Origin of the sequence: Aeromonas sp. sif2416 (genome assembly GCF_019218665.1) — a bacterium.
Taxonomy (GTDB): domain Bacteria; phylum Pseudomonadota; class Gammaproteobacteria; order Enterobacterales; family Aeromonadaceae; genus Aeromonas; species Aeromonas encheleia.
On sequence record NZ_JAHUXC010000007.1, the window covers coordinates 1 to 57,671 of the forward strand.

At 61.8% G+C, this 57,671-nt stretch carries 46 protein-coding genes (1 of these 46 running past the window's edge); 17 read left to right on the forward strand and 29 right to left on the reverse strand.

Annotated features, from left to right (window positions below; genetic code table 11):
• The 7 genes from KW821_RS13855 to KW821_RS13885 form a co-directional block, all read right to left on the reverse strand.
• On the reverse strand, positions 1-2,330 hold a 2,330-nt coding region (locus KW821_RS13855), incomplete at its 3' end, for a retention module-containing protein (RefSeq protein ID WP_256353484.1).
• Between the two features lie 268 nt (positions 2,331-2,598).
• Positions 2,599-4,524 carry an EAL domain-containing protein gene (locus tag KW821_RS13860; RefSeq protein WP_218291861.1) on the reverse strand — a complete coding sequence of 642 codons (1,926 nt, stop codon included), beginning with the start codon at positions 4,522-4,524 and terminating at the stop codon, positions 2,599-2,601.
• Between the two features lie 3 nt (positions 4,525-4,527).
• The gene (locus KW821_RS13865; RefSeq protein WP_042654727.1) at positions 4,528-5,247 is read right to left on the reverse strand and encodes a transglutaminase-like cysteine peptidase; all 720 of its coding nucleotides are present in this window, start codon (positions 5,245-5,247) and stop codon (positions 4,528-4,530) included.
• Positions 5,248-5,395: 148 nt separating this feature from the next.
• Positions 5,396-6,727 (reverse strand): TolC family outer membrane protein, encoded by a 1,332-nt coding sequence (locus KW821_RS13870; RefSeq protein ID WP_042654726.1) that lies wholly within the window; start codon positions 6,725-6,727, stop codon positions 5,396-5,398.
• A gap of 35 nt (positions 6,728-6,762) precedes the next feature.
• A complete protein-coding gene (locus tag KW821_RS13875) occupies positions 6,763-8,172 on the reverse strand; it encodes an HlyD family type I secretion periplasmic adaptor subunit (protein ID WP_042654725.1) in 1,410 nt (469 codons plus the stop codon).
• The gene (locus KW821_RS13880) at positions 8,165-10,309 is read right to left on the reverse strand and encodes a type I secretion system permease/ATPase (RefSeq protein ID WP_218291862.1); all 2,145 of its coding nucleotides are present in this window, start codon (positions 10,307-10,309) and stop codon (positions 8,165-8,167) included. The genes KW821_RS13875 and KW821_RS13880 overlap by 8 nt, the downstream gene beginning before the upstream one ends.
• A 373-nt stretch (positions 10,310-10,682) precedes the next feature.
• Positions 10,683-11,627, reverse strand: a complete 945-nt coding sequence (locus tag KW821_RS13885) for a TIGR01212 family radical SAM protein (protein WP_218291863.1) — start codon at positions 11,625-11,627, stop codon at positions 10,683-10,685.
• Positions 11,628-12,240: 613 nt separating this feature from the next.
• Here KW821_RS13885 and gltB point away from each other — a divergent pair.
• Positions 12,241-16,698 carry a glutamate synthase large subunit gene (gene gltB / locus KW821_RS13890; RefSeq protein ID WP_218291864.1) on the forward strand — a complete coding sequence of 1,486 codons (4,458 nt, stop codon included), beginning with the start codon at positions 12,241-12,243 and terminating at the stop codon, positions 16,696-16,698.
• 12 nt (positions 16,699-16,710) lie between these two features.
• On the forward strand, positions 16,711-18,126 hold the full coding sequence (locus KW821_RS13895) for an FAD-dependent oxidoreductase (protein ID WP_218291865.1): 1,416 nt from the start codon (positions 16,711-16,713) through the stop codon (positions 18,124-18,126).
• Positions 18,127-18,221: 95 nt separating this feature from the next.
• Here the strand turns inward: KW821_RS13895 and KW821_RS13900 are convergent, their stop codons facing one another.
• The 4 genes from KW821_RS13900 to soxR form a co-directional block, all read right to left on the reverse strand.
• Positions 18,222-18,983, reverse strand: coding sequence for an amino acid ABC transporter ATP-binding protein (locus KW821_RS13900; RefSeq protein ID WP_218291866.1), 762 nt, complete (start codon positions 18,981-18,983; stop codon positions 18,222-18,224).
• A complete protein-coding gene (locus KW821_RS13905; protein ID WP_218291867.1) occupies positions 18,980-19,636 on the reverse strand; it encodes an amino acid ABC transporter permease in 657 nt (218 codons plus the stop codon). The genes KW821_RS13900 and KW821_RS13905 overlap by 4 nt, the downstream gene beginning before the upstream one ends.
• A gap of 57 nt (positions 19,637-19,693) precedes the next feature.
• Positions 19,694-20,467: an amino acid ABC transporter substrate-binding protein gene (locus KW821_RS13910; protein WP_218291868.1), complete on the reverse strand. Its 774-nt coding sequence runs from the start codon at positions 20,465-20,467 to the stop codon at positions 19,694-19,696.
• A gap of 301 nt (positions 20,468-20,768) precedes the next feature.
• The gene (soxR, locus tag KW821_RS13915) at positions 20,769-21,227 is read right to left on the reverse strand and encodes a redox-sensitive transcriptional activator SoxR (RefSeq protein ID WP_218291869.1); all 459 of its coding nucleotides are present in this window, start codon (positions 21,225-21,227) and stop codon (positions 20,769-20,771) included.
• A gap of 72 nt (positions 21,228-21,299) precedes the next feature.
• On the opposite strand from soxR, the gene KW821_RS13920 reads away from it, so the two are divergent.
• Complete coding sequence (locus KW821_RS13920; protein ID WP_218291870.1) at positions 21,300-22,280, forward strand: questin oxidase family protein; 981 nt, start codon at positions 21,300-21,302, stop codon at positions 22,278-22,280.
• Here KW821_RS13920 and KW821_RS13925 read toward each other — a convergent pair.
• The 5 genes from KW821_RS13925 to KW821_RS13945 form a co-directional block, all read right to left on the reverse strand.
• Complete coding sequence (locus tag KW821_RS13925) at positions 22,277-22,711, reverse strand: protease (protein ID WP_218291871.1); 435 nt, start codon at positions 22,709-22,711, stop codon at positions 22,277-22,279. The genes KW821_RS13920 and KW821_RS13925 overlap by 4 nt on opposite strands.
• Positions 22,712-22,756: 45 nt before the next feature.
• On the reverse strand, positions 22,757-23,800 hold the full coding sequence (locus KW821_RS13930; RefSeq protein ID WP_218291872.1) for a M35 family metallo-endopeptidase: 1,044 nt from the start codon (positions 23,798-23,800) through the stop codon (positions 22,757-22,759).
• Positions 23,801-24,069: 269 nt separating this feature from the next.
• Positions 24,070-24,714, reverse strand: a complete 645-nt coding sequence (locus KW821_RS13935) for a DUF2913 family protein (RefSeq protein ID WP_218291873.1) — start codon at positions 24,712-24,714, stop codon at positions 24,070-24,072.
• A 101-nt stretch (positions 24,715-24,815) separates the two neighbouring features.
• On the reverse strand, positions 24,816-26,111 hold the full coding sequence (locus KW821_RS13940) for a DEAD/DEAH box helicase (protein ID WP_218291874.1): 1,296 nt from the start codon (positions 26,109-26,111) through the stop codon (positions 24,816-24,818).
• Between the two features lie 332 nt (positions 26,112-26,443).
• The gene (locus KW821_RS13945) at positions 26,444-27,094 is read right to left on the reverse strand and encodes a DedA family protein (RefSeq protein ID WP_042654711.1); all 651 of its coding nucleotides are present in this window, start codon (positions 27,092-27,094) and stop codon (positions 26,444-26,446) included.
• A 344-nt stretch (positions 27,095-27,438) separates the two neighbouring features.
• On the opposite strand from KW821_RS13945, the gene KW821_RS13950 reads away from it, so the two are divergent.
• The 4 genes from KW821_RS13950 (at position 27,439) to KW821_RS13965 (ending at position 31,422) form a co-directional block, all read left to right on the forward strand.
• On the forward strand, positions 27,439-28,398 hold the full coding sequence (locus KW821_RS13950) for a hypothetical protein (RefSeq protein ID WP_218291875.1): 960 nt from the start codon (positions 27,439-27,441) through the stop codon (positions 28,396-28,398).
• A 453-nt stretch (positions 28,399-28,851) separates the two neighbouring features.
• Positions 28,852-29,376, forward strand: coding sequence for a hypothetical protein (locus KW821_RS13955; RefSeq protein WP_218291876.1), 525 nt, complete (start codon positions 28,852-28,854; stop codon positions 29,374-29,376).
• A 402-nt stretch (positions 29,377-29,778) separates the two neighbouring features.
• A complete protein-coding gene (locus KW821_RS13960; protein WP_042654708.1) occupies positions 29,779-30,351 on the forward strand; it encodes a DUF4256 domain-containing protein in 573 nt (190 codons plus the stop codon).
• A 213-nt stretch (positions 30,352-30,564) separates the two neighbouring features.
• Positions 30,565-31,422, forward strand: coding sequence for a nuclease-related domain-containing protein (locus KW821_RS13965; protein WP_218291877.1), 858 nt, complete (start codon positions 30,565-30,567; stop codon positions 31,420-31,422).
• Between the two features lie 146 nt (positions 31,423-31,568).
• On the opposite strand, the gene KW821_RS13970 is transcribed toward KW821_RS13965, so the two are convergent.
• The 5 genes from KW821_RS13970 to carA form a co-directional block, all read right to left on the reverse strand.
• Positions 31,569-32,738, reverse strand: a complete 1,170-nt coding sequence (locus KW821_RS13970) for a DUF1615 domain-containing protein (RefSeq protein WP_218291878.1) — start codon at positions 32,736-32,738, stop codon at positions 31,569-31,571.
• A gap of 174 nt (positions 32,739-32,912) precedes the next feature.
• Positions 32,913-33,815 (reverse strand): GGDEF domain-containing protein, encoded by a 903-nt coding sequence (locus KW821_RS13975; RefSeq protein WP_218291879.1) that lies wholly within the window; start codon positions 33,813-33,815, stop codon positions 32,913-32,915.
• Between the two features lie 188 nt (positions 33,816-34,003).
• Entirely contained in the window at positions 34,004-35,662 is a 1,659-nt protein-coding gene (gene leuA / locus KW821_RS13980) for a 2-isopropylmalate synthase (RefSeq protein WP_218291880.1), read from the reverse strand.
• Between the two features lie 552 nt (positions 35,663-36,214).
• The gene (gene carB, locus KW821_RS13985) at positions 36,215-39,439 is read right to left on the reverse strand and encodes a carbamoyl-phosphate synthase large subunit (RefSeq protein ID WP_042654704.1); all 3,225 of its coding nucleotides are present in this window, start codon (positions 39,437-39,439) and stop codon (positions 36,215-36,217) included.
• An 18-nt stretch (positions 39,440-39,457) separates the two neighbouring features.
• Complete coding sequence (gene carA, locus KW821_RS13990) at positions 39,458-40,594, reverse strand: glutamine-hydrolyzing carbamoyl-phosphate synthase small subunit (RefSeq protein WP_218291881.1); 1,137 nt, start codon at positions 40,592-40,594, stop codon at positions 39,458-39,460.
• Between the two features lie 66 nt (positions 40,595-40,660).
• Here carA and KW821_RS13995 point away from each other — a divergent pair, with 66 nt between their 5' ends.
• On the forward strand, positions 40,661-40,960 hold the full coding sequence (locus KW821_RS13995) for a hypothetical protein (protein WP_218291882.1): 300 nt from the start codon (positions 40,661-40,663) through the stop codon (positions 40,958-40,960).
• A gap of 284 nt (positions 40,961-41,244) precedes the next feature.
• On the opposite strand, the gene dapB is transcribed toward KW821_RS13995, so the two are convergent.
• The gene (dapB, locus tag KW821_RS14000) at positions 41,245-42,057 is read right to left on the reverse strand and encodes a 4-hydroxy-tetrahydrodipicolinate reductase (RefSeq protein ID WP_218291883.1); all 813 of its coding nucleotides are present in this window, start codon (positions 42,055-42,057) and stop codon (positions 41,245-41,247) included.
• Between the two features lie 313 nt (positions 42,058-42,370).
• Between dapB and KW821_RS14005 the strand changes: the two genes are divergently transcribed.
• The 4 genes from KW821_RS14005 to serA all read left to right on the forward strand — a co-directional run bounded on the left by KW821_RS14005 (position 42,371) and on the right by serA (position 46,780).
• Complete coding sequence (locus KW821_RS14005) at positions 42,371-43,717, forward strand: Na+/H+ antiporter NhaC family protein (RefSeq protein ID WP_218291884.1); 1,347 nt, start codon at positions 42,371-42,373, stop codon at positions 43,715-43,717.
• Positions 43,718-43,845: 128 nt separating this feature from the next.
• Positions 43,846-44,454, forward strand: a complete 609-nt coding sequence (locus KW821_RS14010; RefSeq protein ID WP_218291885.1) for a 5-formyltetrahydrofolate cyclo-ligase — start codon at positions 43,846-43,848, stop codon at positions 44,452-44,454.
• A 226-nt stretch (positions 44,455-44,680) separates the two neighbouring features.
• Complete coding sequence (rpiA, locus tag KW821_RS14015; protein ID WP_042654699.1) at positions 44,681-45,334, forward strand: ribose-5-phosphate isomerase RpiA; 654 nt, start codon at positions 44,681-44,683, stop codon at positions 45,332-45,334.
• A 213-nt stretch (positions 45,335-45,547) separates the two neighbouring features.
• Positions 45,548-46,780: a phosphoglycerate dehydrogenase gene (gene serA / locus KW821_RS14020; protein WP_042654698.1), complete on the forward strand. Its 1,233-nt coding sequence runs from the start codon at positions 45,548-45,550 to the stop codon at positions 46,778-46,780.
• Positions 46,781-46,865: 85 nt separating this feature from the next.
• Here serA and KW821_RS14025 read toward each other — a convergent pair whose 3' ends face one another.
• A complete protein-coding gene (locus tag KW821_RS14025) occupies positions 46,866-47,246 on the reverse strand; it encodes a diacylglycerol kinase (RefSeq protein ID WP_218291886.1) in 381 nt (126 codons plus the stop codon).
• Positions 47,247-47,388: 142 nt separating this feature from the next.
• Here KW821_RS14025 and KW821_RS14030 point away from each other — a divergent pair, with 142 nt between their 5' ends.
• On the forward strand, positions 47,389-48,456 hold the full coding sequence (locus KW821_RS14030) for a 3-deoxy-7-phosphoheptulonate synthase (RefSeq protein WP_218291887.1): 1,068 nt from the start codon (positions 47,389-47,391) through the stop codon (positions 48,454-48,456).
• A 393-nt stretch (positions 48,457-48,849) separates the two neighbouring features.
• Here KW821_RS14030 and KW821_RS14035 read toward each other — a convergent pair whose 3' ends face one another.
• The 3 genes from KW821_RS14035 to KW821_RS14045 form a co-directional block, all read right to left on the reverse strand.
• Entirely contained in the window at positions 48,850-49,629 is a 780-nt protein-coding gene (locus tag KW821_RS14035; RefSeq protein ID WP_218291888.1) for an ATP-binding cassette domain-containing protein, read from the reverse strand.
• A complete protein-coding gene (gene btuC, locus KW821_RS14040; protein ID WP_042654694.1) occupies positions 49,616-50,617 on the reverse strand; it encodes a vitamin B12 ABC transporter permease BtuC in 1,002 nt (333 codons plus the stop codon). Before btuC ends, KW821_RS14035 begins: the two co-directional genes overlap by 14 nt.
• Positions 50,618-50,704: 87 nt before the next feature.
• Positions 50,705-51,436, reverse strand: a complete 732-nt coding sequence (locus KW821_RS14045) for an ABC transporter substrate-binding protein (RefSeq protein WP_218291889.1) — start codon at positions 51,434-51,436, stop codon at positions 50,705-50,707.
• A gap of 112 nt (positions 51,437-51,548) precedes the next feature.
• Here KW821_RS14045 and KW821_RS14050 point away from each other — a divergent pair, with 112 nt between their 5' ends.
• From KW821_RS14050 to glgC, 3 genes are all read left to right on the forward strand, one after another.
• The gene (locus tag KW821_RS14050) at positions 51,549-51,905 is read left to right on the forward strand and encodes a DMT family protein (RefSeq protein ID WP_042654692.1); all 357 of its coding nucleotides are present in this window, start codon (positions 51,549-51,551) and stop codon (positions 51,903-51,905) included.
• A gap of 58 nt (positions 51,906-51,963) precedes the next feature.
• Positions 51,964-53,103: a type IVa pilus ATPase TapW gene (gene tapW / locus KW821_RS14055; RefSeq protein WP_042654691.1), complete on the forward strand. Its 1,140-nt coding sequence runs from the start codon at positions 51,964-51,966 to the stop codon at positions 53,101-53,103.
• A 262-nt stretch (positions 53,104-53,365) separates the two neighbouring features.
• A complete protein-coding gene (gene glgC / locus KW821_RS14060; RefSeq protein ID WP_218291890.1) occupies positions 53,366-54,637 on the forward strand; it encodes a glucose-1-phosphate adenylyltransferase in 1,272 nt (423 codons plus the stop codon).
• A 93-nt stretch (positions 54,638-54,730) separates the two neighbouring features.
• Here the strand turns inward: glgC and KW821_RS14065 are convergent, their stop codons facing one another.
• From KW821_RS14065 to KW821_RS14075, 3 genes are read right to left on the reverse strand one after another with little or no spacing between them, the layout of a single operon-like run.
• The gene (locus KW821_RS14065; RefSeq protein WP_042654689.1) at positions 54,731-54,973 is read right to left on the reverse strand and encodes a FeoC-like transcriptional regulator; all 243 of its coding nucleotides are present in this window, start codon (positions 54,971-54,973) and stop codon (positions 54,731-54,733) included.
• Between the two features lie 25 nt (positions 54,974-54,998).
• Positions 54,999-57,269 carry a Fe(2+) transporter permease subunit FeoB gene (gene feoB / locus KW821_RS14070; protein WP_218291891.1) on the reverse strand — a complete coding sequence of 757 codons (2,271 nt, stop codon included), beginning with the start codon at positions 57,267-57,269 and terminating at the stop codon, positions 54,999-55,001.
• Entirely contained in the window at positions 57,266-57,493 is a 228-nt protein-coding gene (locus tag KW821_RS14075) for a FeoA family protein (protein ID WP_042654687.1), read from the reverse strand. Before KW821_RS14075 ends, feoB begins: the two co-directional genes overlap by 4 nt.
• 119 nt (positions 57,494-57,612) lie before the next feature.
• Here KW821_RS14075 and KW821_RS14080 point away from each other — a divergent pair, with 119 nt between their 5' ends.
• On the forward strand, positions 57,613-57,671 hold the beginning of the coding sequence (locus tag KW821_RS14080) for a translation initiation factor (RefSeq protein WP_218291892.1). The gene runs 271 nt beyond the window's last position; the window shows 59 of its 330 coding nt (coding positions 1-59); it begins with the start codon at positions 57,613-57,615; the stop codon falls past the right edge of the window.

Here is a 57,671-nt window from a genome sequence, read left to right on the forward strand (position 1 = left end):
CTCAGGTTGGAGCCCGCCGTCAGCGCCTGGGTCGCCGCCTTGCTGTTGTCCAGCACATAGGTCCAGGCGCCGGTGGTCGGATTTTGGGTGAAGGTACCGTAGCTGCCCAGTGCAGCAACCGCAGCACTGTTGTCATGCCCGCTCGCACTCCAGCCCACAAAGACCGCCGGGGTGTCGGCACCCACGGTGTCGTTGCCCAGCACGTTGCCACTCAGGCTGCCGGCCACATCCTCGGTGGTGGTACCGCCCGCGTCGTTGTTGGCCGTCGGCGTATCGTCAACGATGCGCACTATCAGCTGGTCACTGGCACTGGTGCCACCCACCCCGTTCACCCCGATGGTGATGCTGTCGTCAAACCCGGTGGGCGTCGCCCCCAGCTTGCTGTCGTTGTCGATGGTCGCACTCAGGGTGTAGCTGTAGTTCACCGTCCCACCACTGGCCGTGCCCACGTAACTCAGCAGCGTCAGCACCCCTTCGCCGGTATTGACCGTCTGGCTGCCGTTGAACCCTTGCACCTGGGCCAGGGTGTAGCTGGTCCCCCCTATCACCACCGTCAGGATGCCGTCCGTGGCCGACACCGTGAAGCTGCCACCCACCGTCTCGCTGTTGGCCGCCGCATCAGAGCCATTCGGATTGAGGCCAGATTCGTACACCAGGTGATCCGGACCCGTCGTCGCCGCCGTCACCACGCTGGAGCTGTCATCCGCCCCCTTGATGTTGATGGTCAGCTTGGCGATGCTCTCATCCCCGTCCGCATCCTTCATCGTGTACCAGACGTCGTAGCTCAGGTTGGAGCCCGCCGTCAGTGCCTGGGTCGCCGCCTTGCTGTTGTCCAGCACATAGGTCCAGCTGCCGTCGCCATTTTGGACCAGCGCGCCATAGGTGTTCAGCCCGGCCAGGGCCGCACCGTTGTCATGCCCGCTCGCACTCCAGCCCACAAAGACCGCCGGGGTGTCGGCACCCACGGTGTCGTTGCCCAGCACGTTGCCGTTCAGGCTGCCGGCCACATCCTCGGTGGTGATGCCGCCCGCGTCGTTGTTGGCCGTCGGGACATCGTCCAGGATCACAGCGTCCAGGCTGCCGCTGGTGCTGTCACCATCGCTGTCCGTCAACACAACATTGAAACTTTCGGTCAAAGCGGGATCAGTAGCAGGTTGAGTGTGAGCCTCGTTATCGCTCAGGGTATAGTCATAGGTGACACTGCCAACCCCGGTCACGGGGTTGTAGCTGATGCCAGTGACCAGCAACTGATTGCCCAGAGGGCTGGGGATCGCCTGCGGGAAACCGCTGATGACCTGACCATTGCTGATAAGCGTGACGCCACCCAGCGTCAGGCTCTGGACACCGTCCGCCGCATTGAAGGTAAAAACACCACCCTGAGTCAGGATCGCTGCGTTGGGGGCACTGCCATCCACCAAAGAGGCTTCATTCAGGACAAGTTCACCACCGTCGGCTTGCAACCCCCCCAGGGACACGGGCTCATCCACCGGGGTGATGGTGATAGTCAGGGTCGAGGGATCCGTCCCAGCACCATCCGTCACTATGTAATTGGCAGGAGGCACCGGGCCCGTATAGTTGAGGGCCGGGGTAAAGGTGTAGGATCCGTCGGCATTGATGATTAATGTACCGATCCCATCCAGGGTTGTCGCGACGCCAGCCTGAATGCCGATGCTGTTGCCCCAGCTATAGGAAACGATCGAGGCGTCAAGAGGACCGTCCGGGTTGGTGCTGTTGGTCAGAAGATCACCACTGATGGCCTGCTCTTCCGGGGTGGTGGCTGATTCATCCTGATCGTCCAGCTCACTCTCAGGCAGGAGATCATCTTCCTGCAGCAGATCCTGCACCGTCAGGGCATCGTGGCCGGTATCAAACCCGGCGGCGGCTATGGTCGCATCACCGATCCGCTCGATCGTCACGAAACCACCGTTACCGCTGGCCCCGGCGACCCCGCCAATGCCACCGCCGCCACCACCGGCGGCAGGAGCGCCACCCGCAGCTGAAGCCTCGAAGCTCTTGGTCGGGTCAACCCCTTGCAGAATGGATTGTTGCAAGGCCGCAATTTCTGGAGGGAGGTTGCTGTTCTCGGCCGATGATGAGGGTTGCCCTTCGGCCGGTATATCTGTCTCGGCGGGGGCGGCTGCGGCCTGCCCGGGGTTGTCATCGTAGGGTGCCAACATCAATTTCGCATCGTCGGCAATATTGAGCTTGGCGCCCGGTTGTAATATCTCGCCAGGCTGGAGAGGACGGCTGCTGCCATCGGCAAGCAGAATCTGAACATTGCCTTCCACGGAAGAGACGACGACGGTTTTGTCGATGATTTGGGTGCGCATATCCATTGCTCCAGAGTGACAGATCTTGATGGATACACCTTAGATAGGTCCCCGGTACGTTTCAGTTGCAAAAAAGTACAACATTGAATCTGTTCAGCTCCATCCGATGCAGCGAATCGAACAATGTTTTTTTACACAACCAAATCAATAAATTAACAAGGCCTCTTTTGGATCTCGCATTGATGTGCTGTAGGGAAATGGCCAGACTTATTCTAAACGGGTATAAAAAAAGGCCCGCATTGGGGCCTTTTGGGGAACGATACACCGCTTATGACAGCGGGAACGCCGGATGGACGAAGCCCTGATAACCGTCGATGTGCAGTTTGGAAAGCACTTCAACCTGCTGCTGATCTTCCACACGGGTGGCAATGGTGGTGACGCCCGCATTGTGTGCGGCACGGCAGACGGCCGCCAAGAAGGAAGTGTCGGCACCCGGCTCCATGACTTGGCTGGTATAGCCATGGTCCACCTTGACATAGGCGGGTGACAGCTCCTCCAGATAACCGAGGGACTGGAAGTGGCGACCGTAGTGATCGACCCCCCACTGGAAGCCATGCTCCTGCAGCACATTCACCAGGGCGGTCACCTGCTCCTTGTGTTTCATGATGGCGGCCTCGGGAATTTCGAACAGCAAGTGTTCTTTCAACTCGGCATGCAGACCCAGATACCCCCTCAGCCACGCCAGGAATTCATCGGAGCAGAGGGAGCCTGCCGTGATGTTGACGGCCAGCACCAGATCGGGTTGCTGCCTGAGCAGTGGGGCACATGCCTCCAGCACCGCCTGATCGAATTCGCCACCCAGCTTGAACTGCTCGATGGCAGGCAGGAACTGGCCGGCAAAGTAGTCGGTTCCATCACGGGAAATCGAGGCGAACAACTCGGCGTGCAGACGCACCCCGTTGTCGAAGCGGCAGGCTGGCTGCGCCTTGAAACGCCACAGGTTCCGGGCGATCGCGTCCTGTACCAGGTCACGCCAGGCCAGACGTCCCATCAGCCCTTGATCCGCCCCCCCTTCCATGACGACGGCGCCGCGCCGCTCGTTGCGTGCTTTGCCAAGCGCATTGTCAGCCTTGGTCAACAGAGCGGAAAGATCGTCATCACCATCACGACCGGCGATGCCGATCACGGAGAGCGCTCCCGCCTCACCCATGGGATTGACGACCAGATCGGCGATGCGGTTATTGATAAGCTCCGCCAGATCCTTGAGTTGCGACAGATCATCGGTCGGGCAGAGCAAGGCATACTCGGTGGCCGAGATACGGGCCAGCGCCGCCCCATCCCAACCCTTCAGCAACTCTTTCAGAACCTGGGCGATGGACTTGACCATGTTGTCCCGCGCGGCAAAGCCCTCTTCACGGTACAGATCATCCAGCATGTCGACGGCCACCAGCATGACGCCACCCTGACCAGCCTCGGCGATCCAGGCATTGACCTGGCCGACGAAATAGGAGCGGTTACCGAGCCCGGAGACGGCATCCACATAGACCCGTGCTCGTAGGTTCTCGGCCTCGTCAGCCTGCTCCTTGAACTGCAGCGCCAACTTGCTGGAGAGGGTATTGATGGCCTGCACCACCTGCTTCAGTTCACGGCTTTTTGGCTCGGGGATCGCATGCCCGAAATGGTGCAGCTCTATCTCGACCGCCTGATCGCAGATAAGTTTGAGCGGCTTGAGCAGGTAGTTGAGCGCCCGCATCAGCAGGATGGTGGTGAGCAGGAATCCGACCAGGAACCAGGTCGCCAGCTCGCTCATCCCCTTCCAGAGTTCGTAATAGGCTTGCCCCGGGTGACCCACGATCTTCAGCTTGCCCAGCTGCAGCCAGCCCGAGGTCAGAATAGATTCATTGGATACCTCAGGAAACAGACCCAGTTCGATGAACCACTGCGGCACTCCCTGGATATCGCTGCTGTTCTCGAGTTCGATGACATCCTTGGACGCCAGCAGATCCAGCCGCACCAGCTTGTAGTAGCCGCCGTCGAACACGGCCTTGATGACGGATTCGGCACTCACCTTGTCCCCGTTCTCCAGATAAGGCGTCAGCGCCAGACCCAGTGCGGTGGAGGTATTGATGACGGTAGTTTCCTGCTGCTGTGCCAGATAGTTGCGAGTCGAATTGAACTGCACCCAGTAGGTGGCAGCAAACAGCAACCCGAACAGTAACAACATGGTTGCCAGTAATTGTCTGTAGAGCGTCATAGGTTAATCATCCAAATTCACCACAGGCCGAGCCAATCGCCCTGAAGTCATGCGATTGCGTAAATCAGTCCATAATCCCAAGCGTGATGACTGTCCGGCCAGTTCCCCTTGGCCACGCGCCTTCATCAACCACAAGTGACTACCGTTAAAGCTGTAAATAGGCATCAGATCCGCCCGCTGGCTGGCCGGGCGAATGGCACCGACGAGATTGTCCAGGATCAGAGGGACAGATGCGGGCGTCTCATAATAGGCAACAACCATATGAAACTGGTTATAATCCAATGCCTTGACATATACCATTCGCATTTTTTCATCCGGAATGCCCAGTTCCAGCAACGTAAAATACTTGGAAATACTGAAATCTTCACAATCACCACCGGCGGCCCCCAGAAATTCCAGCGGGGTCGCCCAGTAATCTTTCTTGCGCCACAGCTTGATATCATCGATGAAACGCATCTGGTTGAAAAACTGGTTCACCTTCTCCAGTTTCTGCCGCTCCGACAGGCCGGCGGCCTGATTCTGTACGGCCAGCGTTCGCCAGCTGGTGACCCGTTTGCCTGCACGGGCGCCGTAAGTTTGCTCCGCCCTTTGCACCAGTTTGAGATCGTCGGATGACAATGGTTGGCTGGCACACAGCAGCAGGGGGAGCGAAAGCAGACACAACCACAGCAGATGGCGCAGCCAACGCAGGGATGGGCAGATGCACCAAGCCGGCCAGGGCATCTCACACGCGCTTGCCTTCCACCACAATGTCACATCATTCCCCTGCGGCATTCATGATTGTTATCTGTTGAAAACTGAAAGCGGAAAGGAATGACTGCAGCAAGCTGCAGTCATTCCTCGCTTCGACATCACGTCAGCGCGATCGCCATCAGTTGTTGTTGGCCTGCCAGTCGGCCGGCTGCTGCACGTTCATGGCATTGAGCAGCCCCCCCATGGCATTGAGGATGCGGTAATCCGCCAGCAGGGAGTCATACTCGGCCGTGATGTAGCTGCGGCGAGCCTCGAACAGTTCGTTCTCCGTGTTCAGCACGTCCAGCAAGGTCCGTTGGCCCAGACCGAACTGCTTCTTGTACGCCTGCACTGTGTCATAGCTGGCGTCCACGTGCTCTTTCAGGAAGACTTTCTGCTTGGCCAGTGACTCCTTGGCGTTCCAAGCCAGGCGAGTACCCTCTTCCACCTGGCGGAAGGCATTCAGGTGGATGTCTTTTGCCTGAGAGTAGAGTGCCGAGGTGGCCTTGCTTTCGGCCAGATCGGAGCCGCCACGGAACAGGTTGTAACGCATCCGGACCATGGCGGTCAGGTCATCGTTACGGCCCTTGACCGCATCTATGTCCTCATTCCAGTTCTGATCCACTTCGAAGGCCACGTTCGGATAGAAACCGGACTTGGAGCCTTCATGCTGGTACTTGGCCTCTTCGATGTCCTGCAGGGAAGAGAGCAGGGTCGGATGTACCTCGGTGGCCGTCTTCAGTGCATCCTCCAGGCTGGCAGGGATCATCTGGGTATTGGGCGCCGGCTGCACCAGATCCTTGGGCACTTCATTCACAACCCGGATGAACTCACTCTCGGCATCCCGATAGTTGTTCTCGGCCGCGGCCTGGTTGGAGTAGGCGCGTGCGACACGACCATCGATCTGAGTCTGGTCGGCGGTAGAACCGAGACCTGAATCAGTCCGTTTCTGGATGTCGCTGCGGATCTGCTCGTGGGTTTCCAGGTTCTGCTTGGACAGCTCCAGGATCTCCTGCTGACGCAACATGTTGAGATACACCTCGGCCGTACGCAGTGCGGTGTTCTCCGCTTCGGAGATCATGGCCAAACGCTGGGCATTGGCTGCGGCATCGGTCCGGGCTACATTGCTGCTGACATCGAAGCCGTCAAACAACATCTGGCGCAGGCTGATCCCGGCCTCTTTGCGGGTCATTGAATCATCGATGGTCTGTGAGTTGTTACCCGCAGCACGGGTCGAGGGGCTATCGGTCTTTTCATAACCGACGCCACCCCGCAGATCGATGGTGGGGTAGTAGCCGCCCTTGGCTCCATCGTGCTGGTACAGTCGCGCCTGATAGAGATCAAAAGCTTCCTTGATTTTCGGATGGGTAGCCAGTGACTGTGCCACTGACTGTTCCAGTGTTTGAGCCTGGCTCAGGCTCGGAAACAGTGCTGCGCCACTAACCAGCATGGCAACAATCGTCTTCTTCATGTTATCTCCAGTCATGTTGTTTTTAGATTGTTGGCTTATCGTTCTCTCAGTGCCGACTGCTTAGCCCGCAGGATGGGCTTTAGCAAATAGTCTAGGACACTTTTTTTACCAGTAATAATATCTGCACTGGCTAACATACCGGGGATGATGGGAAGTGCGTTAAGCTCATCCCCCAAGTAACTCTTCTCGGTGCGGACCCGGACCAGATAGAAGGAGTTGCCCTCTTCATCCTGGATCGAGTCGGCACTTATCTGTTCGACCTTGCCATGTAAGCCTCCATAAACGGTGAAATCATAAGCGGTTATCTTGACTACGGCCTCCAGCCCAGGTCGCAGGAAGGCGATATCCTTGGGCGAGACCTTGGCTTCCACCAGCAGGGTATCTTCCAGCGGCACTATCTCCATCAGATCCATACCAGGCTGGACAACCCCACCCAGGGTATTGATCTTGAGCTTCTTGATGGTGCCCTTGAGCGGCGCAATCACGCTGGTCCGATCGACCCTGTCTCGCAGCCCGACCTGCCCCTCGGACAGCTGGCTTAGTTTTCCTTGCCGCTCGTTGAGATCGGTCTGTGAATCGGCGCGGAACTTCAGCGCGATATCGTTGCGCTTGGAAATGGTCTCCCGCAGCACCGAGTTGAGTTTGGGGATGAGCAGGCGATTGGCCTCAAGCTCCCCCTGCATCTCGTTGACCTGTCGCTCCAGCTTGATCAGTTCAACCTGAGGCACTATCCCCTCCTTGGCGAGGGGGCGGCTGATGTTCAACTCCTGGCGAGCCAGATCCACGCTGCGCGCCACCGTTCTTATCTTGGCATTGAGCTCTATGGTTTCCTGCTCTTTCTGCTCGATCTGCTGGCCGAGGATATAGAGCTGGTTGTTCAGGTTATTGAGCCGCTCATCCTGGACCGATTTCTCACGCGTCACATATTCGGCGAAGACGTTCTCGAACCCGTCGGGGAAGACGATGGGCTTCTTATCGATGACCACCTGCTCACGCCAGCCGAGATTGGGTTCGCTTTTGACCACCACGCTCTTGATCTCGGCACGCAGACGGGCGATGTCGCCCTTGAGGATCACCAGCTCCTGTTCACGCTCGCGAAAGTCAGACTTGAAGCGGGTGTCATCGATGCGCAGCAGCGGTTGCCCCTTCTCGACTATGTCCCCCTCCCTGACGAAGATCTCCTTGACGATCCCCCCTTCCAGGTTCTGGATCACCTGCAGCTGGCGTGACGGGATCACCTTGCCCTGACCTATGGTGACCTCATCCAGCTCCGCCCAGGCGGCCCAGATGATGGCACTCATGAAGAACAGGAAGCAGGACCACAGCAGTGCCCTGGCCCGGGTCGGCGTGGTCAGCAGAACGGCGGCGGCGCCATCGTCGACATACTCGAGATGCTCTGGCAGAACAGCGTCTGGTGCCGTTTTCTTGAACCAGTTTTTAGGCATTGGCCGTCTCCTGCATTCGCACCTTGCCTTCCTTCAGTTGTTGCAATACCACGTCTTTGGGCCCATCGGCCACTATCTGTCCCTGCTCCACGACGATGACCCGGGAGGCGACGTCCAGCATGGAAGTCTTGTGGGTGATGAGGATCAGGGTGGTCTCCGGCCCCAGCCGTGCCAGTTCCTGTTTCACGTGCATCTCCGACTGGTTATCCATATTGGAGGTCGGCTCGTCCATCACCAGTATGGGGGGATCGTTGAGCAGGGCACGGGCCAGCAGGATCGCCTGACGCTGGCCACCGGAGAGCTGGCGTCCGCCCTCACCGATCTGTCTGTCCAGGCCATTGGGATCCCGGTTGGTAAAATTGGTCACCCCGGCACGCTTGGCCGCCCGCAAGACGCGCATGTCGTCCACCAGCGGGTTGCCGAGCATGATGTTGTCTCGCACCGAGCCAAAGAACAGGGTCACATCCTGCGGCACACAGCCGATGTTGCGGCGGATGGCCGCCGGCGGCAGCTGATCCAGCTCGAAGCCATCGAGCCGCACCAGGCCATCAGTTGGGCGATACAGCCCCATCAACAGCTTCTCCAGCGTGGTCTTGCCCGCCCCGATCCGGCCTATGATGGCGACCTTCTCACCCGGCTCGATACGCAGATTGATGTTGTGCAGCGTGCTGCTTTCCATGCCCGGATATTTGAAGGAGACGTTCTCGAACTCGATGCGGCCCAAGATAACGGGGTGATGGATGTATTGTTTGCCCTCTTCCTGCTCACCCGGCGTCATCATGATCTTCTCCAGGATATCCAGGGCAGACTTGGCCTGGTTGTAGCGGGTGGAGAGGACGGAGAGTTGCACCATGGGCGCGATGGCCCGGCTCGACAGCATGACCGCGGCGATCATGCCCCCCATGGTCACCAGTCCTTCCGAGATCTGGTAGACCCCGACGATGACCAGGCCCACGGTCACCACCTGCTGGATGTAGCTCGCCAGAGACGACATGGAGTTGGTGATGCGGCGGGTCTGCACACCCCAGGTGGAGATGTGGGACACCGCCTGCTCCCAGCGATGCTGGAACATGCTCTCGGCACCGAAGATCTTGACGGTCTCAAGGCCGGAGATGCTCTCGATCAGGTTGGCGTTCTTCTGGGAGGCAAGGCGGGAGCCCTCCTCGATGGACTGTTTGAGCGGCTCCTGAATATAGAAGCTGTACGCCACCAGGATCAGCATGGCGACGATGGGCACCACCACCATGACACCGGCGAAGAGCCAGATGATGAACAGGAAGAAGATCGCAAAGGGCAGGTCAATCAGGGTAGATACGGTGGCCGAGGTAAAGAACTCCCGCACCGATTCAAACTCCTGCAGATGCTTGGCGAAGGCCCCCGTCGAGGCGGGACGGGACTCCATCTTCATCCCCATCACCTTGGCGAAGATCTTGGCCGACAGCAGCACATCGGATTTCTTGCCGGCGATGTCGATGAAGTAGCTGCGCAGCTGGCGCATCACGAAGTCGAAGGTAAACACCACCATGGCGCCCACCGCCAGCACCCAGAGCGACTCGAACGCCAGGTTGGGCACTATCTTGTCGTAGACGTTCATGGTGAACAGGGGGCTGGCCACCGCAAACAGGTTGATGAGGATGGAGGCGATCAGCACATCCCGGTAGATGCCCCGGGATTCGAACAGGGTGCTCCAGAACCAGTGACCGTCACGGGTCTCCAGCACCTTGGGGGAGCGCTCATCGAACTTGAACTGCTTCTTGACGAAGAACAACCGGCCATTGTATTCGTCCCCCAGCTGGGCCAGGCTGACCCACTGGGCCGCATCGCCGGCCTGGGGAAAGACCACCCTGCCCTGGGTCCTGTCCTCATTCCACTCCAGCAGGATGCAGGCGCCGCCGTTGTGGGTCTGCAGCACGCAAGGCAGCAGCAAGGAGGAGATGTTCTCGAGTGGCTGGATCACTTCACGGGCAGAGAGGCCGCCACGCTCGGCGGCGCGGGAGAAGAGCGCGGTACTCAGGCGACCGGATACCAATGGCAATCCCGTGGTCAGGGCATCCTGACTGTTGGGCACGCCATAAAAGCGGGTCAAGAAGACCAGACATTCCAATAGCTCATCGATACGGCTAGTTTCTGCTTGCATAGCATCCTGTCAAAACATGATTGAGACGGTTGTCGCGGGGAAATATCGCCATCCTGATTATGCCGACAACCTCTTGAATAACAGAGCAGGGATCCCGTCACCGAAAGCCGACAACCAAATTAGCGCACAGGGCAATGACGTCACTCGTCATCGCCAGACCCAAATACCATCAAGCCGGGCAGCGATGGTCCATGCTCGGCGCCCGATGACGATGAGAATGCGACATCAAGTGCAAGAACCTCTGTCCGGTTAGGAAATAAAATTATTGATGACAATATCTTTTTCAAGCCGACCATCATATCAAGGCGACTTGAATGAAACTATACTGCAAAGACTGAATTTCATCTAATAACCCCCTGTTTTTTTAATGAAATTAGAGTGACAACTCATTAACGCCGGCGAGCGAGAAGGGTCTGCCAAGGCGAGATCCCTGGGCTCCAGAGCGGGCCAATTCGCTGGCAATGCCGGCCATCGCCGTCCAGCGGTTTTCACACCAGACCGGTGCCAACAGGGTCGGACGACGGGCCGAGGCCGAGATGCGGTGATAGACCACCTCGGGCGGCGTGTGCTGGATCATGGCGACCGCCGCCTCCACATACTGCTCCAGCGTCAACACCTCGAGGCGCCCCGCCTGCCAGGCCTTGCCGAGGGTGCTGCCTTCCACTACATGGAGCGGATGCAGTTTGATCCCCTCCACCCCCGTTTCTACGATGCGATGCAAGGTGTCCAGGCTGTCCATGGGGACCTCCCCCGGCAGGCCGACGATCAGATGGGCACAGACCTTGATGCCACGGCTATGGGCCCGCTGGACCGCATCGGCATAGGCGGCGTAGCCATGGCCCCGGTTGATGCGCTGCAACGTCTTGTCACTGGCGCTCTGCAAGCCCAGCTCCAACCACACCTCATAGCCTCGAGCCTGGTAACCGGCCAGCAGATCCAGCACCGCATCCGGCACGCAGTCGGGGCGGGTGCCGACGCAGATCCCTACCATGTCGCTGACCGACAACGCCTCCTCATACATGCGCTGCAGGTATTCCACCTCGGCATAGGTGCTGGTATAGGCCTGAAAATAGGCGAGGTAGCGTTTGGCCCGGGTGACCTCGTCCCGGCGGGCCAGCAGTTGCTGCACCACGGAGAGCTGCTGGGCCGACTCGTCGGCGAAGGAAGAGACGTTGCAGAAGGTGCAGCCACCGCGCCCCAGGGTGCCGTCTCTATTCGGGCAGGTGAAGGCGCCGTGAATGGAGAGTTTGTGGATCTTCTGGCCGTGCCGCTGCTTGAGATCCTGGCCGAATGTATTGACGAGTTCGTGTAACTGCATGACACCTCCGCTAAAGGGGCGCCATTGTACGGGCGGGAGCCAGTCGGGAGGCTGAGCTGGATCAAGCGAAGCCGGGAACCAAAAACATATAAATATTCATCATATACCGAATAAGTATCCGCCAACTGGGGGTTCAGGGTACTTTTGGAAACCATTACGTCGACATGCATGATGAGAGAAAAGCCAAGATGGATCTCATAACTATATGTAAGACATTGAAATTTCTTCAATAGCCCGCATGGAGATAAATGCAAGATGAAGAATGCCGAAATGTGATCCCTGCCAGACCTCATGACCCAGGGTTGGTAAGATTACTACAGTTCACCGGCACGATGCAGTCGACCACTAAAGCCAAAGTTATCAGCACAAAAAACCACAAAATATAAGATATTAAGATTTTTATTGAGATAAATCCCCCTCGACACTCTAAAACCAACATTTTGTTATGACGATGTAACATTGCAAACAGCCGGGATGTGTAATTGACCTTGCCTGAAAATCCCATTAGTTTGGAGATTCGCCACCTCAGGCGGACGGAACCACAAGAGCCAATCGCAATTTATGCAATCTGTTGATGACAGTGCGATGGAAGGCCGAGCAAGGGAGAAATGCAATGTCACTATATGATCCAAAGCTGGAGAGGGATAACTGTGGCTTCGGCCTGTTGGCCCACATGGAAGGGGAAGCCAGCCACAAACTTGTCCGTCTCGCGATGTCAGCCTTGGCTCGCATGCAGCACCGCGGCGGCATCTCCGCCGATGGCAAGACCGGCGACGGCTGCGGCCTGCTGCTGCAAAAACCGGACAGCTTCTATCGGGCTGTCGCCGAGGAGAAGGGATGGCACCTGGGCCGCAACTATGCGGTCGGCATGCTGTTCCTGAACCCGGACCCCGTCCTGGCCCAGCAGACCCGCGACATCATCGACGAGGAGCTGGAAAGAGAGACCTTGAGTCTGGTCGGTTGGCGCAAGGTGCCCATCGATACCAATGTGCTCGGTCCCATCGCCAAGGCCTCCCTGCCCAGCATCGAACAGGTCTTTGTCAACGCGCCGCCAGGCTGGGTCGACAAGGATCTCGAGCGCCGCCTCTATATAGTGCGCCGCCGCATCGAGAAGCGCATCAGCGACGACTACTTCTATGTGGTCAGCCTCTCCAACCTGGTCACCGTCTATAAAGGGCTGTGCATGCCGGTGGATTTGCCGCGCTTCTATCTGGATCTCGCCGACATCCGCATGCAGGCCGCCATCTGCGTGTTCCACCAGCGCTTCTCCACCAATACCAGCCCGCGCTGGCCCTTGGCGCAACCCTTCCGTTATCTCGCCCACAACGGCGAGATCAACACCATCGCCGGCAACCGCCAGTGGGCCAAGGCGCGCAGCTACAAGTTCGCCACCCCGCTGATCCCTGACTTGCAAGAGGCGGCCCCCTTCGTCAACACCACCGGCTCCGACTCCTCCAGCCTCGACAACATGCTGGACCTGTTCCTGGCCGGTGGCATGGACCTGTTCCGCGCCATGCGCCTGCTGATCCCGCCCGCATGGCAGAAGCACCCGAATATGGATGACGATCTGCGCGCCTTCTATGACTTCAACTCCATGCACATGGAGCCCTGGGATGGCCCGGCCGGCATCGTCATGACCGATGGCCGCTACGCCACCTGTGCGTTGGACCGTAACGGCCTGCGCCCGGCCCGCTACGTCATCACCAAGGACAAGTTCATCACCCTCGCCTCCGAGGTCGGCACCTGGGACTACACCCCGGACGAGGTGCTGGAGAAGGGCCGGGTCGGCCCGGGCGAGCTGTTCGTGGTGGATACCAGCAACGGCAAGGTGTGGACCAGCTTCGAGATCGATGACGATCTCAAGAGCCGTCACACCTACAAGCAGTGGATGGACAAGCACTGCAAACGGCTGGTGCCGTTCGAGCAGATGGATGACGCCAGTACCGGCGCCCGCGAGTTCTCGGACGATCAACTCAAGACCTATCAAAAACTGTTCGGCTACTCCTACGAGGAGCTGGATCAGATCATCCGCGTGCTCGGCGAGAACGGCCAGGAGGCGGTGGGCTCCATGGGGGATGACACCCCGATGGCGGTGCTCTCCTCCAGCCAGCGCACCCTGTATGACTACTTCCGCCAGATGTTCGCCCAGGTCACCAACCCGCCCATCGATCCGCTGCGGGAAAATCACGTCATGTCGCTGGCCACCTGTATCGGCCGCGAGCAGAACGTGTTCAACGAGACCTTCGGCCACGCCCACCGGGTGCTGTTCCAGTCGCCGATCCTGCTCTACTCCGACTTCCATCAGCTGCTGGCGCTGGAGGGGGAACACTACCGTCATGCGGTGCTGAGCCTCAACTACCAGCCCGAAGAGGGGTTGGAAGCTGCGCTCAACCGCGTCTGTGAGGAGGCCAAGGCCACCGCCCAGGCCGGTACAGTGTTGCTGATCCTGTCGGATCGGGACGTCAGTGCCGATACCCTGCCCATCCCCGCCGCCATGGCGGTGGGCGCGGTGCAACGCACCCTGGTGGACAACAACCTGCGCTGCGACGCCAACATACTGGTGGAGACCGCCAGCGTGCGCGACCCGCACCACTTCTCGGTGCTGCTGGGCTTTGGCGCCACCGCCATCTACCCCTATCTGGCCTACGAGACCATCGCCAAGCAGGTCGAGGAAGGCGTGCTCAAGATGAGCCTGCGCCAGGCCATGCTCAACTACCGCAACGGCATCAACAAGGGCCTCTACAAGGTGATGTCCAAGATGGGCATCAGCACTGTGGCGAGCTACCGCTGCTCCCAGCTGTTCGAGGCGGTGGGTCTCTCCCAATCCGTGGTCGAGCTGTGCTTCCGCGGCGTCGCCAGCCGTATCCAGGGCAGTGACTTTGGCGACATCCAGCAGGATCAGGTCAACCTGGCCCGCCAGGCCTGGTTGGCGCGCAAGGAGCTCACTCAGGGCGGCCTGCTCAAGTTCGTCCACGGCGGCGAGTATCACACCTACAACCCGGACGTGGTGCAGACCCTGCAAGTGGCGGTGCGCTCCGGCAACTACGCCGATTACAAGGAGTACGCCCGCCTGGTGAACGAGCGGCCGGTGGCCACCCTGCGCGATCTGCTCGCGCTGAAGAAGGTCGACAACCCGGTCGCGCTGGATCAAGTCGAGCCTGCGGCCAAGCTGTTCCCCCGCTTCGACTCCGCCGCCATGTCCATAGGCGCGCTGGGGCCTGAGGCCCACGAGGCGCTGGCGGTGGCCATGAACCGGCTCGGCGGCAAGAGCAACTCGGGCGAGGGTGGCGAAGATCCCAAGCGTTTCGGTACCGAGAAGAATTCGCGCATCAAGCAGGTGGCATCTGGGCGCTTCGGCGTCACCCCCCACTACCTGATGAATGCGGACGTGGTGCAGATCAAGGTGGCCCAGGGCGCCAAGCCCGGCGAGGGTGGCCAGCTGCCCGGTGACAAGGTCACCGCCCAGATAGCCAAGCTGCGTTACTCGGTGCCCGGCGTGACCCTGATCTCGCCGCCGCCGCACCACGACATCTACTCCATCGAGGATCTGGCCCAGCTCATCTTCGACATCAAGCAGATCAACCCGGACTGCCTGGTGTCGGTCAAGCTGGTGTCCGAGCCCGGCGTCGGTACCATCGCCTGTGGCGTGGCCAAGGCCTATGCCGACTTCATCACCGTCTCCGGTTATGACGGCGGCACCGGCGCCAGCCCGCTCAGCTCGGTCAAATACGCCGGCTCCCCCTGGGAGCTGGGCCTGGCCGAGACCCAACAGGCCCTGGTGGCCAACGGCCTGCGCCACAAGGTGCGGCTGCAGGTGGACGGCGGCCTCAAGACCGGCCTCGACATCATCAAGGCGGCCATCCTCGGCGCCGAGAGCTTCGGCTTCGGTACCGGCCCCATGGTGGCGCTCGGCTGCAAATACCTGCGTATCTGTCACCTGAACAACTGCGCCACCGGCGTCGCGACCCAGGATGAGAAGCTGCGCCGCGAGCACTTCACCGGCCTGCCGGAGATGGTGATGAACTACTTCAAGTTCATCGCAGAGGAGACCCGCGAGCTGATGGCCCAGCTGGGGGTGACCCAGCTGACGGATCTGATCGGTCGCACCGATCTGCTGGAGGCCCTGCCCGGCCTCACCGCCCGTCAGGCCAAGCTGGATCTCTCCGGCATCCTGGCGAGCCCGGTGGCACCGGCAGGCTCCAGCCTGTTCAGCCAGCAGCACAACCCGACCTTCGACAAGGGGCCGCTCAACCTCAAGATGGTGGAAGACCTGCTGGAGGCGGTCGAGCACAAGTCGGGCGGTGAATTCCGCTACGACATTCGCAACACCGACCGCTCGGTGGGGGCGCGCCTGTCTGGCGAGATCGTCAAGCGCCACGGCAACCAGGGCATGGCGTCCGATCCGGTTCGGGTCCACTTCAACGGCACCGCGGGCCAGAGCTTCGGCGTCTGGAACGCCGGTGGCCTCGAGATGATACTCACCGGCGACGCCAACGACTATGTGGGCAAGGGCATGACAGGCGGCAAGCTGGTGGTCAAACCCCACGTCGGCGTGGCGTTCAAGTCCCACGAGGCGGCCATCATCGGCAACACCTGCCTCTACGGCGCCACCGGCGGCAAGCTCTACGCCGCAGGTACCGCGGGCGAGCGCTTCGCGGTGCGCAACTCCGGCGCCCTGGCGGTGGTCGAGGGGATAGGCGACAACGGCTGTGAATACATGACAGGCGGCATAGTCACCATACTCGGCACCACGGGCGTCAACTTCGCGGCGGGCATGACAGGTGGTTTCGCCTACGTGCTGGACGAGTGCGGCAACTTTGCCAAGCGCACCAACCCCGAGCTGGTGGAACTGCTGGACGTGGCGGATCTCGCCATCCATCAGGAGCACCTGCGCGGCATCATCACGGCGCACCTGAACGAGACAGGCAGCTCGCGCGCCGAGGAGATACTGGCCAACTTCGACTCCTATGTGCCCAAGTTCAGGCTGATCAAGCCCAAGTCCAGCGACGTCAAGTCCCTGCTTGGCCACACCAGCCGCTCTAGTGCAGAACTCAGAATCCAGGCGCAATAAGGAGGGAACCCTATGAGCCAGAACGTATTCCAGTTTATCGATGTCCAGCGGGTCGACCCGCCGAAGAAACCGCTAAAGATCCGCAAGATCCAGTTCGTGGAGATCTACGAGCCCTTCAACCAGGCCCAGGTCGGCATGCAGGCGGATCGTTGCCTCGACTGCGGCAACCCCTATTGCGAGTGGAAGTGCCCGGTGCACAACTACATCCCCAACTGGCTGAAGCTGGCCAACGAGGGGCGCATCCTGGAGGCGGTGGAGCTCTCCCACCAGACCAACAGCCTGCCGGAGGTGTGCGGACGGGTCTGCCCGCAGGATCGGCTGTGTGAGGGTGCCTGCACCCTCAACGACAGATTCGGCGCCGTCACCATAGGCAACATCGAGAAATACATCACCGACAAGGCGTTCGAGATGGGCTGGCGCCCGGATCTCTCCAAGGTGGTGAAGACCGGCAAGCGGGTCGCCGTTATCGGCGCCGGCCCGGCCGGGCTCGCCTGCGCCGACGTGCTGGCACGCAGCGGTGTCAGCGCCGTGGTGTTCGACAAGTATCCGGAGATCGGCGGCCTGCTGACCTTCGGCATCCCCTCCTTCAAGCTGGAAAAAGAGGTGATGCAGCGCCGGCGCGAGATCTTCGAGGGCATGGGGATCGAGTTCCGCCTCGAGACCGAGGTGGGCCGGGATGTCACCTTCGCCGATCTGCTCGGTGAGTTCGATGCCGTCTTCCTCGGGGTCGGCACCTACAAGTACATGAAGGGCGGCTTCGAGAATGAGACGGCGCCCGGCGTGTATGACGCCCTGCCCTACCTCATCTCCAACGCCAACCGACTGTTGGGCTTCGAGAAGGCACAGGCCGATTACATCGACTTCGCCGGCAAGCAGGTGGTGGTGCTCGGCGGTGGCGATACCGCCATGGACTGCGTGCGCACCGCCATCCGTCAGGGTGCGGACAAGGTGATCTGCGCCTACCGTCGCGATGCCGAGAACATGCCGGGCTCCAAGCGGGAGGTGAAGAACGCCCACGAGGAAGGGGTGGAATTTATGTTCAACCTGCAGCCCATCGGCGTGGAGCTCGATGCCCAGGGCCGCACCTGCGGCATCAAGGTGGTGAGCACCGAGCTCGCCGCCCCCGATGCCAACGGCCGTCGCAATCCGGTGGTGATCGAAGGCTCCGAGCGGGTGCTGGCCGCCGATGCGGTGGTGATGGCGTTCGGCTTCCAGCCCAACCCCCAGCCCTGGATGGCGGAATACGGCATCGAGCTCGACAACCGAGATCGCATCAAGGCCCAAGAGAAAGCGGATTATGCCTTCCAGACCAGCAACCCCAAGGTGTTCGCCGGTGGCGATGCGGTGCGCGGCTCGGATCTGGTGGTGACCGCCATCTACGAGGGCCGCAAGGCCGCCGAGGGGATCATGGACTACTTGGCCGTTTAATCTGCCATCCAAGGTTCACCTCCCCCAGGAAAACAGCCCCGCATCTGCGGGGCTGTTTTTTTGGGTGGCTAACCACCCGTTCACCACGACGGCCGCTAGATGCTCCAATTCTCCGGCAACCGCTCGGTCAGGGTGGAGATGTATTCGAAGGTGCGTGCCCGCCTGGGGGTGGTGAACATCTGGCGCGCGCTGCCCGCCTCCACTATCTCCCCCGCCTCGAGGAAGATCACCTGCTGCGCTATCTGGGCCGCCAGGCGCAGATCATGGGTGGCGATCAGCATTGTGGTGCCTTCGCGGGCCAGCTGGCGCAGCACGGCCACCACCTCCAACGCGAGTTCGGGATCCAGTGCCGAGGTAGGCTCGTCACAGAGCAGCACCTTGGGTGACTGGGCCAGTGCCCGCGCGATAGCGACCCGCTGCTGCTGGCCACCGGAGAGGGTGGCGGGCACAGCCTCGGCCTTGTGGCTGAGCCCCACCTTGTCGAGCAACAGCACACCACGCGCCACCGCCTTGGCCTTCGGCCACTTCAGCACCGTCACCAGGCCTTCGATCACGTTCTCCAGCACCGTCATGTGCGGAAACAGCTGGAAGTTCTGGAACACCATGCCGGTCTGCTGGCGCAGGCTCAGCACGCTCTGGCGCGGCAGGTGATGGGAGAAGTCGAGTTCGATCCCCCCCAGCACCAGTCGCCCCGCATCCGGCCGCTCCAGCAGATTCACGCAGCGCAGCAGGGTACTCTTGCCGCTGCCGGAGGGACCGATCAGCGCGGTGACGCTGCCCGCCGCCAGCGCGAGACCGACCCCCTTCAGCACCCGCTGGCCGCCAAATTGCTTCTCGATACCACTCAACCGGATCATGTGACGACCTCCCGGGTCTCTTTGTGGGTCAACTTGCGCTCCAGCCAGTCTTGCAGGGTGGAGAGCACCGAGCTGAACAGCAGGTAGATGATGGCCGTCTCGGTGTAGAGGATGAGCGGCTCATAGGTGACGGAGGCGAGCCGCTGGGCGGCCTGGAACAGCTCGGGCACCGTCACCGCCGCCGCCAGCGAGGTGTCCTTGACCAGCGAGATGAAGGTGTTGGAGAGCGGTGGCACCGCGATGCGCGCGGCCTGTGGCAGTATCACCCGCCACATCACCTGGGGCCAGTTCATGCCGATGGCGTGGGCCGCCTCCCACTGCCCTTTCGGGATCGCCGCCAGGGTGGCGCGGATGATCTCCGAGCTGTAGGCGCCGATGTTGAGGGTAAAACCGATGACCGCGGCGGTGAAGGCATCCAGCACTATGCCGGCGCTCGGCAAGCCGTAGAAGATAAGGAACAGCTGCACCAGCAGCGGAGTGCCCCGAATGAGCCAGACATAGAAGCGGACCAGCGCAATCAGGGGGGCCGGGCCATACAGCCTTGCCAGTGCCACCAGAAATCCAAGCAATATTCCCAGCACGAAGGTGATCAGCGTCAGTGGCACGGTAAAAATAAGCCCCGCGCTGAGCAGGGGCCAAAAAGAGTCGATCATTAACTGCAACCAGGCTGGCACGTTAATTTCCTCGATTGTTATTATGTTGCCGCGATATTATTGCGAGACGTCAGTGCCAAAATATTTCAGCGATATCTTTTGATAGCTGCCGTCTTGCTTGGCGGTGCGCAGCGTCTGATTGATGGCGGCCAGCAATTCCGGTTGTCCCTTGGCGAGCAGCACGGCCGATTGATCCCCCTTCGTCTCGGTTGCCGCCACCTTCAACTTGGCATCCGGCTTCTGTTTCTTGAAGTCCAGGTAGGAGAGACTGTCGTTGATGGTGGCATCCACCCGCCCGCTCAGCACCAGCTCCAGCGACTGGTTGAAGCCCTCGGTGGTCACCACCTCGGCCCCCGATGTCTTCGCCAGTTGGGCGAAGTTGCTGGTCAGGGACTGGGAGGATTTCTTGCCCTTCAGATCCGCGAAGCTGTTGATGCTGCTGTTGTCGCTGTGCACCACCACCACCGCCTTGGAGGTGATATAAGGATCTGAAAAATCATATTTTTTCAGCCGCTCCGGGGTGATGGCCACCTCGTTCAGCACCAGGTCGTAGCGCCTGGCATCCACCCCGGCGATGAGCCCATCCCACTTGCCTTCGACGAAGTCCGGCTTGACCCCGAGACCGCTGGCGATCAGTTCGCCGATCTCCACATCAAAGCCCACCAGCTTGCCGCTCTTGTCGTGATAGGTGAACGGAGGGTATGCGCCTTCGGTGCCTATCTTGATCACCCCGGCACTCTGGATAGAGGCAAGACTGGATTGGGCCTCGGCCGAAGTCATTACGGCCAGGGGAAGCGCGGCCAATAAAAACAGGGATCGCAAATGTTTCATTATTTACCTCGTTATATTTATGAGCATCCAACTTCTTGCCAAGGATAATAGGATGAAGCCATGTGATTATTATTCAGGGCTCCCGACGCCATCGTAATAACCCGATATTGATGCGGTGTTGACGGCATGGACAAAACATAACGCGGGGGGTGCCGTTATCGAACCATGAAATATGGCGATATTAAGCAAGATAATGACTAACGAAGATGGCGAGGGGATGGGTCAACAAATAGGGATGGGCAAGTACGGGGGCCTCGGCGCACCAGATGCCGAGCCAGCGTTCATGTTTATCATCTTCTGATCACTCGCCGGATGGCGGCACATCCCCCAGTAGATAACGGGGGCCGGCGCCCTGCCCGGCGGCCTGATCGGCAGGGTTGTAGAGGGCGCAGCGATCGAGTGACAGGCAACCGCAGCCGATGCAGGAGGTGAGCTTGCGCTTCATCTGCAACAGGGCCTCGATGCGCCGATCCAGCAGCCCCTGCCACTGACCGGCGATCCGCTCCCAGTCGCCGCGATCCGGGGTGCGGCCATCGGGCAGCCCGGCGAGCGCCTCGCCAATCTCGCCCAGGCTCAACCCCATCCCCTGCGCCACCCGGATGAAGGCGATGCGACGCAGGGCATCCTGCGGATAGAGGCGCCGCCCGCCGTCGCTGCGCACGCTGACCAGCAAGCCCCGCTGCTCGTAGAAGCGCAGGGCGCTGGCATTGACACCTGAGCGTTTGACTATCTGGCCTATGGCCAACCACTTGCGCTGCATCTTCATCCTTGACCTCAAGTTAGCTTTAACTTGCACAATCCTGTCTCCCCTCACAAAAGGAGTCAAACGATTATGGATTATCTGCATGCCCTGCTCGATGCCAACCAGACCTTCGCCCTCAATGGCCGGGACACCACCAACCACTGCCCCATGGCGCTGCACGCCCTGCACGAGATGGGGGCCAGTCCCCAACAGTTGCAGCACTTCTTCACCCATTGGCAGACCACCCAGGCCCTGCCGGCCAGGGTGAACAATCAGGGCGAAGAAGCGGAGACCCTGTTCGTGGAGCTGCGCCAGCAGCTGGTGCTCCGCTTCGCCAAAGAGGGCTGGTTGCCCAGCTTCGAGGCCCTGCTGGCGCGGCGCTGCTCACCCGCGGGGGGCGCCTTTCACCCCCTCATCCGCTTCGCCTGCGCCCTGGAAAATGGCCATCTGGGAGAGCAGGCGGCGGCGCTGGCCGCCTGGCAGTGCAAGGCCCTGATCCTGCCTGCCGGGGAAGGGGCGCCCTGCCGGGACGTCACCCGCCTGCTGGCCGGGCTGTCGGCCCACTGGGAGGGTTCGCGCTGGCAGGGAGAGTGGATCACCGCGCGCCTGCGGCAGGTGGCGGCGGATCCGCGCTGGCCAGGCTCGCTGCCACGCAGCCTCGATGACGGGCAAGATGTGCTGGCGCAGCTGGCCGAGGCCGCCCTGCCCCTCTACTGGCAGACCCGCAACTTCACAGTGCTGCACCTGATGACCGGCAGCCGGGCCGCTGCCATAGTCGCGCGCCACCTGCCAGAGGCGCTGCAAGCCCCCTGGCAAACGCTGATGTGGCAGGGGGTGGCCGCCGCCTACATCACGGTCGGGGCGCCGGCGCTGCACGCTCAGCGCTGGCCGGATACCACAGGGCTGGATTGGGAGCTGGTGCTGCCGCGGGCGCTGGTCAGCCTGGACGATCATGTGATCAAGCTGGTGCACTGCTGCTGGCGGGAGCGGGCGCGCTCGCCCCATTATCTGGCGGTCGCCGCCCGCGCAGTGGGGCTGCTGAACACCGATGCCGGGCGCAGCGCCGCCTAGGGCGCGGCGATACGGCTAAAGCTGATGGCGGGGCAGCTCGGCGCCACCCCCTGGGTCAGGGTCAGTGGCTGGGCGCGGTAGCTGAGGTGATAGACTCCGGGACGTGACAGGTCGTAGACCTGGGTCAGCTCCACATCCGCCCGGCTCTGCTGGCCGGCACCCAGGATGAAGAAGTCGTCGGCGCCGGGGTTGCCCCGCTTGGCGAGCGGCCCCCTGTAGGCCACCGGCCGATCCGCCAGGGTGAGATCGATGGCATCGGCGAACCATCCCTCGAACGGGGTGAACCAGCTCAACACCTCGATGGGCCCCTCCCCCTGGTTGGTCAGGGTCATCACCAGGGGCAGCGGCTCGTTCACCCGGCTTTCGGCCTGCACCGACAGCTCGCACCTCAGGGGGGCGAGCGCGAGCGTGGTCAGCAAGAGCGTCATCATGGCGCCTCCTTCCTTCAAAAGGGGGCCTTGCGGCCCCGGTAGGGATCAATTTTCGCTCGGGGTATTCTCGGCGAAATACTCGTGATTGTCGGCGTTACCCAGCGCCTTCAGCGGATCCGTGCTCGCCAGGTTGCGGGCATTGGCCTGACCGTAACCCAGATCGTCCGTCCCTGCCACCAGGTTGAAGTGGCTCAGCTCGTGGACTATGGTGCCGGCGCGGGAGTCGGTGCCGGTGACGGGGGCGGTCCAGAAGCTCTTGCACAGGTAGACCTTGTAGGGCTGATCCGGATAGACGTAGGCGAAGTAGCTCTGCTTGCAGCCGCAGTCGAAGGTGAGCGGCTTGTTGTCTATTGCATCCTTGATCTTGCTGAAGTGGGTCTCGGCCTGATCCCAGCGAGAGGCATCATAGGCGCCAAACCAGCTGCGATAGCGCTGACCACTCGGCTTGTCCACCGCCAGGTAGCTGCTGGAGTCGTTGCTGATGGTGCCGGCCGCATCCAGCGCCGTCAGGATGTCGCTCTTCTGAGTGTTGGTGCAGCGCCCGCTGAAGCTGACCGAGGCGGTGACGGCCTGCGGCTCGGCCAGGGGGGCGGCCTTGGCCTGCACCCGCTCATCGTTCACCCCCTCCACCCAGAGACTGACGGCATTGGACTCGCTCGCCTGGGCCTGCTTGGCCTTGGCGGCCTTCGCCTCCTGCGGCAGGGCCGGCAACCGGTAGCGGATGCTGTATTGGCCCTGGGCGCTCATATCGTAGAGGCCAGACACCTCGGCCTGCAGCGTCAGGCTCTGGCCGGCCTTGAGCTGCTGGAAGTCCCTGTCGGTCGGTGCCGCCCGCTTGATCAGGGCCCCCTCGTAGCCGACCCGCTGGCCATCGCGCTCCACCAGGAACAGGGGCGCATCCTCGCTGCCCGGCAGTTGCCACTTGAGCAGACGGATGGGCTTATCCCCCGTGTTGGTCAAAGTCAGGTTGACCCGCACATCGTCCGTGCCGCCATCCACCAGGGTGAGCCTGGCATCGAGCCCGGCGGCGCAGAGCGGAGAGGCCAGCATCGCGGCCAGCAGCAGGGCAATTGGAGTTGCTTTCATCATGTTTCCTCATTCATTGAGTAGCGCCATCAGGCGGTTTACTTCCCTAAGGCCCTCTTTGGGGCCCACTCACCCTAGAGCAGAAGTTTTGCGCCACCATCTCACCATATGGGGGACGCCCCCCATCGGAGGGGGCACCTCGCAACCCCCTCGCCCTGCGACAGCATTGGGGGAGGAAACAGATGAAGGCGTCACTCGTCCCTGCCCTGCCTTTTGGCCATAAAAAACCCCGGCACAGGGCCGGGGTCATGGGAGCAGAGATGCTACTGTCGTCAGATATTGGCCTCGGCCAGCAGCGCCAGGGCGGGCTGGGCATTGGCGGGCACCAGTCGATACGCCTTGTGGTGCTTGACCAGGGTGGCCTTCTTGTCGCCCTGGCTCAGCAGCAGGCCCTGTGCAAAGGCCGCCCGTGCCAGTTGCTTCTCGTCACCGCGCACATAGAGGGTCAGCGGCTTGAGCAGCTCCCCTTCGGCGATATGCCCCTGATACTCGCTGGCCGAGATGACCAGGCTGGACTGACCCTGACTCAGCAGCCGCAGCTTGGCGTCCAGTTCGCTGTCGGTAAACACTAACCAACCCGCCTCTTCCAGCTCGGCCAGCAGGGCGGCGAGCCTGGCGCCCAGCTGCTCGGGCACCGCCATGGCACGGCCGTACTGGCAGACGATGCGCTCCAGCAGCCCCTTGAGATCGGCACCGGCCCCCAGGGTACGGCCCTGCTGGATCCAGCCTTTCAGATCCTCCATCACCAGCCGGGAGAAGCGCTTCTCCTTGAGGGAATCCGCCATCCAGGTGCAGAGGAAGTGGCTCTCCTGGGCGGGGGTGCGCTTGCCGGCCTTCTGCTCGGCGGTGCGCGCCAGCTCGGCCAGGCTCTGGGTGGCCATGTCGAACAGGGCCTGATTGTAATTGGGAGGGGTCATCACGGATCCTCAGAGAGACGGGCGGGTCATCAACAGCGTAAAGGCGCCACTGGCGCCTTTACGGGATGGGGGCTGCTGGCCCCCGCGCAGAGCTTGCCTGCTTATTTCGACTGACGGGGCTTCTTGGCGGCCGCCAGGCGCTTGAGGCGCTGACCCTGCAGCTTGGACTCCGCCATGGCCTGGGCGGCGGCGTTGTCGGCACGCTGGGGACGTTTGCCGAAGCGACGACGCTCATGCAGTTGCTGGATCAGTTCGTCACGGCTGCTCACCTCGTAGCCCGGCACCATGATGCGGCGGATCTTCTGGCCGATCAGTGCCTCGATCTCGATCAGGGTGCGCTCCTCTTCACGGCTGACGAAGGAGATCGCCATGCCGCTCTTGCCGGCGCGGCCGGTACGGCCGATGCGGTGGACGTAATCCTCGGCCAGGAACGGCAGATCGTAGTTGACCACGTATTCCAGATCCGGGATATCCAGCCCACGGGCGGCCACCTCGGTGGACACCAGCACCCGCACCTTGCCTTCCACGAATTCGCGCAGGGCGCGGCGACGGCTGCCTTGCGCCTTGTCACCGTGCACCACGGCGGCCTTGATGCCATCCAGGTTCAGCTCTTCCACCAGCACGTCACAGCTCTCGCGGGTGCTGGCAAACACCAGCACCTGTTGCCAGTTCTGCTTGCCGATGAGCTCGGACAGCAGCTCGCGCTTGCGCTTCTGCTCCACCGGATAGACGGTGTGGCTGACGGTGTCGGCGGTGGAGTTCTGCTTGTTGACGCTGATGATCTGCGGGCGGTCCAGCATCAGGTTGGCGAGCTTCTTCACCGCGTCGGAGAAGGTGGCGGAGAACAGCAGGTTCTGGCGCTGCTTGTTGACCGCTTGCAGGATCTGCTGCACATCGGCGCTGAAGCCCATGTCGAGGATGCGATCCGCTTCGTCAAGCACCAGGCACTCGACACCGGAGAGGCTGAGGTTGCAGGCGGTCAGGTGCTCCAGCAGACGACCCGGGGTCGCCACTATGATGTGAGCGCCCGCTTTCAGCTTCTTGGCCTGCACGTCTTGCTTGCCACCGCCCACCAGCGTCAGCACGGTGATCTCGAGGTACTTGGCGAAGTCATTGATGTTGTTGGTGATCTGCTCGGCCAGCTCGCGGGTCGGAGTCATGATCAGCACCCGGGCGTTGGACGGCTGCAGCTCGGCCGGCTTGTCCAGCAGGCGTTGCAGGATCGGCAGCGCGAAGGCGGCGGTCTTGCCGGTCCCGGTCTGGGCGCTGGCCAGCACGTCGCTACCACGACGGATGGTCGGGATCGCCTGTTGCTGCACAGGGGTCATCTCCTGATAACCGCAATCTGAGATGGCGCGCAAAATCTCGGGGGCAAAATCGAACGATTCAAATCTCATATTGGGTTCCTGTGTTCCAGCTGGGCTGTAGTTGGCTTAAGTGGCTTGAGCCGGCTTGTGGCGCGGCATCGGCGAGGCTTGCGGCCAAGGACGGCTGATTCTGACATAGCGTCAGAGAGTGAGCCGGAAAATGGCGGGCGCGAAGTGTAACAGATAGGCGTCACAAATTCCGCCTCAAATGGCCTGTATTTTCATTGTGCTCGGGAGGGGAGATGGCGAGCCACCGCGATCGCCTCGCCCGCCGGCCAGACTTGCCCTCGGCCAGAGGCTGGGTTGAACGCGCGCGACGAGGCAAAAGCGCGGCGGGCCAGGCGGCCCACCGCGGGGGAGGATCAGCTGGCCCGATCGCTCGAGCGCTTGCACAAGCGGAAGACGATGGTAGCGACGGCAACCACAAACAGCACGCAGGAGGTCATCAGCAGGCACTTGGTCAGCAGCTCGTGATACTGGGCGAAGAAGGGGGACAGCATGACGAAGCGGCCCACCAGCCCCAGCACCAGGGCCCAGAGGAAGGCGCTGGCGAAGCTCGCCATCACCAGCTTGAACCTGTCCAGATGACCCACCCCCATCAGCATGGGGGTCAGCACCCTGACGAAGGGGATGAAGCGGGAGATGAACATGGCCCAGAAGCCGTACTTTTCCAGCAGACGGGTCGCCTTGGGCAGGCTGCCATCCGGGATCACCTTCTCCACCTTCTGCATGAAACGGGTGCCTTGCAGCGCCCTCCCCTGCAGATAGGCGATCAGACTGCCGCAGCCGGTCGCCAGCGGCAGATAGAGCAGCGGCACTTCCAGGCCGACCACCCCGAGCCCGACCAGGCCACCGGCCAGCAGCACCACGCTGTCGCCGGGCAGCGGCAGGAAGACGAAACTCGATTCGAGAAAGAGGATCACCACCAGGCAGGTGACGAGCAGACCCACGGCCTGCATATGAATAAGCTGTTCAAAATCCTGATGCCATATGGCATGCAGCATGTCCTGCATCTGGTCTGACTCCCGTCAACATAGTGCGAACCCGTCATGACGACCCAAGGGTCCTCACCCGGCAGTTTGTCCCTGTTGCCTCACCCCATACTTCCTGTGGGATGACCGTTATACACCGGTCGAACTGAACAAGAAATTAATGTCCGTCATGTTATGCGCACATTTCCTCGCCAGAAGGCGCACCCAGCCTTGCGGCGCGGGCGGCCTCGGTGGGCGGCAGACGGCGGCGCTGCCCCGTTGGACGATAATATTGTCAGTTGACACAACGACTTGGCTGCCAAGGGGAATAAAAACCGTTACAGTGTAAAAGTTCCTCATCGGACGAGGACATCACGGAGCAAGGTATGGCGCTGATCCCCTCTTCTTACGGCAGAATTCTCTCACTGACTGGCCTCGGGCTGTTCAGCCTGGCGGCCCAGGCCAACGATGGGTCCATCATTCAGCAGCGCGCCAATGCCGTTGTCTCCCTGATGAGCTTCGCCGTGGTGCCCGACATCACCGCCAGCAACCTGGATATCGGCAGCAGCACCAATGAACAGGCGGCGCTGACCATCACCCAGCTCGGCGGCGGCGCCACCATGAGCGAGGGATTCCCCATCTATCTGGAGGGCACCCTGGGTTACAGCCGCTACGACCCCCAGTTCGTGTTCAGTGATGGCAATGAGACGCGCACCATCCCGGTCAAGTGGAACAGCCTGAGCGCCACCGGTGGCATCGGCTGGGACTTCAGCCTGCACCGTGACCGCTGGGGCGGCAACCTGGTGCTGCGCCCCATCGGCAACTTCACCCTGGGGACAGTGGCCAGCGATCTGCGCATCGGCGCCGCCTTCATCTCTCACAAGACGGGCAAGAACCTCGATTTTCTCGACGGCGGCCGGCTCAACGTCTATGGCCTGGGGGGATCGCTGATGCTCGACTACGAGCTGTTCTCCAAGAGTCAGGACATAGATGCGGAGCTGCGCTACTCCTATCAGCAGCTGCAGAGCTTCACCGGCACCGCCGACAGCATCACCGGCCAGGCAGAGGCGGAGAACCTGGGGCTCTATCTGCGTCGTCGCGCCCCCATGTGGGACTGGACCCTGCTGGATCGCCCGCTGCGCTATGTGCTGGAGGCGGCCCGCACCGAATACCTGGGCGAGCAGCGCGGCCTGCTCGGCTTCAACAGCCTCAACTCGCTCGGCCTCGGGCTCGAACTCGACAGCAGCAAATACGATATATTCATCAGCCGCACCCGGCTGGTCGGCCGTTATATGTTCAGCCACAACACCAGCGGCTATTCCGTCGGGCTGGCGATGAGTTTCTAACGCAATGGCGCATTGGCCGGTCTCAATAATGGCGGCGCCGTTACGCCATTCGTAAGATGCGATTCGCCCCGGATCTCGGTGAGTGTCACTCGGCCTGGGGACGCCATTCAATCATCCCTCGAGGCCAGGGCTCATGTTCCCCCGCCAGCAAGCCGCCATGATGGCCGACGCTTAGCCTTCGCTTGACCGTTGCGGCGTGAAGAGGGCGGCGACCGTGGAATGGACGCCGCCCCCACACAGCCGAATCAATGCCGTAAGATGCTGATATATTGGATTTATATTTTTTCACAGGTTTTTATTTCTGCGTATTTCGTTTTATTTTACTTCTTCCCCTCGCCTGCTAGATTGAGCCCCCGACAGGATGCAATAGATGGACGAGGCCGGCCCTGTCCTCCTCGTGCACATTGATGTCATTACCCGTTTTATTAACTGCTCGCTGTTTGAGGTTACTCTATGAAAAAGACCATGATCACCCTGTCTATGTTGCTGCTCGCGGGTGTTGCCCAGGCCCAGGTTCCGGATTTCAGCGCCAGCTGCCCGGGGAATATCAAGGCCCACGCCGAGTCTGGCGTCGTCTCCATCAATGGCAAGAATGCCACCGTCAAGAAATTCAGCCCCACCTATTACGAGGCGAAGTCTGGCAAGACCACCCTCTCCATCATGAACGAGGGTGGACTGAGCATCAGCTACACCGTCAAGCACGGTGGCAACGGCATCTGCCAGACCGAGCAGGCCGCGGTAGCCAGCACGGCCCAGGCCGCCTATAACGGCAGCAACAGCCAGACCAAGCCGGCGGAAAAAGCCTGCCTGAAGGCGGTGGCCAAGGAGAGCGGCGCCGCCCAGAGCTCGCTGATGATCGACTATGTGGCCGAATCCCAGGCCGCCACCGGCGTCGACATCAAGGTAGCCAACGATGCCAAGCTGTGGCGCTGCGTCAGCGATGCCCAGGGTCATGTACAGGGCATCAGCCGGGGTTAATCGCTCCTGGCGCCAGGCCATCTGACTCATGCCAGACGAATCGTCGACCCTATAGGCAAGACAACCCTTTCCAGTCAGGCCTTAGCGCCGTGCAGATCCAGGGCCCCTTTTTGGGGCTTTGTCATTTCAGGTATTCCCGCCTACTGCAGACAAGTACCGCTCCCCCTCGCGTCAACGAACCCCATCATGGGTTTTGCCAACACTCTCGCTGTGCAAGGGCGTGCCGTTGGCGCCTGCCCCACGGCAACGACTCTGGGCCATAATCTGTCGTCAAAGACACAAGTGGATAGGGTCATGCCGCAAATGCCCCTTCACGGGACGGCCCCATGGGCGCGATGCTATGCCGTATCCACTCTTTATCCACGAGCGGCGAGACGCTCCTATCTCGGAGGACGATGGATCATGAACCTGACCAAGCAGCAGACAGAGGCACTGCTCGCCATCTTGCAGACTCGCTTTGAGGCAAACATGCACCGCCATGCCGGGCTGGCGTGGTCGGCCGTGCAAGCCAGGCTGGAGGCGGCGCCCACGCAGTTGCGCTCGCTGCAGGCAATGGAGGATACGGGCGGCGAGCCGGACGTCATCGGCCAGGATGAGCACGGGGCCTTCCTCTTCTGTGACTGCAGCGCAGAGAGTCCCGCCGGGCGCAGAAGCCTCTGCTATGACAGAGCGGCACTGGAGTCCAGAAAGGAGAACCGGCCGGAAGGCAGTGCCATGGAGATGGCCGCGGCCATGGGCATCGACTTGCTGACGGAGTCAGAATATCGGGCACTGCAACGGCTTGGCGGCTTCGATGCCAAGACCTCGAGCTGGGTCAAGACCCCCGCCGACATCAGGCAACTAGGTGGCGCCCTGTTCTGCGATCGCCGCTATGGCCAGGTGTTCCTCTATCACAACGGCGCCCAGTCTTACTACGCCGCCAGAGGCTTTCGCGGCCTGTTGCGGATCCAGGTACAAATCTGCGACAACGACTGAGCCAGTTAAAGAGCGGCACCTCGAGCATTGGGATCAAACTAGGCATGCCTCCGGATAGACTGGCTATTTACCCGCTATATTCCACCAGTCACCACTTCTTGTAGCCGGTAAACGGGGTGATACCTTCCGGGCTATCCAGGATATCCCAAGTGCCGCAGCCTGATTACTATCGAGGCTTAACCCTTAAGCAAGCTCCCATGGAGAGTCGATGAAATGGACTTCACTCCCGTTATTACCTTGCTGCTTGCTCAGCTCTGGTATCTGCTGCCACTGTTACTGATTGCCACCGTGATAAAAACCCCCTGGTTCAAGGGGATGGTGGGGGAATGGTTTCTCAATCTCTCGATCCGGCTATTTCTCGACAAGCGAGACTACCGACTACTCAAGAACCTGACCCTGCCGACCGAAGATGGCTCCACCCAGATCGATCACATCATTGTCTCCCGCTACGGGGTCTTCGTGATTGAAACCAAGAATATGAAGGGGTGGATCTTCGGTAATCCTGCACACAAGCACTGGACTCAGCAGATCTACCGCCGCAAGCACAGCTTCCAGAACCCCCTGCACCAGAACTACAAACATGTGATGACGCTCAAGTCCCTGCTGGGGCTCGCGGACCATCAACTCCATTCGGTGGTCTACTTTATCGGCGATTGCACCTTCAAGACGCCGATGCCGGAGAATGTGCTCAACCGCGGCCTTATTCCCTATATCAAGAGCAAAACCACCCAGCTATTGCGCCAGGACGAAGTGGATAGGATAGTCGAGACCATCCAGCGAGGGCGATTGGCCGCCAACTGGCAGACTCATAAACAACATGTGGCACGGCTCAAGGCACGCCATGGCATGGCCCCCATAAAATCCGTGGCACGCAATACATCCTCAGTTGACCATGACAAACGCACCGCTGAGCCAGGCACTATCGAGACCATCCATGCCGTCCCCGCATGTCCTAAATGCGGCAACCCCATGATCTTGCGTACCGCCAGTCGAGGGGAAAATAAGGGCAACCCGTTTTGGGGTTGTAGCGGGTATCCAAAGTGCAGAGGCGTTGTCTCGTCCTCACCTTAATGACGCTGTCTGAAGGCCAACTGTCTGAACATAGAGAGAGTCATAGCCTCCAACACCCTTGAGCCAACAGACACTCTGCGTTGCTCAAGAGCTACCCCAACAAAAACAAGGGCGGCCATTGGCCGCCCTTGTTTTCCCCTATGTGGTCATTGAATGGCCGCCATGCGCTTGACGCAACGCTGCTCCCTGTCATCCACCCGCTTGGCGAACCAGGCGGTGGTGAGGTTGCGGGTGATCTTGGGGCTCTTGAGCTGGATGCCGGGCAGCACGGCGCGGGGTTGCCGCTTGCCCGCCTGCTGATCGGCCAGGGTGAAGATCCTGTGGTAGAGGTCGGTCTGGGCAAACTCGGCGCTGTCCCCTGTGCGCAGGCTCTGGTGGATCGCCTGCTTGCTCATGTTGATCCGGCTGGCGATGCCGTGGACCGCGAGCTCGGTGTTGCCGGGCAGGTCGGAGTCGTAGCGGATGAGATCCCCATCCAGCGCCAGGGTCTTGCCGCTCACCCGGCTGACGGCGGCCTGGAAGGCGGCGTTGCGGCTCGCGTACCAGCCGGCATTGAAGTCGGCGAAGCGATAGAGGGTATCAGGGTAATCGGCGGGGTAGCCGAAGATGTGCTTGGTGCCAAACCAGATGCCGCCACGGCGGGTGAAGACTTCGTGACGGATGCTCTCCTTGACGGAATAGGGGTAGCCCCGGACGTTGGCCTCGGCGAAGGCGATACTGACCTGCATGGGGCCGCCGGTGTGCACCGGGTTCATGTTGCCAAACAGGGTCTTGCCCATGGGCACTGTGCCTATCATGTCCTCGAAGATCAGGCTCATCTCCCGCTCGGTACGCAACTTGTCGATGCGCTCGGCATAAGACTTGCCGGTGGGGGACTCGATGCCGAGGGCCGTGCGCACCACAAACTCGGGGATCAGCAGCTTGGCCGCCCGCCGGTTGATCTCCTTCCAGGCGATCTTGCCAAGGCCGGGCACCACGGGATCCGCCTGATAGGTCGCCTCCTGCTCCGCCACCGCCAACACGCTGCAGACGTTGTGATCGCTCACCGCTATGCCCTGGGTCGAGAGCGCGGTCACCACGTCATTGGCCCAGCCCTGCTTGTCAGACACGTTGGCGGGCAGGAAGCGCACTATGCGGCTCTTCATATCGGCCGGCTTGCGCGGCTGCATGGCCTTGGGTTGTTTGGCCTGTTGCTGAGCGCTGGCGGCGTCCTGCGCCGGGGCCGTCGGCTCGCTGGCACAGCCCGCCAGCAAGGCGGCCATCAGCAGCGGCAGGGCGAGCAGGCGCCCCGTGGAGAAGGAGGAGAGAGGGATCATGAAGGCTTCCGCTAAAGAGACAAGGCGCCGGGCGGCTCGCGCATCATCGATGCAAGGGGGCCCCGAACGCAAACAGGCGGCCATTGTAGTGGATCGGGTGGGCAATCTGAAGGCAGCCGTTCAATCGCGTCCATTTTCGGCTGCCCGCCCCACGGCACCTGCCAGGGCCCGTCGTCACGCCAGCTCAACCCGGTTGCGACCCAGGTGCTTGGCCCGATAGAGGGCGAGATCGGTGCGCCGGAAAAGGGCTTCGACAGCCTCCCCGGCATGGCAGACACCGACGGCTATGCTCACGGTAAACCGCACCCCGTCCCCCGAGACCAGCGCCTCGGTGGCGCGCCTCATCTGCTCCGCCAGGGCATGGGCCTGCTCGGCCGGGGTGCCGGGCAGCCAGAGGGCAAACTCCTCCCCGCCCAGCCGCGCCACCACCCCATTCGGCGGACAGTGCTGGCGCAGCAGGCAGCCGAACTCCCGCAACACCTTGTCACCTATGCCGTGGCCATAACGATCGTTGATCTGCTTGAAGTGATCCAGATCCAGCAGCAGCAGCGGGGTCCCCGCCTCGGCACGGGCCTCCAGCACGGAGCGAAACGAGCGGCGATTGGATAGCCCGGTCAGTTCATCCGACATGGCCAGCGACGCCAGCCTAAGGTGGGTGCCGTGCATCTGTTGCAGCAACAGCAGCACTCCCCAGGCCGTGGCCAACATGCCGAGGGAGCGCAGGCTGTCTTCGACCGTGGAGAGCCACCAGGGCTGGAAGTAGGCCTCGTCCATCACATCGATGGCCCCCGAGACGAGCCACACCCCCAGGCCGGCAGAGAGGAAGAAGTAGGTCTTGCTGGAGATCTGGGCGCACTGCACGACCCAGAACATGAACAGCAGGGTCACCACGTTGATGGCCTCGGCCAGGGCACCTATGGTGCGCAGATGATTCTGCACCAGCCTGTCGAAACAGTAGGCATCCAGGCTGGCGACCAGCAGCAAGGAGCCCAGCAGGGCAAGGAGGACGCAGCGGCGGCAGGGGGAGAGGGAAAACAGTCTGGCCGGGTGTATGGATAAACTGGGGAGAGTCTTCATCGTCTTTCTGGCTCCTGAACGTCACTGTCCCTATCCCGATGCGACCGCTTTCGGACCGCCAGGCCAGTGCCCATTGTGAGCCGATATTTCCATAAAAAACAATCCCCTCACCACAGGGGTGAGGGGAACTGTGAGCGAGGCGAGGATGCGCTGCGCCGGGTCATGCCACGGGCACCCTCCCCATGACCTCAGGCACTCTGCCGCAGGGCACGGATCTGGGCCGCCCCATTGATCACCGCCTGCAGGGAGGCGTTGACCACGTCGCGGCCGATGGCGACCCCGCACATCCGTACGCCATCGACGCTGAGCAGCACATAGGCGGCGGCGCGGGACTCGGTGCCGGCAGAGAGGGCATGCTCCGAGTAGTCGAGCACGTCTATGTGCATCCCGGTCTGGCGCTCCCAGCCGTTGACCAGCGCGGTGATGGCCCCCTCCCCCTCGCCACACAGCTGCAGCGTGCCGTCCGGGGTCTGCAACTCCAGGCGCAGGCTCTCCTGGCTGTCGTGACCGAGCTGGAAGCGGCCGATGCGATAGCCGTGCAGCGGCTCGAGGTAATGCTGCTCGAACAGGGCGCGGATCTGCTCCGGGCTGATCTCGCTGCTGCTCGCCTCCGCCTGGGCCTGCACCCGGCGGCTGAAGTCAATTTGCAGCCAGCGCGGCAGTTGCAGGCCGAGATCTCGCTCCAGCAGGTAGGTGACGCCCCCCTTGCCGGACTGGCTGTTGATGCGGATCACCGCCTCGTAGCTGCGGCCGAGGTCTGCGGGATCGATCGGCAGGTAGGCCACATCCCAGAAGGCATCGGGTTTGGGGGCCGCCAGGGACTTGCGGATCGCATCCTGATGGCTGCCGGAAAACGCCGTGTAGACCAGCTCGCCGGCATAGGGGTGGCGCGGGTGCAGGGCTATCTGGGTGCAGGCGCCCACGGTGGCGACGATGGCATCCATGTCAGACAAGTCCAGCTCGGGATCTATGCCCTGGCTGTAGAGGTTCATGGCCATGGTGACTATGTCCATGTTGCCGGTGCGCTCGCCGTTGCCGAGCAGGGTCCCCTCGATGCGATCGGCCCCCGCCAGCACCGCCAGCTCGGCGGCGGCCACGCCGCAGCCCCTGTCGTTGTGGGTGTGGATGGAGATGCTCACCTCGGGGCGCGCCTTGAGGTGGCGGCAGAACCACTCCACCTGATCCGCGAACACGTTGGGGGTGCTCACCTCGACCGTGGCGGGCAAGTTGAGGATCATGGGGCGGGCGGCGGACCGCCACTCGTCGATCACCGCGTCACACACCTCCACCGCGAACTCCACCTCTGTGCTGCTGAAACTCTCGGGGGAATATTGGAAACTCCACTCGGTGCCGGGGTTGCGCGCCGCATGCTCGCGTACCCAGCGCGCCCCCTGCACGGCGATGGCCTTGACCCCCTCGCGCCCGCTGTTGAACACATAGTTGCGCTGGGTCGGGTTGACCGAGTTGTAGACGTGGACGATGGCGCGCCTGGCCCCCTTGAGCGCCTCGAAGGTGCGGGCGATCAGATCCTCGCGGGCCTGCACCAACACCTGTATGGTCACGTCGTCCGGGATCAGGTTGCGCTCGATAAGCTCGCGCACGAAGTCGAAATCGGGCTGGGAGGCGGCCGGGAAACCCACCTCGATATGCTTGAAGCCCACATGGACCATCAGCGCCCACATCTGCAGCTTCTGGGCCACCGTCATGGGTTCGACCAGCGCCTGGTTGCCGTCGCGCAAGTCCACGGCGCACCAGAGCGGCGCCTGCGTCATCACCCGGTTGGGCCATTGACGGTCCGCCAAGGCGATGACGGGAGCGGGGCGGTATTTGCGGTGATCGAAGCTCATATTCAGATTCCCTTGGCTGATGTCCTTGAGGCGCGGCGCCGTTGCGGGCGATGACGGTGAGCAACGACGCGACTGGGCAGGCACGCAGACGGGGTAAGGAGGGGGAAGCGGGTTGGCGCGGTAACGCTGGCCCTGACGGTTGCGTGGGTGGTAACCCCACAACCGGTTTCCTGTGGCCCTTCTTGATAAGAGGGGCCGGCCTGCGCTGCCGGATAAGCAGCTGGCCCTGATCCTCGCACCCCGCTGTTGCAGGCGCAGACGACCTTATGTGATGAGAAACCAGTATATAGAGGCGGGGCGGGTGAGTGATTGCAAAGATTGCGAGTAAAAGTCACCAAGGCGCAATTATTGTGTTTTTTATGCCATTAAAAGGGCGAATATCTCCCATCAAGGACGATATTCCCTCTCCCCTGCTCACCTCCGCCTCCATGCCAGAGGGCTGACCAGCCCGGCCAAAAACAAAAACCCCGCCATCGCTGGCGGGGTTGTTCAGGGTTCGCGTGTCTTGTGCAAAGAAGGAGGGGAGACTCCCCTGCCCTTGTTGCGCAATCCTTAGCGGTTTTTCACCTTCTGGTGCAACTCTTGCACCGAGTTCACATTGGCGGTGGCATCGACGCTGATGGCCATGCAGGTGGCGAACGCCTCATTCAGGGTGGTGGTATAAGCCACCTTGTGCTGCAAGGCCGCGCGGCGCAGCTGCTTGGAGTCCTGAATCGCCACCCGCCCTTCGGCGGTGTTGACTATGTAGGTGTACTCGCCGTTCTTGATGCGGTCCAGGATGTGCGGGCGACCCTCGTGCACCTTGTTGACCAGGCGCGGGTTGATGCTCGCCTCACCCAGGGCGACGGCGGTGCCGTGGGTGGCATCCAGCTCATAGCCCAGCTCCAGCAGCTTGGCGGCGAGATCAACGACCTGCGCCTTGTCGCTGTGACGCACGGACAGCAGGGCGCGACCCTCCTTCGGCACGGCGTGGCTGGCACCCAGCTGAGCCTTGGCATAGGCCTCGGCGAAGCTGCTGCCCACCCCCATCACCTCACCGGTGGAGCGCATCTCTGGCCCCAGCAGCGGATCCACGCCCGGGAACTTGGCGAAGGGCAGTACCACCTCTTTCACCGAGTAGTAGGGCGGGATGATTTCGGTGGTAAAGCCCTGGGATTGCAGGGACTGACCGGCCATGACGCGGGCGGCGATCTTGGCCAGCGGCGCACCTGTCGCCTTGGAGACGAAGGGCACGGTACGGGCGGCGCGCGGGTTCACCTCGATGAGGTAGATGTCGTTTTCCTTGACCGCGAACTGCACGTTCATCAAGCCCACCACGCCGAGCTCCAGCGCCAGCTTGCGTACCTGCTCGCGCATCTCGTCCTGAATTTTCTTGGACAAGGTATAAGGAGGCAGGGAGCAACCCGAGTCACCGGAGTGAATACCGGCCTGCTCGATGTGCTCCATGATGCCGCCGATGACCACATCGACGCCGTCGCAGATGGCATCCACGTCCACCTCGGTGGCGTCATCGAGGAAGCGGTCAAGCAGCACTGGCGATTCGTTGGAGACGCTCACCGCCTCGGCGAAGTAGCGACGCAGGTCGGTCTCGTCATAGACGATCTCCATGGCGCGGCCACCCAGCACGTAGGAGGGGCGCACCACCAGCGGGTAGGTGATCCGCTCGGCGGTCAGTACCGCCTGCTCCAGGTTGGTGACTGTGCCGTTTTCCGGCTGCTTGAGGCCGAGGCGCTCGACCGCGGACTGGAAACGCTCGCGGTCTTCGGCGCGGTCGATGGCATCCGGGCTGGTGCCGATGACAGGCACGCCGTTCGCTTCCAATGCCCGTGCAAGCTTGAGCGGGGTCTGGCCGCCGTACTGCACGATGACGCCCTTGGGCTTCTCGATGCGCACGATTTCCAGCACGTCTTCCAGGGTCACCGGCTCGAAGTAGAGGCGGTCTGAGGTGTCGTAATCGGTGGAGACGGTCTCCGGGTTGCAGTTGACCATGATGGTCTCGTAACCGTCTTCGCGCAGGGCCAGTGCCGCGTGCACGCAGCAGTAGTCGAACTCGATGCCCTGACCTATGCGGTTCGGGCCGCCGCCGATGATCATGATCTTGTCACGATTGGTCGGGGCCGCCTCGCACTCCTCGTCATAGCTGGAGTACATGTAGGCGGTGTTGGTGGCGAACTCGGCCGCGCAGGTATCGACCCGCTTGTATATCGGGAAGATGTTGTGGCGGGCACGCAACTTGCGCACCTCGCCCTCGGCCACGCCGAGGATCTTGGCCAGCCGTGCGTCGGCGAAGCCCTTGCGCTTCAAGGCACGCAGGAAGTCGGCATCGAGGCCGGCCATGCCGCGTTCTCTCACCTGCTCTTCCAGCTTGATGAGATCTTCTATCTGCACCAGGAACCAGGGGTCAATCTTGGTCAGCTTGAAGATGCCGTCCATGGAGAGACCGGCGCGGAACGCATCGGCGATGTACCAGATCCGGTCGCAACCAGCATCCTGCAGCTCGTGGCGGATGCGGGTCAGGGAGTCAGGGGCATTGAGGTCGACCATGGGGTCGAAGCCGGTCTTGCCGGTCTCGAGGCTACGCAGCGCCTTGTGCAGGGACTCCTGGAAGTTGCGGCCTATGGCCATCACTTCACCGACCGATTTCATCTGGGTGGTGAGACGGTCGTTGGCGCCGGCAAACTTCTCGAAGTTGAAGCGCGGAACCTTGGTGACCACGTAGTCGATGGCCGGCTCGAAGGAGGCCGGGGTGCGACCGCCGGTGATGTCGTTCATCAGCTCGTCCAGGGTGTAACCGATGGCGAGCTTGGCGGCGATCTTGGCGATGGGGAAACCGGTCGCCTTGGAGGCCAGCGCGGAGGAGCGGGACACCCGCGGGTTCATCTCGATGATGACCATGCGGCCATCTTTCGGGTTGATACCGAACTGGACGTTGGAGCCACCGGTCTCGACCCCGATCTCGCGCAGTATCGCCATGGAGGCGTTGCGCATGATCTGGAACTCCTTGTCGGTCAGCGTCTGGGCTGGCGCGACCGTGATGGAGTCACCGGTGTGGATGCCCATGGGGTCGAAGTTTTCGATGGTGCAGACGATGATGCAGTTGTCGTTGCGATCCCGCACCACTTCCATCTCGTACTCTTTCCAGCCGATCAGCGACTCATCGATGAGCAGCTCCTTGGTCGGCGACAGATCCAGACCGCGCTCGCAGATCTCGACGAACTCTTCGGTGTTGTAGGCGATGCCGCCACCGGAGCCACCCATGGTGAAGGAGGGACGTATGATGCAGGGGAAGCCGACCATCTGCTGCACGCCCCAGGCCTCTTCCATGTTGTGGGCGATGCCGGCGCGCGGGCACTCGAGGCCGATGCTCTTCATGGCGATGTCGAAGCGGCGGCGATCTTCCGCCTTGTCGATGGCGTCGGCGGTGGCACCGATCATCTCGACACCGAACTCGGCCAGCACGCCGTGCTTCTCCAGATCCAGCGCGCAGTTCAGCGCGGTCTGGCCACCCATGGTGGGCAGCACGGCGTCCGGGCGCTCTTTCTTGATGATCTCGCGCACCACTTCCCAGGTAATGGGCTCGATGTAGGTGGCATCGGCCATCTCGGGGTCGGTCATGATGGTGGCCGGGTTGGAGTTCACCAGGATGACACGGTAACCCTCCTCGCGCAGGGCCTTGCAGGCCTGGGCGCCGGAGTAGTCGAATTCGCAGGCCTGACCGATGACGATGGGGCCGGCGCCGAGGATCAGAATGCTCTGTAGGTCGTTACGTTTTGGCATGGTCTCTCTCTTTTCCTCTTAGGCGCGATACTGCTTGATCAATTCAATAAAGTGGTCGAACAGACCGGCACAGTCGTGCGGGCCCGGGCTCGCCTCGGGGTGACCCTGGAAGCTGAAGGCCGGACGGTCGGTGCGGTGGATGCCTTGCAAGGATCCGTCGAACAGGGAGACGTGAGTGGCGCGCAGGCAATCCGGCAGGTTGTGCTCATCGACCGCGAAACCGTGGTTCTGGGCGGTGATCATCACGGTATTGTCATCCAGGCTCTTCACCGGGTGGTTGGCACCGTGGTGGCCGAACTTCATCTTCATCGTCTTGGCACCTGAGGCCAGACCCAGCAGCTGGTGACCCAGGCAGATGCCAAACACCGGGGTGTTGGTATTGAGGAAGGCCTTGATGGCCTCGATGGCGTAGTCGCAGGGCTCGGGATCACCGGGGCCGTTGGAGAGGAAGATGCCATCCGGATTCATCGCCAGTACCTCGGCGGCCGGGGTCTTGGCCGGCACCACTGTCAGGCGGCAGCCACGGTCCACCAGCATGCGCAAAATGTTGCGCTTGACGCCAAAGTCGTAGGCCACCACGTGGTATTTGAGCTCATCGGCCGCCGGGGTGATGTGCCCCTTGCCGAGCTGCCAGCTGCCTTCGGTCCAGGCGTAGGCTTCGGCAACCGTCACTTCCTTGGCCAGATCCATCCCCTTGAGACCGGGGAAGGCGCGCGCCTGCTCGAGGGCGAGCACTTCATCAGCCTGCTTGCCGGCCAGGATGCAACCGGCCTGGGCACCCTTCTCGCGCAGGATGCGGGTCAGTTTGCGGGTATCGATGTCGGCGATGCCAACGATGTTGTGAGACTTGAGGTAATCGGAGAGGGATTGCTGACTGCGGAAATTGGAGGCAAGTATCGGAAGGTCCCGGATGATCAATCCCTGTGCGTGGATTTGACTGGACTCTTCATCTTCGCTGTTGGTGCCGGTGTTGCCTATATGAGGATAAGTGAGGGTGACTATCTGACGGGAATAAGAGGGATCGGTGAGGATTTCCTGATAGCCCGTCATCGACGTATTGAAAACCACTTCACCAACGGAACATCCCTCGGCGCCTATCGACACGCCTTTGAACACAGTTCCATCTTCCAGCACTAGCAATGCAGTGTGATTCAAGACAACCTCCAGTTATTTAGCTTTAAATTCAGCAATTTACCTGGGTGTTGCGGGTCCGGACGCTGTTTGAAACAGGGCTCAAACCCGGCAGATTTCTGGCAAATTGGGCGCATTCTACTTAAAAACGATCGCATTTCAACGTCTTTTCTCGTTTTAAATGCATCTAAATTCAATAAAAAAGCAACATTACCCATTATCTATGCACTTGATTGCTTTGCAACCCCCTCCCACAAAAGAAAAGCCAAAACCTGCTACAAAAGCGGCACCCTGTGCCACTCAATGTACAAAAATCAATATTTAATCCCTATAAAACAATGTTTTGTGATTTACAAAAAAAACTCATCAGACCTTAAACAGGCCATTTAATGGCAGAAAATTGGCTGATAAAAATAGAAAACGTTTTTCTGGTTTTGAATTTTTAGTCTTTTTTGCGTCATGTAAAAAAATGCGGGTACAGGGGAGATTGAGACCCTATCCCGTTACCCTTTGATGACATCTGCGCAATGAGGGCGGGAGGGGAATTTGATAAAGGTGGAATTTAGGCTGATTCGAAGAAAAATCGATGTGTAACCATCATTTATACAAAAAGGTACAAAAAACCCCGGCGCACCGGGGTTTGGCAAGATCTCGCGCGTAGCGCGCCCGGCCCCTTACTTCAGGTTGAGCACATCCTGCATGTCATAGAGTCCGGCGGCTTGGCTCCTGAGCCACTTGCCCGCCCGCACGGCACCATTGGCGAAGGTGAGACGGCTGGAGGCCTTGTGGCTGATCTCCACCCGCTCGCCGATATCGGCGAACATGACGGTGTGCTCCCCCACCAGATCGCCGGCGCGAATGGTGGCAAAACCGATGGTGTTGCGATCCCGCTCGCCGGTGATGCCTTCGCGGCCATAGACGGCGCACTCTTTCAAGTCACGTCCGAGCGTCTTGGCCACCACCTCCCCCATGGAGAGCGCGGTACCGGACGGTGCATCCACCTTGTGCCTGTGGTGCCCCTCGATGATCTCGATGTCGGTGTAGTCCCCCATCACCTTGGCGGCCTGCTCCAGCAGCTTGAACACCAGGTTGACGCCCACCGAGTAGTTGGAGGCGAATACGATGCCGATCTGGCTGCCAGCCTGTTTCAGGGCGGCCTTCCCGGCCTCGTCGAAGCCGGTGGTGCCGATCACCATCTGCTTGTGGTGCGCCTGGGCGAACGCCAGGTTGGCCAGGGTCACCTCGGGGCGGGTGAAGTCGATGATGAGATCGAAGTCATCGCGTACCTTGTCCAGGCTGTCGTTGATGCTCACCCCAAGCTTGCCGAGCCCGTTGAGCTCACCGGCATCGAGCCCTATCACGGCAGAGCCCGGCCGCTCCAGCGCCGCACCGACCACGGCGCCCTCGGCGTTGGTGATGGCCTCCAGCAGCACCTTGCCCATACGACCATTACAGCCCATCACGGCCACACGGATCGGATTGTCCATCTCCACCCTCTCATCTGTTTTTATGGAAAGATGACCGTTTTACCAGCCTGCGCACCCTTTGAAAAGCCCGGCGTGGCCGTCGTTATGAAGCCAACGAATAGACGGTATTTTTAATAAAATCCGAATATCAAACAGATTTAATTAAAAACACAGAATCACAACACAAAAACAGTTGTCCATCTGGACGTCTATCTTGACCGACAGGCCCCGACTCACTACTGTGGGCGCCCCATAGCGGCAGGAAGCCCGCCACGCTCACCCATTATCCGGGCTGGCTGCGACAGGGAGGTCATGTTCAACCACAGAGGAACACATGATCCAGACCCAACCCAGTGCCAGAGCCCTGCTGCCCCTCCTGGTCTTTCTCGCTCTCTTCATCGGTACCGGTACCTGGCTCACCCTGCAGGGGGTCGAATTCGCCTTCTATCAACTGCCCGCCCCCGTGGCCGCCCTGCCCGCCGTCATGCTGGCGCTGATGCTGGGCAAGGAAGGCTTCAACCGCAACCTTGAGACCTTCTTCAAGGGGGTGGGTGACAGCAACATCATGGCCATGTGCCTCATCTATCTGCTGGCGGGCGCCTTCGCCACCGTGGCCAAGGCCACCGGCGGGGTGGATGCCACCGTCGCCCTCGGCCTCTCCCTGATCCCGGGCTGGTTCCTGCTGCCGGGTCTATTCCTCATCTCCGCCTTTATTGCCACCGCCATGGGCACCTCCATGGGCACCATAGGGGCAGTGGCACCGGTGGCGCTCGGGGTCGCCCAGGCGACCGGCATCGATCCCGTGCTGATGGCGGGCACCATCCTCTCCGGCGCCATGTTTGGCGATAACCTCTCCATCATCTCCGACACCACCATAGCCGCGACCCGCAGCCAGGGCTGCGAGATGAAGGACAAGTTTCGCGAGAACGTCAAGATTGCCGCCCCCGCCGCCGTGCTGGTGATCCTGCTCTACCTGCTGCTGGGCTCCACCGGGGAGGCCCCCGCCGCCACCGCCAGCGCTGACTTGTTCAAGGTGATGCCCTACCTGCTGATCCTGGTGCTGGCGCTGGCCGGCATGAACGTGTTCGTGGTACTGGGGCTGGGTATCCTGGCCGCTGGCGCGGTCGGCATGATCAGCGGTTATCCCCTCGGCCAGTTCAGCAAGGATATCTATCAGGGCTTCACCAGCATGCAGGAGATCTTCCTGCTCTCCATGCTGATCGGCGGCCTCGGCGCCCTGATGGAGCGCCAGGGTGGGCTGGCCTGGATCAGCGCCCGCATCGCCGCCCTCATCGCGCGCTTCACCCGCGCGCACGATGGCGAGCAGAACGAGAAGGCGGCCGAGCTCGGCATCGCCGGGGTGGTGGGGCTGACCAACCTCTGCACCGCCAACAACACTGTGGCCATCATAGTCGCCAGCAAGGTGGCACGGGATCTGGCCGAGCAGCACGGCGTCACCCCGCGCCGCGCCGCCTCCATGCTGGATATCTTCTCCTGCGTGGTGCAGGGCTTAATCCCCTGGGGCGCCCAGGCGCTGCTGCTCGGCTCCATCTTCGCACTGTCGCCGCTCTCGGTGGTGAGCATGAGCTTCTACCCCATGGCGCTGGCGCTGGCCGCCATAGTGGCGGTGTTCGTCAAGCACCAGCTGCGCGCGGCGGCCGAGCCGTCAACACAGGCCTAAGCCACCTCCCCTGGCCGGGCACGCGCCCTGCGTGTCCGGCCAGATGCCAACCTGTCCCCTCCCGCTTTTCATCCCGTTTTGCCCTTGTTAAGGTAGCCTCAGAGCCCAACCCCCTCACAGGAGCCCCCATGCCAGATCATCAGCCCGAGCATCCCGATGAGCGACAGAGTCTGCGTCAACTCATCCGCCAACGCAGAAAGAGCCTGAGCCAGGCCGAGCAACAGGCGGCGGCCCAGCAGCTGGTCCTTCGCTTCCAACAGCATACCGAGATCCTGGCGGCCAGACGCATCGCGCTCTATCTGGCCAACGACGGTGAACTCGATCCCCTGCCGACCATTCACTGGCTCTGGGCCCAGCAAAAAGAGGTGTTCCTGCCGGTGCTGCACCCCTTCACCCCGGGTCACCTGCTGTTCCAGCGCTATACCGCCACCAGCCCCATGACCCACAACCGCTATGGCATCGCCGAGCCCGAGCTCGACATGCTGCAGGTGGTGCCCCATAGCACGCTCGACCTTATTTGTACCCCGCTGGTGGCCTTCGATGCCGGGGGCAACCGGCTCGGCATGGGGGGGGGTTATTACGATCGCACCCTCGCCTGCTGGCACGAGCACCGGCTCGGCCCCAAGCCCCTCGGCCTCGCCCACGACTGCCAGCAGGTGGATGCCGTGCCCCAGGAGCAGTGGGACGTGCCGCTGCCCGAGATCATCACCCCCGCCCGGCGCTGGCAGTTCTCCTGACTCGCCCGGCGCCTCCTTGGCCCGGCCGGAGCCGGGCGAATGAGGCCAAACAGCGGCCCGGCGGATGCCCTCAGTCGCCGTCGGCCGCATTTGCTCGTCCCTATGACCAATAAACAGGCAAACGATTTACATCTTGGGGCTTTTTGGCCCGGAACGTGAGCGCCAAGGTCGCTCTGGGGCGGATGCTTGGATATAATGCGCCCGCTTTTTTCCATAAGGATCCATCATGACTCAAGATGAAATGAAGAAGGCGGCCGGTTGGGCTGCGCTCAAATACGTGATTCCCGGCACCATAGTCGGGGTCGGCACCGGCTCTACCGTCAATCACTTCATCGACGCACTGGCGACCATGAAGGACGAGATCAAGGGCGCGGTATCGAGCTCGGTGGCCTCCACCGAGCGCCTCAAGGGCCTCGGCATCACCGTCTATGACCTCAACGACATCGATGCCCTCTCCGTCTACGTGGATGGCGCCGACGAGATCAACGCCAGCCGCGACATGATCAAGGGCGGCGGCGCGGCCCTGACCCGCGAGAAGATAGTGGCGGCCGTGGCCGACAAGTTCATCTGCATCATCGACAACACCAAGACGGTCGAGGTGCTCGGCACCTTCCCGCTGCCGGTGGAAGTGATCCCCATGGCCCGCGAATACGTGTCCCGCGAGATCAAGAAGCTTGGCGGCAATCCTGTGTGGCGTGAAGGGGTGGTCACCGACAACGGCAACATCATCCTGGACGTCAAGGGCATGGCCATCGAAGATGCCAAGGGGCTGGAAGTTCAGCTCAACGGCATAGTGGGCGTGGTCACCAATGGTCTGTTCGCCCACCGTGGCGCGGACGTTGTGTTGATTGGCACCCCGGATGGGGTTGTGACCCAATAATCACAGCGTGAATGGATGACGGCGCCCGATGGCGCCGTTTCTATTTATTTATGGCTCAACAAGTTGCCCGTCCCCGTCTACAACAAACGTTGAAAACTTCAAAGAATTTGACTTTCGTCACAAATATTCCCTCTCCCACACGTTTTTGCTACTTTACGGTTTTCTTCACACGCCATATCCGCACTCATTCTTTGCACATATAGAGGGATCGTCATGACTGCCAAGTTTTCGCTGGAAAAGGACAAAATCAAGGTACTGCTGCTGGAGGGAGTCCATCCCAACACGGTAGAGACCTTCCGTGCAGCCGGTTACACCAGTGTGGAATATCTCAAGACTTCCCTGTCGGAAGAGGATCTGATCGAGCGCATTCGTGACGTACACTTCGTCGGCCTGCGCTCGCGCACCCAGCTCACCGAGAAGGTGCTGGATGCCGCCGGCAAGCTGGTCGCCATCGGCTGCTTCTGCATCGGCACCAACCAGGTTGCGCTCGACGCCGCCCATGTGCGTGGCATTCCGGTGTTCAACGCCCCCTTCTCCAACACCCGCTCCGTGGCCGAACTGGTGCTGGGAGAGATCCTGCTGCTGCTGCGCGGCATCCCGGAGAAAAATGCCAAGTGCCATCGCGGCGTGTGGGAGAAGCTCGCCAACCGTTCGGTGGAGGCCCGTGGCAAGAAGCTCGGCATCATCGGCTACGGCCACATCGGCACCCAGCTTGGCATCATCGCCGAGATGATCGGCATGAAGGTCTACTACTACGACATCGAGAACAAACTTTCCCTCGGCAACGCCATCCAGGTGCCAAATATGGTGGAGCTGCTCAACATGTCTGACGTCATCAGTCTGCACGTGCCTGAGACTGCCTCCACCAAGGATCTGATCGGTGCCGAGCAGCTGCGCATGATGAAACCGGGCGCCATCTTCATCAACGCCTCCCGCGGCACCGTGGTGGACATCGAGGCCCTGGCCGACGTCATCAAGAGCGGCCATCTCTCCGGCGCCGCCATCGACGTCTTCCCGAGCGAGCCCAAGTCCAATGACGAGGAGTTCCTCACCCCGCTGCGCGGCCTGGACAACGTGATCCTGACCCCCCACATCGGCGGTTCGACCCAGGAAGCGCAGGAGAACATCGGGCTGGAGGTGGCCAACAAGCTGGTCAAGTACTCCGACAACGGCTCCACCCTCTCCGCCGTCAACTTCCCGGAAGTCTCACTGCCGGGTCACAAGGGCTCCAGCCGGCTGCTGCACATCCACCGCAACCAGCCGGGCGTCATGAACCAGATCAACCAGATCTTCGCCGAAGAGGGGATCAACATCGCCGGTCAGTACCTGCAGACCAGCAGCCACATCGGTTACGTGGTGATCGACGTGGAAACCGAGCACAGCGAGAAGGCGCTCGCCAAGCTCAAGGAGATCAACGGCACCATCCGTGCCCGGATCCTGCATTGATGGCCTGAGCCCCTGCGCTCAGCCAACAAAAAGCCCGTCTCGATGACGGGCTTTTTTCATGTCAGGAGGAAGCTTGCTTCGCAAGCTACCACCAGCCGAGCAGATTGCGGCCAATCAGCGCGCCCCACACCAGCGCATTCAAGCCTAAGGCGATGAAGACGGCGGCGGAGCCGAGATCCTTGGCGCGCCCCGACAGCTCGTGGTGCTCGGAGCCGATGCGGTCCACCACCGCCTCGATGGCGGAGTTGAGCACCTCGACGATCACCACCAGCCAGCTGATGACGATAAGCAGCAGGATCTGATTGAGGGAGTCACCGAGCCAGCAGGCCAGCGGCATCAACAGCAGCACAAGCACCAGCTCCTGACGGAAGGCGGCCTCGTTGATCCAGGCCGACTTGAGCCCTTTCATGCTGTAACCGGTTGCATTGATGATGCGGGTAACCCCGGTCGCGCCTGGCTTTGCCACGATAACTACCTCATTTGGAATGGCTTTCGGGCCCACATCCTAACAGAGCCCGCCAAGGTTTCCATCCGGCGTGTTTTGCTTTATTTTATCCCCTTGCATTTTTGGCATCCCTATCCACGCCACCACCCGAGAATTGAGTCGTATGTCCATTCACACCGATGAATTGCGCACCCGCCGTCTGGAGTCTTTGATCACTCCGAGCGAACTCGCGCACGCCTTCCCGATCAACGACCGCATTGCCCAGAACCTGCTGGATGCCCGCCGCGATGTAGAAGCCATTCTGGCCGGTGAGGATCAGCGCCTGCTGGTCATCGTCGGCCCCTGCTCCATCCACGACCCGGCCGCCGCCCGCGAATACGCCCAGCGCCTCAACCAGCTGCGCGAGCAATACAAGGCGAGCCTCTGCATCGTCATGCGCACCTATTTCGAGAAGCCGCGTACCATAGTCGGCTGGAAGGGGCTGATCAACGATCCGCGCCTCGACGGCAGCTTCGACGTGAATGAAGGGTTGAAGCTGGCCCGTCAGCTGCTGGTGGACATCAACGCTATGGGCATGCCCACCGCCACCGAATTCCTCGACATGGTGACCGGCCAGTACATCAGCGACCTCATCACCTGGGGCGCCATAGGCGCACGCACCACCGAATCCCAGGTGCACCGCGAGATGGCCTCCGCCCTCTCCTGCCCGGTCGGCTTCAAGAACGGTACCGACGGCAACACCCGCATCGCCATCGATGCGGTACGCGCCGCCCGCCACAGCCACATCTTCTATTCCCCGGACAAGGACGGCAAGATGACCATCTACCGCACCGCCGGCAACCCCTATGGCCACGTGATCCTGCGTGGCGGCCACAGGCCGAACTACGACACCGCCAGCGTCGACGAGGCCTGCGAGGCCCTGGCCGATGTCGGCCTGCCCGAGCGGCTGGTGGTGGACTTCAGCCACGGCAACAGCATGAAGGATCACCGCCGTCAGTTGCTGGTGGCGCAGGACATCTGCGATCAGCTGCGCCGTGGCCGCACCGGCATCGCCGGCATCATGGCCGAGAGCTTCCTGGTGGAAGGGCGTCAGGACGTGGAGAACGGCTGCGCCGCCACCTTCGGCCAGAGCATCACCGATGCCTGCCTGTCGTGGGAAGACACAGAAACCCTGCTGGCCATGCTGGCCGAAGCCGCACAGGTACGGCTGAGCAAAGCAAACCTGCGGTAACGGCTGCGTCATCACCCTTCAGCCAGCACATCACCGATGCCTGTCTATCTTGCGTGGAACGACACCGAGACCCTGCTGGCCATGCTGGCCGAAGCCGCACAGGTACGGTTGAGTAAGCATTCAAGCTAAGCAAGCGGCTCAATACGAAAGGGCCAGGCAGCATAGATGCCTGGCCCTTTCTCTTTTCCGGCTCACCTCACCGCAAGCTCTCGCTGCGGCGTGAAGCTGCTGTCGTCATTGTCGTAGGGTGGGTTAGCCGCGCAGCGGCGTAACCCACCACGCGTACCTGTTTTGCCCGGCGAACCTAGATACATTGGACTTCGCTGTCGACCGACGTTGGGCTTCGCTGTTAATCAACGTTGGGCTCAGCACCAACCTACGCCAAGCCACCCCTCACAGGCTCGGCATAAACCAGACCCGGCCACCGGCCTCGATGCGATCCGTCCTTATCTGGAACACCCGCTCCAGCAGGGCCTCGTCGATAAGCGCGATCCCCCCCTCGCTCACCAGCCGCCCCTGCTGCAAACAGAGGATGCGATCCGCCCAGTCGATGGCCAGGTTGATGTCGTGGATGGCGAGCACCACCAGCAAGCCCTGCCGGGCCAGGCTCTTGAGCAGCCGCAGCAGCGCCAGCTGATGATGCAGATCCAGCCCCGCCAGCGGCTCGTCCAGCAGCAGTATCCGCCCGTCCGGGTTGAGGCTGGGCCACAGCTGCAACAGGGTGCGGGCGATCAGCACCCGCTGCTGCTCGCCGCCGGAGAGGCGGCTGAAGTCTCGTGCCAGCAGCGCCTCCACTTCGAGCGCCTCGCACAGGCTCGCCACCGCCCGGTTGCGCACCTCGGGCTCAGTGCCTTCATCCAGCCCCAGGCTCAGCACCTGGAACACCGGGATATGGAACAGCTGGGGCTGGCGCTGGGGCAGCATGGCGCGGCGCCTGGCCAGCTCGGGCCAGCTCAGGTCGGCGATCGCCTCACCGCCGAGCCGCACCGTGCCCTCGGCGGGCAGTATGCCGGCCAGGGCGCCGAGCAGGGTCGACTTGCCGCTGCCGTTGGGGCCGAGCAGGGCCACCAGCTGACCGCCTTGCCAGTCGAGATCGAGCGGCGCCAGGCGCGCGGGAATACTGAGGCCTCGTGCCTCGAGCAGGGAGGATCCAGCCAGATCAGGCATCGGCATCTTGCCTCAGTAGCAGGTAGATAAAGAGCGGGGCCCCGACCGAGGCGGTGATGACGCCGATGGGCAGCTCGCCGGCGCTCAGCACCGAGCGGGCCAGCAGATCGGCGCCGAGCAGCAGGGCGCCGCCCCCCAGCGCCGAGGCGGGCAGCAGGAAGCGCTGATCGCTGCCGCCGCACAGCCGCAGCAGATGGGGCACCACCAGGCCGACGAAGCCGATGACGCCGCACAGGGAGACCGCGAGGCCGGTGAGCAGGCAGACCGCCAGCACCAGCCGCACCCGCACCCTGTCCACATCCAGCCCCATCAGCCGCGCCTGGGCCTCCCCCAGCAGCAGCTGTTGCAGGGCCCGCCCCTGCCAACAGAGCCAGCCGAGGGTCAGCGGCAGCACCAGCCACCACCAGGCCAGCTGCTGGCTGCCATAGGAGAGGCTGCCCATCATCCAGAACATGAACTCGCGCAGGGAGCCATCGTCGGCGAAGTACATCAGCCAGGTCATGGCGGCGTTGGTGAGGATGCCGATGGCGACCCCGAACAGCAGTAATTTGGTGTGGCCTAGCCTGGCCCGCCGCGCCAGCCGGATCAGCAGCATGGTCACCAGCAGGGCGCCGCCGAAGGCGGCCAGCGACAGTCCCCAGCCCGGCAGGTAGACGCCGAGGGATTTCGCCACCGCCATCGCCACCATGGCCGCGAGTCCGGCCCCGCTCGACACGCCGAGCAGGCCGGGCTCGGCCACCGGATTGTGCAACATCACCTGCAGCACGGCGCCGCCACAGGCGAGCGCCGCCCCCGCCAGCAGGGCCAACAGGGCCCGCGGCAGGCGCAGCTCCAGCAGGATGCGCTGCTCCAGCTCACCCAGAGGGTGCCAGGGCAGCAGCAGGAATTCCCCCCAGGCGAGGGACAGCAGGAACAGCGACAGGACGAGCAGCGACAGGACGAGCAGCCAGCGGCGCTGCCAGCGCTGCTGGCGATGGACGAGAGCGAGATACACAGGGGATCCCCGGAGTGAGACAAGGGCCGGCCCCGGGTCGGGAGCCAGCGCGAAAGGTGCATGATAACAGCGAGTTGCCACCCGAGGTCAAGGATGGTAAGCCCGTGCCAGCGCCTCTATCTCGCCGCTGGCGATCATCTGCTGCAGCGCCAGCGCCAGCGGCTGCCTGAGAGGTTGATGGGGTGAGTGCTTGCTCATCCCCAGATAGAGCATCACAGGGTGCGGCGGGCGATAGGCCGCCTTGATGAGGCCGGCCTCGTTGTGCTGGCGCAGGGCGTAGTCCACCTGGCAGTCGGTACCTATCATCAGCGGCAGGTGGCCGCGCGCCACCATGCGCAGCAGCTGATCCTCGGTCGGCACCCCGTGCTTGTCGAGCCGCTCGTCACCGTCGAAGGCGGCGAAATAGGCCGAGTTGAGCACATAGCCCACCTCCTGCCCCTGCAGATCGTCGTAGCGGTGCAGGGCGGAGACCGCCGCCGCCTTGCCGTAAAACGCCGGGCGACACTGGTAGTAGGCCGGTTGCAGGTAGTCGATGAAGGCGGCCCGCTCCCGGGTATGGGCCAGCCCTATCATCAAGTCGGCCTGACCGCTCTGCATCTGCTTGAGGGCCCGTCCCCAGGGCACCCGCTTGATCTCCAGCCGGATGCCGCTGCGGGCCTGCAACTGGCGCAGGATATCGATATCCAGGCCCTGGAATTCCCCATCCTGGCCGAGCATGCGAAACGGCGGCCAGACGTCGGTCGCCACCGTCAGCGTCGGCGCTCCCTGCGCCAGGCAACTAAACAGCAGACCAAGCACTCCCCAGCTTGCCTTGCCCATCCCTGTCCAACCTTTGTTGTGCCATCCTGGTGAGCTAAAAATACCCCTTGGCCCCACTTATGGAAACCCGCAAAGAAGAGATAAAATGCGATTGATTTTAAAGGAGAACCTAATGAACCCAATCATCACCAGCATAGGCCTGCTGATCTGCAGCAACGTCTTCATGACCTTCGCCTGGTATGCCCATCTCAAGAGCATGAATCACAAACCCTGGATCATCGCCGCCCTGGTGAGCTGGGGCATCGCCCTGTTCGAGTACCTGTTGCAGGTGCCCGCCAACCGCATCGGCCACACTGTGCTGACGGTCGGCCAGCTCAAGATACTGCAGGAGGTGATCACCCTGACGGTCTTCGTCCCCTTCTCCATCTTCTATCTGAAAGAGGACCTGAAGTGGGACTACCTCTGGGCCGGGCTCTGCATCCTGGGGGCGGTGTTTTTTGTGTTTCGCGAGAAACTCACCGGTGCCTGACGCTATACACTCAACCACATCGATAACCACCGCATCCCTTTGAGCGACGAGGCAAAACATGGAATTGCGAGACATGCTACAGACGCTGGCCAGCCAGGATGGCTCAGACCTCTACCTCTCCACCGGTGCGCCGCCCTGCGCCAAGTTCAACGGCGCCCTGCGCCCCCTGAGCGAGACCAGCCTGGAGCCGGGTGAGGTGGCCAGGATCGCCGCCGATCTCATGGACTCGGAGCAGAAGCAGCAGTTCGAGAAGGAGCTGGAGATGAATCTCGCCATCTCCCTGCCCCAGATAGGGCGCTTTCGGATCAACATCTTCAAGCAGCGCAACGAGGTCTCCCTGGTGGCGCGCAACATCAAGACCGAGATCCCGCGCTTCGAGGATCTCAAGCTGCCCCCTGTGCTGCTCGACACCATCATGGAGAAACGTGGCCTGGTGCTGTTCGTCGGCGGCACCGGCTCCGGCAAGTCCACCTCGCTGGCGGCGCTGATCGACCATCGCAACCGCAACCACAGCGGCCACATCATCACCATCGAGGATCCGGTGGAGTTCGTTCATCGCCACCGCAAGAGCATCATCAACCAGCGGGAGGTGGGGGTGGATACCCGCAGCTTCCATGCCGCGCTGAAGAACACCCTGCGCCAGGCACCGGATGTGATCCTGATCGGCGAGATCCGCGACCGCGAGACCATGGAGCATGCGCTGGCCTTCTCCGAGACCGGGCACCTCGCCATCTCCACCCTGCACGCCAACAACGCCAACCAGGCGCTGGATCGCATCATCAACTTCTTCCCGGAGGAGCGCCGCCCCCAGCTGCTCAACGATCTGGGCAACAACCTCAAGGCCTTCGTCTCCCAGCGGCTGGTGAAGACCACGGACGGCGGACGGCGGGCGGCGGTGGAGGTCATGCTCGGCACCCACACCATCCGCGATCTGATCAAGCGCGGCGAGTTTGGCAGCCTCAAGGAGATCATGGAGAAATCCAGGGCGCTCGGCATGGTCACCTTCGACAGCACCCTGTTCGATCTGGTGGTCGAGGGGGTGATCGACGAGGAGGAGGCGGTGAAGAACGCCGACTCGGCCAACAACTTGCGCCTCAAGATCAAGCTGTGGCAGGAGAAGGGCTCCCTCGCCAACAGTGCGGATGCCAGCGGCTGGAGCCTGGAGCCCACCAAGGATGACAAGGACGAGCTGTTCTAGTCAGGAACTGCCCCTCCCCCGTGAACACATAGCCGCCATGACGGCTATGTGTTCAACAAAGGCGTCGCTGACGCCCCCTCTTCTGCGCATGCCCCTTTACTCTCCATACGCCCACTGGGCGCACAATCCCCCTCTCGGCAGTGTCGCTCGCTCACATAAATGACAAAAAAATCAATTTGAATCCCGAGCTCGCATGAAAGCCCTTTCGCGTAGGCTTCAAAGGAGGCACAATCAAGGAGATATATCAACAAAGGGGTACTCGATGTTGTTACAACCTGCCAATACAGCAAAATCCAGACAGCTGCTGAACGAGACCATGGCCCTGGTTCTCGCAGGAGGGCGGGGCAGTCGCCTCAAGCAGTTGACCGACAACAGGGCGAAACCGGCGGTGCACTTCGGCGGCAAGTTCCGCATCATCGATTTCGTGCTCTCCAACTGCATCAACTCCGGCATCCGCCGGGTCGGCGTGGTCACCCAGTACAAGTCCCACAGCCTGCTGCGTCACCTGCAATCGGGCTGGTCCTTCCTGCGCTACCAGATGAACGAGTTCATCGACCTGCTCCCCGCCCAGCAGCGGGTGGATGAGGTCAACTGGTATCGCGGCACCGCCGATGCGGTCTATCAGAACCTGGACATCATTCGCGATCACGGCCCCAAATACGTGGTGGTGCTGGCGGGGGATCACATCTACAAGATGGACTACGCCGCCATGCTGCTCGATCACGTCAACCTGGGTGCCAGGGTGACGGTGGCCTGCATCGAGGTGCCCCGCCAGGAGGCGAGCGCCTTCGGCGTGATGGCGGTGGATGAGGATCGCAAGATCCACGCCTTCGTCGAGAAACCCGCCGACCCACCCGCCATGCCGGGCAAGGCCGACACCGCGCTGGCCTCCATGGGGGTCTACATCTTCGAGGCCGAGTATCTCTACCAATTGCTGGAAGAGGATCTCGCCAACGACGACTCCCACCACGATTTTGGCATGGACGTGATCCCGCGGGTGGTCAAGGAGGGCACCGCCTATGCCCACCCGTTCAGCCTCTCCTGCGTCGGTGGCGACCCGCAACAACGCCCCTACTGGCGCGATGTGGGCACGGTGGACTCCTTCTGGGAGGCGAACATGGATCTCGCCTCGGTGACCCCGGAGCTCGATATCTACGATCAGGAGTGGCCCATCTGGACCAGCCAGAAGATGACGCCCCCCGCCAAGTTCGTGCAGGATCAGAACGGCCAGCACGGCATGACCATCAACTCCCTGTTCTCCGGCGGCACCATCGTCAGCGGCTCCTTCATCGTGAGCTCGGTGTTGTTCACCAACGTGCGGGTCGACTCCTTCTGCACCCTGGATCAGGCGGTGATCTTCCCCGGGGTCGAGATAGGGGCCGGTTGCCGGCTGCGCCGGGTGGTGATCGACAAGGGCTGCAAGCTGCCGGATGGGCTGGTGGTGGGGGAAAACGCCTGCGAAGATGCCCGCCGCTTCCACCGCTCCGAGCAGGGCATAGTGCTGGTCACCCAGGAGATGCTGGCCGCGCTGTGAGCCCGGGCCGCCCTCCGGGCACGGCACGAAAACAAAAAGGACCCGCCATCGGCGGGTCCTTTTTTACTCATGAAGCGCGCAGATGTTCGGGGATCAACACCGCTGGATCAGGCCGATCCGGCCGGGTTCACACCACTCGAACATCACCTCCAGGCTCTTGCCGCAGCAACTGCCGCCACACTGCTGGCTCTCCTGCTTGGTGACGCGTCCCTTGCGCATCCAGACCCCGAGCATGGCCTCTACCGCATCTTCCGAGGTGTGGAAGTGGCGAGCCAGCTCCCGTCGGCTCACCCTCTTCTGGGTGGCCAGGTAGTCTCCCAACTCTCGCAATATCATGGCTGTACCTCCCGACAATAATCCATCACAGAGCCACCACCTTGCGGGCGACTATGTCACCGTGGCGCCGACCGACCCACCACAGCAGCAGCAGGGAGAGGCCGTAGCTGGCGATCCAGAGCAGGCTCTGCTCGGGGTGGGCGGCGAAGGTGGCCGCCTGATAGAAGACGGTGGCGCACAGGAAGGCCATGTAGTTGCACCAGGCGGCGGTGAACAGGGCCCACTGGCGGCCGGTCTCCCGCACCAGGGCGCCCATGGCGGCGGCGCAAGGCATGTAGAGCAGCACGAACAGCAGGTAGGCGAAGGCACCGGCCGCCCCGTCGAAGTGGGTCTGCATGTTGCCGTAGGTGGAGGTATCGACCTCCTGCGCCTGCGCGGCGGCCTGCTGATCCTCCAGCTCCCCGACCTTGAGCCCCATGGGATCGGTCGGGTCTATGTCCGCCAGGTTGGCGGGGATGGTGGCGAGCGCCTCCTGCAGGCTGCCCAGCAGGGAGTATTCCGCCGCCTCCTCGTCATCGCCGCCGCCGGCATAGAGGCTGTTGAGGGTCGCGACCACGGCCTCCTTGGCGAAGATGCCGGTCAGGATGCCGACCGTGGCCTGCCAGTTCTCTTCCCGCACGCCTATGGGGTGCAGCACAGGAGTCACCGCCTGGCTGAGCTTGCTCAGCACTGAGCGCTCCTGATCCTGGTTGCCGAAGCTGCCGTCTGTCCCCAGGGAGTTGAGCACGCTCAGCACCGCCACCATCAGCACTATGGTCTTGCCCGCCCCGAAGATGAACGCCTTGAGTTTCTGCCAGGTGCGGATCCCCACGTCCACCGGACGGGGCCACTCGTAGTCCGGCATCTCCATCACCAGGGAGTCGCTCTTGCCCGGCAGCAGGGTGCTGCGCAGCAGCAAGCCGGTGAGTACCGCCACCAGGATGCCGATGAGGTAGAGACCGAACACCAGGTTCTGGCCGGATGCCGGGAAGAAGGCCACCGCGAACAGGGCATAGACCGGCAGACGGGCACCGCAGGACATGAACGGCGCCATGGTCGTGGTCATCAACCGCTCCCGCTCCGAGTTGAGGGTGCGGGTGGCCATCACCGCCGGCACGGTGCAGCCAAAGCCCATCAACATGGGCACGAAGGCCTTGCCGGGCAGGCCGAGGCGGCGCATCAGGGCATCCACCACGAAGGCGGCGCGGGCCAGGTAGCCGGAGCTCTCCAGCACCGCCAGGAACAGGAACAGACAGCCCACCACCGGGATGAAGGTGGCCACCGTCTGCAGGCCGGCGCCTATGCCGTCCGCCAGCACGGCCCCCAGCCAGTCGGGGGCCGCGATCAGCCCCAGCAGGTGGTGCACCCCGTCCACGAACAGGGCGCCCCCCATGATGTCGAAGAAGTCGATGAAGGCGCTGCCCACCTTGATGGCGAACATGAACATCAGGTACATCACCAGCAGGAAGAAGGGGATGCCGACCCAGCGGTTGAGCAGCACCCTATCCAGCCGCTCGCTCTGGGCGATGGTGAGCCGGCCCTTCTGCTGGCAGGCCTGCTGGCTCCAGTGATGGATGTGGCCGTAGCGCAGGTCCGCCAGCTGCAGGTCGATGTCCTGGGTATGATGGGCCCGCTTGACCAGGTTGCTGGCCGCGGCCTGCTGGCCCGGCAGCAGGGTCTCCTGCATGATGTCATCTTCCTCCAGCAGGCGCAGGGCGCGACCGCGCGAGGCGAGGTGATGGGGGGCGAGCAGGCTCTCCAGCTCGGCGATGTCATGCTCCAGCGGCTGACCATAATCGAGCACCAGGGCGGGTTGCGCCTGACCGATGAACTGGTGGATCTGCGCCTTGAAGGCCGCCACCTGCTGGCGGTTGTGGGCCGACAGCGACACCACGGGACAGCCGAGCGCCTGGCTGAGCAGCGTCTCGTCTATGGTGACCCGGCGCTTTTGCAGCAGATCCATCTTGTTGAGCACCACCACCATGGGCAGGCCCAGCTCGCGCAGTTGCAGGGTGAGGTAGAGGGAGCGCTCCAGGTTAGCGGCATCGATGACGTTGAGCAGCAGATCCGGTTGCTGGCCCTGCACGAAGCGGCTGGCGATCTGCTCGTCCAGGCTCGCCTCCTGGTTGGCCAGGGCATAGATGCCGGGCAAGTCCATCAGCTGATAGTCATGACCGGCGGCGGAGAACTCGCCCATCTTCTTGTCGACCGTGACCCCGCTCCAGTTGCCCACCTGCTGGCGGGAGCCGGTCAGGGCGTTGAACAGGGAGGTCTTGCCGCTGTTGGGGTTACCGACGGTTACCAGGGAGTAGCTCATACCGGCTCGACCTCGATCTGCTGCGCAAGGCTCTTCTGCATGGAGAGACAGATGCCCTGGCACTGGATCTGGAGCGGGTCACCCAGCGGCGCCGCCCGCAGGTAGATGACTTCCGTCTGGGGCAGCAGGCCCATCACCATCAGCTTGCGGCGCAAGGCGCGGCCAAGATGGTTCATGTTCTTGATGCGAGCACTCTGCCCCGGCGACAACTGCGTGAGTACCATGACTGACCCCTGAAGTTAAATAACAATGATTCTCTTTTGATACGGCATTATAAGCTGGGTCTTCAACCACAATTTGCGTAAAATCAAACTTTGCTCAGCTAACCCAGACAAGAAATGCCATGACTCCAGACAACAACAGCCGCCTGGTCTACAGCACGGACGGCGGCATGATCAAGGA

Coding starts and splice junctions, on each gene's coding strand:
- KW821_RS13860 (WP_218291861.1), bottom strand. CDS start 4,524: ATGACGCTCTACAGACAATTACTGGCAACCATGTTGTTACTGTTCGGG.
- KW821_RS13865 (WP_042654727.1), bottom strand. CDS start 5,247: ATGCCCTGGCCGGCTTGGTGCATCTGCCCATCCCTGCGTTGGCTGCGC.
- KW821_RS13870 (WP_042654726.1), bottom strand. CDS start 6,727: ATGAAGAAGACGATTGTTGCCATGCTGGTTAGTGGCGCAGCACTGTTT.
- KW821_RS13875 (WP_042654725.1), bottom strand. CDS start 8,172: ATGCCTAAAAACTGGTTCAAGAAAACGGCACCAGACGCTGTTCTGCCA.
- KW821_RS13880 (WP_218291862.1), bottom strand. CDS start 10,309: ATGCAAGCAGAAACTAGCCGTATCGATGAGCTATTGGAATGTCTGGTC.
- KW821_RS13885 (WP_218291863.1), bottom strand. CDS start 11,627: ATGCAGTTACACGAACTCGTCAATACATTCGGCCAGGATCTCAAGCAG.
- gltB (WP_218291864.1), top strand. CDS start 12,241: ATGTCACTATATGATCCAAAGCTGGAGAGGGATAACTGTGGCTTCGGC.
- KW821_RS13895 (WP_218291865.1), top strand. CDS start 16,711: ATGAGCCAGAACGTATTCCAGTTTATCGATGTCCAGCGGGTCGACCCG.
- KW821_RS13900 (WP_218291866.1), bottom strand. CDS start 18,983: ATGATCCGGTTGAGTGGTATCGAGAAGCAATTTGGCGGCCAGCGGGTG.
- KW821_RS13905 (WP_218291867.1), bottom strand. CDS start 19,636: ATGATCGACTCTTTTTGGCCCCTGCTCAGCGCGGGGCTTATTTTTACC.
- KW821_RS13910 (WP_218291868.1), bottom strand. CDS start 20,467: ATGAAACATTTGCGATCCCTGTTTTTATTGGCCGCGCTTCCCCTGGCC.
- soxR (WP_218291869.1), bottom strand. CDS start 21,227: ATGCAGCGCAAGTGGTTGGCCATAGGCCAGATAGTCAAACGCTCAGGT.
- KW821_RS13920 (WP_218291870.1), top strand. CDS start 21,300: ATGGATTATCTGCATGCCCTGCTCGATGCCAACCAGACCTTCGCCCTC.
- KW821_RS13925 (WP_218291871.1), bottom strand. CDS start 22,711: ATGATGACGCTCTTGCTGACCACGCTCGCGCTCGCCCCCCTGAGGTGC.
- KW821_RS13930 (WP_218291872.1), bottom strand. CDS start 23,800: ATGATGAAAGCAACTCCAATTGCCCTGCTGCTGGCCGCGATGCTGGCC.
- KW821_RS13935 (WP_218291873.1), bottom strand. CDS start 24,714: ATGACCCCTCCCAATTACAATCAGGCCCTGTTCGACATGGCCACCCAG.
- KW821_RS13940 (WP_218291874.1), bottom strand. CDS start 26,111: ATGAGATTTGAATCGTTCGATTTTGCCCCCGAGATTTTGCGCGCCATC.
- KW821_RS13945 (WP_042654711.1), bottom strand. CDS start 27,094: ATGCAGGACATGCTGCATGCCATATGGCATCAGGATTTTGAACAGCTT.
- KW821_RS13950 (WP_218291875.1), top strand. CDS start 27,439: ATGGCGCTGATCCCCTCTTCTTACGGCAGAATTCTCTCACTGACTGGC.
- KW821_RS13955 (WP_218291876.1), top strand. CDS start 28,852: ATGAAAAAGACCATGATCACCCTGTCTATGTTGCTGCTCGCGGGTGTT.
- KW821_RS13960 (WP_042654708.1), top strand. CDS start 29,779: ATGAACCTGACCAAGCAGCAGACAGAGGCACTGCTCGCCATCTTGCAG.
- KW821_RS13965 (WP_218291877.1), top strand. CDS start 30,565: ATGGACTTCACTCCCGTTATTACCTTGCTGCTTGCTCAGCTCTGGTAT.
- KW821_RS13970 (WP_218291878.1), bottom strand. CDS start 32,738: ATGATCCCTCTCTCCTCCTTCTCCACGGGGCGCCTGCTCGCCCTGCCG.
- KW821_RS13975 (WP_218291879.1), bottom strand. CDS start 33,815: ATGAAGACTCTCCCCAGTTTATCCATACACCCGGCCAGACTGTTTTCC.
- leuA (WP_218291880.1), bottom strand. CDS start 35,662: ATGAGCTTCGATCACCGCAAATACCGCCCCGCTCCCGTCATCGCCTTG.
- carB (WP_042654704.1), bottom strand. CDS start 39,439: ATGCCAAAACGTAACGACCTACAGAGCATTCTGATCCTCGGCGCCGGC.
- dapB (WP_218291883.1), bottom strand. CDS start 42,057: ATGGACAATCCGATCCGTGTGGCCGTGATGGGCTGTAATGGTCGTATG.
- KW821_RS14005 (WP_218291884.1), top strand. CDS start 42,371: ATGATCCAGACCCAACCCAGTGCCAGAGCCCTGCTGCCCCTCCTGGTC.
- KW821_RS14010 (WP_218291885.1), top strand. CDS start 43,846: ATGCCAGATCATCAGCCCGAGCATCCCGATGAGCGACAGAGTCTGCGT.
- rpiA (WP_042654699.1), top strand. CDS start 44,681: ATGACTCAAGATGAAATGAAGAAGGCGGCCGGTTGGGCTGCGCTCAAA.
- serA (WP_042654698.1), top strand. CDS start 45,548: ATGACTGCCAAGTTTTCGCTGGAAAAGGACAAAATCAAGGTACTGCTG.
- KW821_RS14030 (WP_218291887.1), top strand. CDS start 47,389: ATGTCCATTCACACCGATGAATTGCGCACCCGCCGTCTGGAGTCTTTG.
- KW821_RS14035 (WP_218291888.1), bottom strand. CDS start 49,629: ATGCCGATGCCTGATCTGGCTGGATCCTCCCTGCTCGAGGCACGAGGC.
- KW821_RS14045 (WP_218291889.1), bottom strand. CDS start 51,436: ATGGGCAAGGCAAGCTGGGGAGTGCTTGGTCTGCTGTTTAGTTGCCTG.
- KW821_RS14050 (WP_042654692.1), top strand. CDS start 51,549: ATGAACCCAATCATCACCAGCATAGGCCTGCTGATCTGCAGCAACGTC.
- tapW (WP_042654691.1), top strand. CDS start 51,964: ATGGAATTGCGAGACATGCTACAGACGCTGGCCAGCCAGGATGGCTCA.
- glgC (WP_218291890.1), top strand. CDS start 53,366: ATGTTGTTACAACCTGCCAATACAGCAAAATCCAGACAGCTGCTGAAC.
- KW821_RS14065 (WP_042654689.1), bottom strand. CDS start 54,973: ATGATATTGCGAGAGTTGGGAGACTACCTGGCCACCCAGAAGAGGGTG.
- feoB (WP_218291891.1), bottom strand. CDS start 57,269: ATGAGCTACTCCCTGGTAACCGTCGGTAACCCCAACAGCGGCAAGACC.
- KW821_RS14075 (WP_042654687.1), bottom strand. CDS start 57,493: ATGGTACTCACGCAGTTGTCGCCGGGGCAGAGTGCTCGCATCAAGAAC.